Origin of the sequence: Chitinophaga sp. Ak27 (genome assembly GCF_012726295.1) — a bacterium.
Lineage (GTDB): Bacteria > Bacteroidota > Bacteroidia > Chitinophagales > Chitinophagaceae > Chitinophaga.
In genome coordinates this window covers 403,700-461,370 of sequence record NZ_JABAOB010000001.1, presented here as the reverse complement: position 1 = coordinate 461,370, position 57,671 = coordinate 403,700, and the positions used below count along the sequence as shown (strand labels likewise).

At 43.9% G+C, this 57,671-nt stretch carries 51 protein-coding genes, 1 tRNA gene and 1 pseudogene (2 of these 53 running past the window's edge); 35 read left to right on the top strand and 18 right to left on the bottom strand.

Annotation, left to right across the window (positions count from 1 at the left end):
- The 3 genes in view from HGH90_RS01865 to HGH90_RS01855 are tightly spaced (at most 29 nt apart) and all read left to right on the top strand, a layout consistent with a single transcriptional unit that may run on beyond the window.
- A protein-coding gene (locus HGH90_RS01865) for a peroxiredoxin family protein (RefSeq protein ID WP_168763297.1) crosses the window boundary here: on the top strand, nt 1-750 show its 3' portion. It extends 210 nt beyond the left edge of the window; 750 of the gene's 960 nt are visible here — the last part of the coding sequence; the start codon falls outside the window, past its left edge; the stop codon is at nt 748-750.
- A 29-nt stretch (nt 751-779) separates the two neighbouring features.
- On the top strand, nt 780-1,586 hold the full coding sequence (locus HGH90_RS01860) for a hypothetical protein (RefSeq protein WP_168763296.1): 807 nt from the start codon (nt 780-782) through the stop codon (nt 1,584-1,586).
- Nucleotides 1,587-1,591: 5 nt separating this feature from the next.
- Complete coding sequence (locus HGH90_RS01855; RefSeq protein ID WP_169190246.1) at nt 1,592-4,360, top strand: outer membrane beta-barrel protein; 2,769 nt, start codon at nt 1,592-1,594, stop codon at nt 4,358-4,360.
- A gap of 3 nt (nt 4,361-4,363) precedes the next feature.
- Here the strand turns inward: HGH90_RS01855 and HGH90_RS01850 are convergent, their stop codons facing one another.
- The 3 genes from HGH90_RS01850 to HGH90_RS01840 form a co-directional block, all read right to left on the bottom strand.
- Nucleotides 4,364-5,485, bottom strand: coding sequence for a DUF692 family multinuclear iron-containing protein (locus HGH90_RS01850; RefSeq protein WP_317166128.1), 1,122 nt, complete (start codon nt 5,483-5,485; stop codon nt 4,364-4,366).
- Between the two features lie 16 nt (nt 5,486-5,501).
- Nucleotides 5,502-5,663 carry a hypothetical protein gene (locus HGH90_RS01845; protein WP_168763294.1) on the bottom strand — a complete coding sequence of 54 codons (162 nt, stop codon included), beginning with the start codon at nt 5,661-5,663 and terminating at the stop codon, nt 5,502-5,504.
- Nucleotides 5,664-5,821: 158 nt separating this feature from the next.
- On the bottom strand, nt 5,822-6,592 hold the full coding sequence (locus HGH90_RS01840) for an alpha/beta hydrolase (RefSeq protein ID WP_168763293.1): 771 nt from the start codon (nt 6,590-6,592) through the stop codon (nt 5,822-5,824).
- A 180-nt stretch (nt 6,593-6,772) separates the two neighbouring features.
- Between HGH90_RS01840 and HGH90_RS01835 the strand changes: the two genes are divergently transcribed.
- From HGH90_RS01835 to HGH90_RS01820, 4 genes are all read left to right on the top strand, one after another.
- Nucleotides 6,773-7,045, top strand: coding sequence for a DUF4242 domain-containing protein (locus HGH90_RS01835; protein WP_168763292.1), 273 nt, complete (start codon nt 6,773-6,775; stop codon nt 7,043-7,045).
- Between the two features lie 231 nt (nt 7,046-7,276).
- Nucleotides 7,277-7,513 carry an acyl carrier protein gene (locus HGH90_RS01830; protein WP_168763291.1) on the top strand — a complete coding sequence of 79 codons (237 nt, stop codon included), beginning with the start codon at nt 7,277-7,279 and terminating at the stop codon, nt 7,511-7,513.
- Between the two features lie 165 nt (nt 7,514-7,678).
- The gene (locus HGH90_RS01825) at nt 7,679-8,245 is read left to right on the top strand and encodes a dihydrofolate reductase family protein (protein WP_168763290.1); all 567 of its coding nucleotides are present in this window, start codon (nt 7,679-7,681) and stop codon (nt 8,243-8,245) included.
- Nucleotides 8,232-8,642 (top strand): DUF1801 domain-containing protein, encoded by a 411-nt coding sequence (locus tag HGH90_RS01820; protein WP_168763289.1) that lies wholly within the window; start codon nt 8,232-8,234, stop codon nt 8,640-8,642. Before HGH90_RS01825 ends, HGH90_RS01820 begins: the two co-directional genes overlap by 14 nt.
- Nucleotides 8,643-8,649: 7 nt before the next feature.
- Here HGH90_RS01820 and HGH90_RS01815 read toward each other — a convergent pair whose 3' ends face one another.
- Nucleotides 8,650-9,510: an alpha/beta fold hydrolase gene (locus HGH90_RS01815; protein ID WP_169190245.1), complete on the bottom strand. Its 861-nt coding sequence runs from the start codon at nt 9,508-9,510 to the stop codon at nt 8,650-8,652.
- A 169-nt stretch (nt 9,511-9,679) separates the two neighbouring features.
- Nucleotides 9,680-10,345 carry a Type 1 glutamine amidotransferase-like domain-containing protein gene (locus tag HGH90_RS01810; RefSeq protein WP_168765728.1) on the bottom strand — a complete coding sequence of 222 codons (666 nt, stop codon included), beginning with the start codon at nt 10,343-10,345 and terminating at the stop codon, nt 9,680-9,682.
- A 290-nt stretch (nt 10,346-10,635) separates the two neighbouring features.
- Between HGH90_RS01810 and HGH90_RS01805 the strand changes: the two genes are divergently transcribed.
- Nucleotides 10,636-11,673 (top strand): right-handed parallel beta-helix repeat-containing protein, encoded by a 1,038-nt coding sequence (locus tag HGH90_RS01805; protein WP_168765727.1) that lies wholly within the window; start codon nt 10,636-10,638, stop codon nt 11,671-11,673.
- A 58-nt stretch (nt 11,674-11,731) separates the two neighbouring features.
- On the opposite strand, the gene HGH90_RS01800 is transcribed toward HGH90_RS01805, so the two are convergent.
- Nucleotides 11,732-12,376, bottom strand: coding sequence for a hypothetical protein (locus HGH90_RS01800; protein WP_247679960.1), 645 nt, complete (start codon nt 12,374-12,376; stop codon nt 11,732-11,734).
- Nucleotides 12,377-12,575: 199 nt separating this feature from the next.
- On the opposite strand from HGH90_RS01800, the gene HGH90_RS01795 reads away from it, so the two are divergent.
- The gene (locus HGH90_RS01795; protein ID WP_247679959.1) at nt 12,576-13,376 is read left to right on the top strand and encodes a winged helix-turn-helix domain-containing protein; all 801 of its coding nucleotides are present in this window, start codon (nt 12,576-12,578) and stop codon (nt 13,374-13,376) included.
- Between the two features lie 917 nt (nt 13,377-14,293).
- On the opposite strand, the gene HGH90_RS01790 is transcribed toward HGH90_RS01795, so the two are convergent.
- The gene (locus tag HGH90_RS01790) at nt 14,294-14,521 is read right to left on the bottom strand and encodes a hypothetical protein (RefSeq protein ID WP_168765725.1); all 228 of its coding nucleotides are present in this window, start codon (nt 14,519-14,521) and stop codon (nt 14,294-14,296) included.
- A 308-nt stretch (nt 14,522-14,829) separates the two neighbouring features.
- On the opposite strand from HGH90_RS01790, the gene HGH90_RS01785 reads away from it, so the two are divergent.
- From HGH90_RS01785 to HGH90_RS01775, 3 genes are read left to right on the top strand one after another with little or no spacing between them, the layout of a single operon-like run.
- Entirely contained in the window at nt 14,830-17,889 is a 3,060-nt protein-coding gene (locus HGH90_RS01785; RefSeq protein ID WP_169190244.1) for a SusC/RagA family TonB-linked outer membrane protein, read from the top strand.
- Nucleotides 17,890-17,909: 20 nt separating this feature from the next.
- Nucleotides 17,910-19,433 (top strand): RagB/SusD family nutrient uptake outer membrane protein, encoded by a 1,524-nt coding sequence (locus tag HGH90_RS01780; RefSeq protein WP_168765723.1) that lies wholly within the window; start codon nt 17,910-17,912, stop codon nt 19,431-19,433.
- Between the two features lie 32 nt (nt 19,434-19,465).
- Nucleotides 19,466-22,162, top strand: coding sequence for a glycosyl hydrolase-related protein (locus HGH90_RS01775; protein WP_169190243.1), 2,697 nt, complete (start codon nt 19,466-19,468; stop codon nt 22,160-22,162).
- A gap of 46 nt (nt 22,163-22,208) precedes the next feature.
- On the opposite strand, the gene HGH90_RS01770 is transcribed toward HGH90_RS01775, so the two are convergent.
- Nucleotides 22,209-23,102, bottom strand: coding sequence for an AraC family transcriptional regulator (locus HGH90_RS01770; RefSeq protein WP_168765721.1), 894 nt, complete (start codon nt 23,100-23,102; stop codon nt 22,209-22,211).
- Between the two features lie 289 nt (nt 23,103-23,391).
- On the opposite strand from HGH90_RS01770, the gene HGH90_RS01765 reads away from it, so the two are divergent.
- From HGH90_RS01765 to HGH90_RS01730, 8 genes are read left to right on the top strand one after another with little or no spacing between them, the layout of a single operon-like run.
- Entirely contained in the window at nt 23,392-24,768 is a 1,377-nt protein-coding gene (locus HGH90_RS01765; protein WP_168765720.1) for a glycoside hydrolase family 76 protein, read from the top strand.
- 34 nt (nt 24,769-24,802) lie between these two features.
- Nucleotides 24,803-26,185 (top strand): sugar porter family MFS transporter, encoded by a 1,383-nt coding sequence (locus tag HGH90_RS01760; RefSeq protein WP_169190242.1) that lies wholly within the window; start codon nt 24,803-24,805, stop codon nt 26,183-26,185.
- 7 nt (nt 26,186-26,192) lie between these two features.
- Nucleotides 26,193-27,371: a M24 family metallopeptidase gene (locus HGH90_RS01755; protein WP_169190241.1), complete on the top strand. Its 1,179-nt coding sequence runs from the start codon at nt 26,193-26,195 to the stop codon at nt 27,369-27,371.
- 11 nt (nt 27,372-27,382) lie between these two features.
- Nucleotides 27,383-28,171 carry an SDR family NAD(P)-dependent oxidoreductase gene (locus HGH90_RS01750; protein WP_168765717.1) on the top strand — a complete coding sequence of 263 codons (789 nt, stop codon included), beginning with the start codon at nt 27,383-27,385 and terminating at the stop codon, nt 28,169-28,171.
- Between the two features lie 11 nt (nt 28,172-28,182).
- The gene (locus HGH90_RS01745) at nt 28,183-28,611 is read left to right on the top strand and encodes a hypothetical protein (protein WP_168765716.1); all 429 of its coding nucleotides are present in this window, start codon (nt 28,183-28,185) and stop codon (nt 28,609-28,611) included.
- Between the two features lie 10 nt (nt 28,612-28,621).
- A complete protein-coding gene (locus HGH90_RS01740; protein WP_168765715.1) occupies nt 28,622-29,287 on the top strand; it encodes an RraA family protein in 666 nt (221 codons plus the stop codon).
- Nucleotides 29,288-29,307: 20 nt separating this feature from the next.
- Nucleotides 29,308-30,363: a mannonate dehydratase gene (locus tag HGH90_RS01735; RefSeq protein WP_169190240.1), complete on the top strand. Its 1,056-nt coding sequence runs from the start codon at nt 29,308-29,310 to the stop codon at nt 30,361-30,363.
- 59 nt (nt 30,364-30,422) lie between these two features.
- The gene (locus HGH90_RS01730) at nt 30,423-33,104 is read left to right on the top strand and encodes a DUF5054 domain-containing protein (protein WP_169190239.1); all 2,682 of its coding nucleotides are present in this window, start codon (nt 30,423-30,425) and stop codon (nt 33,102-33,104) included.
- A gap of 256 nt (nt 33,105-33,360) precedes the next feature.
- Here HGH90_RS01730 and HGH90_RS01725 read toward each other — a convergent pair whose 3' ends face one another.
- Together HGH90_RS01725 and HGH90_RS01720 are read right to left on the bottom strand one after the other, a co-directional pair.
- Complete coding sequence (locus tag HGH90_RS01725; protein ID WP_169190238.1) at nt 33,361-33,753, bottom strand: hypothetical protein; 393 nt, start codon at nt 33,751-33,753, stop codon at nt 33,361-33,363.
- Between the two features lie 84 nt (nt 33,754-33,837).
- Nucleotides 33,838-34,536 carry a phage integrase SAM-like domain-containing protein gene (locus HGH90_RS01720; protein WP_169190237.1) on the bottom strand — a complete coding sequence of 233 codons (699 nt, stop codon included), beginning with the start codon at nt 34,534-34,536 and terminating at the stop codon, nt 33,838-33,840.
- Nucleotides 34,537-34,997: 461 nt separating this feature from the next.
- On the opposite strand from HGH90_RS01720, the gene HGH90_RS01715 reads away from it, so the two are divergent.
- The 6 genes from HGH90_RS01715 (at nt 34,998) to HGH90_RS01690 (ending at nt 39,658) form a co-directional block, all read left to right on the top strand.
- The gene (locus HGH90_RS01715; protein WP_169190236.1) at nt 34,998-35,939 is read left to right on the top strand and encodes a toprim domain-containing protein; all 942 of its coding nucleotides are present in this window, start codon (nt 34,998-35,000) and stop codon (nt 35,937-35,939) included.
- A gap of 122 nt (nt 35,940-36,061) precedes the next feature.
- The gene (locus HGH90_RS01710; protein WP_169190235.1) at nt 36,062-36,442 is read left to right on the top strand and encodes a plasmid mobilization protein; all 381 of its coding nucleotides are present in this window, start codon (nt 36,062-36,064) and stop codon (nt 36,440-36,442) included.
- Nucleotides 36,439-37,479 (top strand): relaxase/mobilization nuclease domain-containing protein, encoded by a 1,041-nt coding sequence (locus tag HGH90_RS01705; RefSeq protein WP_169190234.1) that lies wholly within the window; start codon nt 36,439-36,441, stop codon nt 37,477-37,479. Before HGH90_RS01710 ends, HGH90_RS01705 begins: the two co-directional genes overlap by 4 nt.
- 25 nt (nt 37,480-37,504) lie before the next feature.
- Nucleotides 37,505-38,059, top strand: a complete 555-nt coding sequence (locus HGH90_RS01700) for a hypothetical protein (RefSeq protein WP_169190233.1) — start codon at nt 37,505-37,507, stop codon at nt 38,057-38,059.
- Nucleotides 38,060-38,225: 166 nt separating this feature from the next.
- Nucleotides 38,226-38,546 carry a hypothetical protein gene (locus HGH90_RS01695; protein WP_169190232.1) on the top strand — a complete coding sequence of 107 codons (321 nt, stop codon included), beginning with the start codon at nt 38,226-38,228 and terminating at the stop codon, nt 38,544-38,546.
- Nucleotides 38,547-38,635: 89 nt separating this feature from the next.
- The gene (locus HGH90_RS01690) at nt 38,636-39,658 is read left to right on the top strand and encodes a restriction endonuclease FokI C-terminal domain-containing protein (protein ID WP_169190231.1); all 1,023 of its coding nucleotides are present in this window, start codon (nt 38,636-38,638) and stop codon (nt 39,656-39,658) included.
- Between the two features lie 42 nt (nt 39,659-39,700).
- Here HGH90_RS01690 and HGH90_RS01685 read toward each other — a convergent pair whose 3' ends face one another.
- The 3 genes from HGH90_RS01685 to HGH90_RS01675 form a co-directional block, all read right to left on the bottom strand.
- Entirely contained in the window at nt 39,701-40,210 is a 510-nt protein-coding gene (locus HGH90_RS01685) for a DUF4411 family protein (RefSeq protein WP_169190230.1), read from the bottom strand.
- The gene (locus HGH90_RS01680; protein WP_169190229.1) at nt 40,207-41,379 is read right to left on the bottom strand and encodes an XRE family transcriptional regulator; all 1,173 of its coding nucleotides are present in this window, start codon (nt 41,377-41,379) and stop codon (nt 40,207-40,209) included. Before HGH90_RS01680 ends, HGH90_RS01685 begins: the two co-directional genes overlap by 4 nt.
- A 121-nt stretch (nt 41,380-41,500) precedes the next feature.
- Entirely contained in the window at nt 41,501-41,935 is a 435-nt protein-coding gene (locus tag HGH90_RS01675) for a helix-turn-helix transcriptional regulator (protein ID WP_169190228.1), read from the bottom strand.
- A gap of 169 nt (nt 41,936-42,104) precedes the next feature.
- Between HGH90_RS01675 and HGH90_RS31585 the strand changes: the two genes are divergently transcribed.
- Together HGH90_RS31585 and HGH90_RS01665 are read left to right on the top strand one after the other, a co-directional pair.
- Complete coding sequence (locus HGH90_RS31585) at nt 42,105-42,611, top strand: hypothetical protein (protein WP_211172567.1); 507 nt, start codon at nt 42,105-42,107, stop codon at nt 42,609-42,611.
- Entirely contained in the window at nt 42,601-43,272 is a 672-nt protein-coding gene (locus tag HGH90_RS01665) for a hypothetical protein (RefSeq protein WP_169190227.1), read from the top strand. The genes HGH90_RS31585 and HGH90_RS01665 overlap by 11 nt, the downstream gene beginning before the upstream one ends.
- 143 nt (nt 43,273-43,415) lie before the next feature.
- Here HGH90_RS01665 and HGH90_RS01660 read toward each other — a convergent pair whose 3' ends face one another.
- A complete protein-coding gene (locus tag HGH90_RS01660) occupies nt 43,416-44,132 on the bottom strand; it encodes a hypothetical protein (protein ID WP_169190226.1) in 717 nt (238 codons plus the stop codon).
- A gap of 250 nt (nt 44,133-44,382) precedes the next feature.
- On the opposite strand from HGH90_RS01660, the gene HGH90_RS01655 reads away from it, so the two are divergent.
- The 3 genes and pseudogenes from HGH90_RS01655 to HGH90_RS32210 all read left to right on the top strand — a co-directional run.
- Nucleotides 44,383-44,541 carry a hypothetical protein gene (locus tag HGH90_RS01655; protein ID WP_169190225.1) on the top strand — a complete coding sequence of 53 codons (159 nt, stop codon included), beginning with the start codon at nt 44,383-44,385 and terminating at the stop codon, nt 44,539-44,541.
- Between the two features lie 24 nt (nt 44,542-44,565).
- Nucleotides 44,566-45,240 (top strand): hypothetical protein, encoded by a 675-nt coding sequence (locus HGH90_RS01650; RefSeq protein ID WP_169190224.1) that lies wholly within the window; start codon nt 44,566-44,568, stop codon nt 45,238-45,240.
- 34 nt (nt 45,241-45,274) lie between these two features.
- Nucleotides 45,275-46,057 (top strand): annotated as a pseudogene (locus HGH90_RS32210) (recombinase family protein); the annotation flags it as partial.
- A gap of 730 nt (nt 46,058-46,787) precedes the next feature.
- On the opposite strand, the gene HGH90_RS01640 reads toward HGH90_RS32210, so the two are convergent.
- Nucleotides 46,788-46,861 (bottom strand) — tRNA-Pro (locus HGH90_RS01640).
- Nucleotides 46,862-47,111: 250 nt separating this feature from the next.
- Complete coding sequence (locus HGH90_RS01635; RefSeq protein WP_168765710.1) at nt 47,112-47,279, bottom strand: phosphatidate cytidylyltransferase; 168 nt, start codon at nt 47,277-47,279, stop codon at nt 47,112-47,114.
- Nucleotides 47,280-47,384: 105 nt separating this feature from the next.
- Between HGH90_RS01635 and HGH90_RS01630 the strand changes: the two genes are divergently transcribed.
- The 4 genes from HGH90_RS01630 to HGH90_RS01615 all read left to right on the top strand — a co-directional run bounded on the left by HGH90_RS01630 (nt 47,385) and on the right by HGH90_RS01615 (nt 54,524).
- Nucleotides 47,385-47,996 (top strand): RNA polymerase sigma factor, encoded by a 612-nt coding sequence (locus tag HGH90_RS01630; RefSeq protein ID WP_168765709.1) that lies wholly within the window; start codon nt 47,385-47,387, stop codon nt 47,994-47,996.
- Between the two features lie 67 nt (nt 47,997-48,063).
- A complete protein-coding gene (locus HGH90_RS01625; RefSeq protein WP_169190223.1) occupies nt 48,064-49,092 on the top strand; it encodes a FecR family protein in 1,029 nt (342 codons plus the stop codon).
- Between the two features lie 56 nt (nt 49,093-49,148).
- Nucleotides 49,149-52,688, top strand: coding sequence for a SusC/RagA family TonB-linked outer membrane protein (locus HGH90_RS01620; RefSeq protein ID WP_169190222.1), 3,540 nt, complete (start codon nt 49,149-49,151; stop codon nt 52,686-52,688).
- 27 nt (nt 52,689-52,715) lie between these two features.
- A complete protein-coding gene (locus HGH90_RS01615; RefSeq protein WP_169190221.1) occupies nt 52,716-54,524 on the top strand; it encodes a RagB/SusD family nutrient uptake outer membrane protein in 1,809 nt (602 codons plus the stop codon).
- On the opposite strand, the gene HGH90_RS01610 is transcribed toward HGH90_RS01615, so the two are convergent.
- A complete protein-coding gene (locus tag HGH90_RS01610) occupies nt 54,521-55,243 on the bottom strand; it encodes a phytanoyl-CoA dioxygenase family protein (RefSeq protein WP_169190220.1) in 723 nt (240 codons plus the stop codon). The genes HGH90_RS01615 and HGH90_RS01610 overlap by 4 nt on opposite strands.
- Nucleotides 55,244-55,326: 83 nt before the next feature.
- On the bottom strand, nt 55,327-57,671 hold the 3' portion of the coding sequence (locus tag HGH90_RS01605) for a PKD domain-containing protein (RefSeq protein ID WP_317166125.1). It continues 2,404 nt past the right edge of the window; only the last 2,345 of its 4,749 coding nucleotides appear in the window; its start codon lies beyond the right edge, outside the window — the gene reads right to left on this strand; it ends in the stop codon at nt 55,327-55,329.

The following is a 57,671-nucleotide window of genomic DNA, read 5'->3' as shown; positions in this document are numbered from 1 at the left end:
GCCATGATGAAAGAGCTCGCCGCTATTGACAGGGAAAAGGATAGTGTCAGGTTTTACAATTTCGTTACTACAAAGCCGGCAGCACTTTACCGGGAAAAGCGGATCCTGATGCAACAGTTTGTAGCCGGACATCCGGATTCTTATGTAAGCCTGTATGAGCTGAATGACAACAATGGTATGTATAGCGCAGACAGTTATGCGGAGGCCTACGCCAAACTGAGCAACCGGCTCAAAAACACCCAGGCCGCGCAGAAAATCCGCGATCGCATCACGGAGCTGAAGAAGATATCGCTGCATGGCATGCAGGCGGCCGACTTTACCCGGAAAAACCAATACGGCAAAACCGTCAGGCTGAGCGACTACAAAGGAAAATTAATCATCCTGGATTTCTGGGGCAGCTGGTGTGGCGCCTGCCGCCAAAGCCATCCGCATTTGAAAGAGCTCTATGAGGCTTATAAAGACAAAGGCCTCGAAATTATAGCCGTGGCCAATGAAAATGTACATGGCGATAAAACGCCATTAATCAAAGCTAAAGCCGCCTGGCTGGCAGCTATTAAAAAAGACGGCGTGAACTGGGTACATGTGCTTAATGATGAAGGCTCAGGAGGAATAGATATCGTAAAGGCTTTCCGGGTAACCGCTTATCCAACAAAATTCCTGCTGGATAAAGAAGGTAAAATATTACTGCGCATTGAGGATGGCTTGAATGTAGAAATTGACCAGATGATTAAATCCATGCTGGATAAATAAGCATCGTATTACTAACCTGATTCCGTACAATGAAAAAAGTATCAGTTACTTTACAATATCCGTGCGTCTATGCCTTGATACTTTTCTTTAGCAGTCTTCCTGGTATTGTCCGGGCGCAATCTTCCGGGCCCGGCAATGTGGTTGTTGATGGCCAGTTGAAGGAGTGGGGAGATACATTGCGCCACTACGACAAGGCTGCCCAGCTCTATTACGATGTGTACAACGATCATGATTTCCTTTATATCGCGCTACGGCGCCCTAAGTTTGCCTGGAAGATGGTGCTGGCAGGACGCATGTCATTTGAGATCAGCAAAGACAAAGAGGATAAGGACGGCATTAAAATTTTTTACCCCGGGCATTACAGCTTCAATAAAGACGACATGTGGAATTTCCTGGAGATAAAGAAAGCAGGGGAAACTTCTTTTGATACGTTGACGATCTATAATGACTACGGTATCCAGGCATCAGGCGGATTTTGGGAGAAGCAGGAACAGGGAGACCGGAAGTCGTCGGCAAGTGATATGTTGCTTTCCATGGCGCCAACTAACTTCAATGATATGCAGGCAGTGATGAACAAGTCGGATAAAGACAGGTCCGGCGTGGCTATTAATACTATAGTGGGCGCCGATTGTGAGCTGGCCATTCCCATGAAATTATTGCCGGTGACAAGTGGAACTGTTTATATACGGATCGTTATTCCCGGGGAAAAGAACATTGTAGATGCTTTGAACGGAGTAGGATACTACGCCGGCTTTAATATGGACAAAGGATCCGCCGACGCAGTAGAAGATCTCCTAGTAGCATCAAAGTTATCCATCACCTATCGTCTAAAATAAATCGTTTGCATAAGATTTTATCACTCATTATATTTTTATTGTTGATACCGGGAGCTATACTTTTGGCGCAAATTCCACAAAAGCTGGTTGCAAGGCAGTTGTCGGTCAGACGGGTCAATGGCGTTGTAAGGGATAGCCTGGGTAGAAGTATTCCTGCGGCTGCGGTACGGCTAACTTCATCGAAAGATACCCTGCATGTTGTTACGTCTGAATACGGGGTATTCAATTTTCCGGCAGTACGGAGTGAAAGCTTTACGATCGAGGTACAGGTAATGAGTTATCGTTCTTATCGTAGAAAATATTTCCTGAACGATACCAGGCCAATCCTGGTATTGCCACCGGTAGTGATGGGATCCAGCCTGGTACAGTTGAAGGAGGTATCGGTAACTACAGCGAAAGGACCACAGGAAAGAGGTGATACAACTGAGTTCTGGGCAAAGGACTATATTGTTCGCGACTATGCCCGGCTGGAAGACATGCTGAAGAGAATGGAGGGATTTAATGCCGACGCCAACGGTCAACTGACTTACCGGGGAAAACCCATCAGCAGGGCGCTCTTCAACGGCGCGAAGTACTTCGATGGCGATATAGCAGCCGCCATTAAGGAATTACCGGCAGATATTGTAGAACGCATCCAGGTAATCCAGGATAATGAAAGCGGTACCGGGCGCAGGTTATCAGCATCAGAAGCGTCTTCACAAACATTGAATGTTGTCACCAAAGCAGATAAATCTGCCGGCCGGATGTACCAGGTGAATGCAGAGGGAGGTACACAGGATCGTTACAGGAGCGGAGCATCGGCGAGGTCTATCGACGGCTGGAAACAGTGGAGCCTGTCAGCATCCGCTAACCAGGCCCCTCTGGGGATAATGAGCACGGAGCCCATTGGAACTATTAGCGGGATGACTATTTCGTTTTCTCCCCTGGGCAACGGAGGTTCGGGTGGAATGAGGAAGGACGCATCCGCGCAGGTTCACTACGGTAATACGTTTGGTAAATTGAATTTTGGCGTGGATTACAACATTCATCGTGTACATAGCGTGAGCGAGGCGGAAGAATTTTCAGAGGAATTTTATAAAGAGGGTAGCCTGAGGCGAAATACTAAAAGAACCACTGATAATAAGATTACGTCTCATATAGTGACATTGAGTGCTAGTGCCAATAAGGGCGATTTTAGCATGATGGTGACTGCTACCGCCAGTATGTCTCATAACGAGAATAAAAATAATAGTGAGACACGTCAGTCTGGAATACTCGAAAACTTACAGCGCATGTCGTTAGGCACCGCTACCGATATGCCTTCTTATAACCTGTATACGCTGCTGGCATTTTTTACCAGTCGTAAAGTGCACCTGAATATAACCGTCAGTAGCAGTAGCAGCACAACGAAGGGCTCGGGTAATGATAACACGGATACGTACGGCGCCGATATTACAAAGCCTGATAGTTCCCTCTACCTGTTACAGCAGCAGAATAATAATACGCTATTCAACGCCGTAGATATAGCTTTGACGCATTCCTGGCGGAATAAATTAACCTTCCTGTTGAAAGTAACACCCTCCATCAGGAAGAGCACAGATATCAACTATCGCGACCAGGTGATACCCGGACAGGAAGTAAAACGTTTGAATGATCTCAGTAATGATAATATGCTGACTGGTTACCGGCTACCTGCCAGTTTTACGGTCACGTATGATTATCATCAAAAAATTTCAGTGGAAGTAGGGGGGAGATATGAGATTAACTGGCAGCATATGCGTTTGCCATTAAAGGAATTGGATCTTTCCACCCGCACAGGTACATTCTTACCTGCTATCACGGTTAAATATATGCCTTCTACTGCCGGGAATTTATTAGCCAGTTATAACCGGGACGTCAATTTGCCAACGCTGTTGCAGCTTAATACAAAGCCCTACTATGTTACGCCATTTGATGTGGTAATTGGTAATAAAAACCTGGCCAATGGGCTTATAGATAATTGGCGTTTGCGGGGAACTTATATGTTTGCCGGGACAGGAATATTTGCCACGGGTGAAGTAGCCTATAGCCAGAGCTATAATAGCGTAGGCGCCAATAGAATGGTACGGATAGATACGGTGACCAAAACGATACGTACGGAAACTTATTACCTGAATATGAAAGGTGGTAATAATAAGAACTTGGGTTATTCTTTGTCTAAAAATTTACCGGCGATGAATACCACACTTAAACTTGATGGTTACTGGTCCTGGGGAAAACAGTTGTATTTTGCTGACGGCAGCCTGGAAACAACCCTACAGCGGAATTGGAACCAGTCCATTATAGCTTCGTTCTCTCCCTGGAAATGGCTGGACATCGCCACTGCCCTGGCGTACCGTTCCGATAATAACGAAAATTCATTGCAGCCGGGCCGTCCCTTGTATAACAATGAATTTAACGCAGTTGTAAAAGGAGCTGTCTTCTTCCCGGCAGATATTAAATTTAATGTGAGCGCCAGGCAAAATATACTCAGGGCCAGCAGCTACCTGGTTAATCAACATCCGCTGGTGATCAATGCCAATATTGAAAAGCGGTTCCTCAAGAAAAAAGATGCCATCATCAGTTTTGTGGTAATGGATGCTTTACAACAGAATAACAATAACATGATTGCACAAACAGTTACTGGCTATTCCAATGCGGTATCAAGTACAAAGAGCCGGTACTTTCTGTTGCAGCTGGCCTGGTATCCACAACAGTTTACACGGAGTAAATCAGCTAAGAACGCGCGTAGAGGAGATGGTAGTTTTGTGCAATAGTTACTATTTCTTTTTCCACTTCTGTGCAATCCTTGCTGCTGTTTCGATCATTGCCGGGTCCCAGCTTTCAATCTGCCAGTCGGAATGTGCCAATGAGGACCCCTGCAACGCTTCCATGAGCGTATCAAAGGAACCTGCTGTTTCCAGGATAGCCGACAGTTCCAGCTGCTGCTGGTACAGAAAGTTATCTTCAATGGCTAGTGTCGGGAGGGACAAAGGGGCCGGTATAAACGTGTTGACAGGAGCAGCCGTCCTGTTTTTGTTCCTGATGAGTTGGTCCATTCGATGGAAATCGTTGCGGAATGCTGCCTGCCTGCCAGCGGTAGTCAATCCGGTTCCTAATTGTTCCATCACCACATATTTCAGGGAAGGGCAAAAGTCAATTGCTTTTTCCAGGTAGATAAATACTGCTTCAGGTACGGCATCATCGTGGGTGTCGCGGCGAACTATTCTACCCGGCATTGTCTCGGAATCTTCCCAGCTGCCACCAGAGATATGTATCTCGCGGACAAGGTGCATCGGATACAGTCCTTTTAGTGCTTCAAAAGACAAACCGAAGTTATATGCCTGGCAATAGAGATTATGCAGGTCGAGAATAATAAAACCGTTGACAGGTTCCAGCAGCTTTTCGAGAAAGTCACCATGTCTTTTTACCTCTTCCAGTGAATAGGAAAATGCCAGGTTTTCCAATCCTATAGGGCATTCACAGGCATCCTGCATGCGCCTCAGCCGGTCGCGTCCAATATTGAGTGTAACCGGTGTATAGGGAATATTTAACGGAGCGCCATGGTGAAAATCCTTACCCGTCATGAACCCGAAATGCTCGGTCACATGATCGAAGTGATAATATCGGCTGGTCTTACGGAGATGATTTAGCCATTGTTGTTGCTCCGGCAGCCATTTGCCGGAGAATAGTGAGAAAAAAATGCCATGGCCAATAAGCCGGTTTTCCCGGCTGTATGCGGTCAACAGCTCCTCGAACCAGGAAGGTACCTGCTCTGCTGTATATAATGTATCGAAAGCCCACTCGATAGCTTCCACCCTGGCGGCTTCCATTAAGGGAACGCAAGCGGCCAGGATGTTGTTGTCCAGATTACAGGCGACAGTTGAAAATATTTGCGACACGATTCAGGGTATTATATCAACCCATACCGCATCCTGGGCAGGGATCCGGTACCACTTTCTTTTCTTCTTTTTTCTCCTCTTTTTTTACAGTCGGAGCTTTGTCTTTTTTGCAGGACGTGGCTGTTTGCATGGTGATACCCACAAGGATAGCTCCCAGTAATGATTTTGGCAGTTTCATAAATAAAGGTTTACGTGCTGTTAAATAATGCTTGCAGTAACTTGGTTTATCTATGAAACGGGGTAGCTGTCGAAAAGTTACATAGATTTATTACTAGATAAGCTGATGGTAGAGTAAGCTGAAAAGGAGCGGCACCTGGCGGTTAGAGGGCTTTTAGCTTACTTGCCAAAATAATTCATAATGATCTTACTAATCGCATTGGCCCGGTTATACACCATGAGATGTCCTCCTCCTTTAATGCGATAATCAGGATGTACCAGCCTGCTGGCGATGACCCTGTCGGCTGTGCCATGTATTTGAATGGTACGCTCAGGAGCCTCTTTATTATCCCAATAAGCAATGCTTTTCAGCGCCCAGCGAAAGAAGGTAACATCAGTATCCTCTAATAATCTGGTCAAGGCTTTCTTGTCACTTTTTGAATGGGCGCCAAAATACCGATAGGTAAGGAAATTGGTGCGCTTTATCAGTCCCCTGGGAATGATTCGGTACAAGCCCAATTTCATGAAAAAGAATTGCCTTTTGTTCAATTCTTTCTTCGTTCTCACCGAAGAGATCAATACCATTTTTTCTACCCTTATCTGCTTGGAAACCTCTACTGCTACAATACCTCCAAAGGAAACCCCGATGATATAAGGGTTTTTCGCCGTGATCTGGCTCTTTATCCTGCCGGCATATTCCGTGATGGATTCTTTTGGAAAGGCAGGAATCCATGTAATGTAAACTTTATGATACCCTGGTAATTTCAGGTTCTTGAATAAAGTGGAGTCGGCGCCCAGGCCACTAAAAAAATATATCGTCTTCCGTTCATTTCTAGCCGAATCCTCCCGGGTAATGGAATACCCCGGGAAGCTACTGAGCATTAAAACAACAAAAAGAATCACTTTCACGCGCTGCGTCATAAATATCCTCGCTTCTGATCTGTAGGTCAAAATTAACGAACATTTTAGTCTATGCCAAGGTCATCCGTTTTTTGTGTATTCGACAGTTTGCTTAAAATAATTGCTTATATTCGATGTATATATTTTCTACTCTCCTTTGTCTTCCTGCTAGCACAAATACCTATTAGAACCCCGGCAAAAAATAACATCTAACTGTTTAAATCTACCATTATGCCTAAGTATGTGATTGAACGCGAAATTCCTGGCGCAGGCCAATTGTCACAAGAACAGTTGAAAGCCATTTCACAGGCTTCCTGTGGTGTGCTGAGTAATATGGGCCCGCAAATTCAATGGGTACATAGTTATGTAACAGGGAATAAGATTTATTGTGTGTATATCGCGCCCAATGAAGAGATGGTCCGGGAGCACGCCAGGCAGGGCGGATTCCCGGCCAACGCTGTCAATGAAGTGGCTAATGTAATTGACCCCACTACTGCGGAGTAATATAGCGATGATGCCACCACATCTCAGATGAACAACGCCCGTAAGTGTATTTACAGGCGTTGAGTACTTTTGTGTGTTGCCGGCCCCTCGGGGTTCGAACTGGCGGCCTCTTGCACGAGGGATAATAAATGTTTAAGGTATCTGAACCATTTGTAATAAAAATGGTTGTTTATGGGTCGTGCTGTAAGAATTAACCCAGACCTGAATTTTTACCCTCAAAAATAATAACATATGAAAAACCCTATTGAATCCACCGTTATCAATGCTATCAGTAATTCCATCGATGTTCCTGAAAGCTCTATCACAGCTGAACGGACCCTCAATGATCTGGGATTTAATTCCATCCTGGCCGTGCAGCTTTTTTCTAAGCTGCAAACGCAGCTAGGGGTAGAAACCGCGCCTGAAGAACTATTTCAAATGAGTACCGTGGGCGAAATCGTCGATTATTTTGAAAATAAAGCTAAATAAGCCCTGCCTGGCGTCGTGGGAAAGGTGCTAAGGTCTTTAATAATAAAGGCTTCAGCACCTTTTAAGATTTTAGGCGACCTTGTCATAATATACCCGTATAATGTCTGATTTACCCCCTATGGTTGCAAAAATTGAGCGCTATCTTTATGGAATAACATCATAAAAATGAGGAAAGTAATTGCTGCCATCAATATGACGCTGGATGGGTATTGCGACCACACTAAAGGAATAGTGGATGATGAAATACACCAACATTATACGGAACTGTTGCGCCACTCAGGCGCCGTCCTGTACGGAAGGATCACCTACCAGCTAATGGAAAGCTTTTGGCCTAATGTGGTGAAAAACCCTACTGGCAACAAAACAATAGATGAATTTGCGGTAGCAATGGAAAATATTCCCAAAATTACATTTTCCCATACACTGGAAAATGTGGAATGGGCAAGTGCCACTCTTGCAAAGAGAAGTATTGGAGAAGAGGTAATAGCGCTGAAGCAACAGCCAGGGGAAGACATTTTAGTAGGCAGCCGGAGCTTAATCATCACCCTGATGAACATGCAGCTAATTGATGAATTCCAGCTCTGTGTGCATCCCATTATAGCAGGTAAAGGTTTGTCCTTGTTTGCAAACATAAATGATAGCATCAGGCTTCATCTTGCAAAAACAAAAACCTTTGGTTCTGGTGTAGTAGCGTTTTATTATGAGCTCAACAAGAGAAATGATGAAAATTAGGAATTTGGTTGAATTGTTTTCTATTCTGCCCGAAGATGAAAGAATAATTGTAGATGTGCTACGGCAGATAATTGTGGCTGCGCTTCCAGAATATTGCAAAGAAAAAATATCATACAATGTTCCATTTTTTTTTGGTAACAAGGGTATATGTATTATCTGGCCTTCCGCTATTCCACGGGGAGGTATCAAAAAAGGAGTCCTTTTAGGTTTCTGGTATGGCAACAAATTAAATGACCCTGATGGCTTTCTGTCGCATGGAACTAACAAGCAAATTTTCTATAAAATTTACCAAACTCCGGAGGAGATTGATGAAAAGCCTATAGAGAAACTATTAAAAGAAGCCATTAGGTTGGACCGCACTTTCAAAAAGGTCTCCGGAAAATTAGTTAAGGGTTAGTGAACTTTCAGCTTAGAAAATCATTGATAAATCCCAACACCTCATCAAAATTTGTTTCCAGCAGCATATGAGATCCCTCAATGATATGGATCTGTGCATCAGGTAGGTCCTGTCTGTAACAATATGCTTCGGATACACTGAAAAACGGGTCATATTTTCCCCACATTACCAGGGCCGGGGGCTGATGGGTACGGAAATATTCCTGGAAGGCAGGAAACATGTCGATATTGCTTTTATACGTGCAGTTAAGCTCATACTGCATTTCAATATTGCCGGGCCGGGACATGCGTTCCCAGTCCAGCCGCCAGGTTTCCGGGCTTACGCGAGAGAGGAGGGTGTCTGGTACGCCGGCTGTGTACTGCATCTTTGTACCTTCTTCGCTCAAAAAAGCATATACCTTTTGTTTCTTTTCTTCTGTGGGATGTTCCCAGTAGTCTATTGTCTCGTCCCAACTTGAGCCGATACTTTCCGCATAGGCATTGCCGTTCTGAACAATGATCCCGTCTATCTTCTCAGGATGGTGCACGGCTAATCGCAGTCCAACAGCGCTGCCATAATCATGGAGATAAACGGTGAATGTTTTTAAACCGATTGCTTCCGTGAACCGGTTAATACAGGCGGATATATTTTGAAACGAGTATTCAAATTTACTCCGGCCGGGAAATGCGCTGAACCCGAAGCCAGGGTAATCAGGTGCAATGAGGTGAAATTTACCGGAGAGAACCACCATCAGATTTTTAAACATGACGGACGAGGTGGGAAACCCATGCAGAAGTAGTATGGATGGACTTTTTGGGTTGCCGGCTTCACGGTAAAAAATGTCGAAGCCGTCGATGTTGATGTACTTGTTAAAAATTTGCCTGCTCATAATGATTCGCACGTCAAATTTTGTACCGCGCTATGATATCAAAGGACATAAATCACTATAAATGCTAAACACTCAATTGAAAGACCAGGAAGCATCTTGGTCTGGTATATAGGAAGGGTAGTATCTGGAGAAATATCACCTGGAGTGGAGTATAGCATAGTGGAGAATATCAAGGAGTAAATAACTTCCAGTGTCCTTCAGAGATGACTTCAATGGCGCCATCAGTTACCTTAATGGCGGTTTGATCGTCAATCATATAGGAAGGCATGGGTAATGCAGCCGCTAACTTTTCCAGGTTGGCCAGCGAATTCTCCGGAAACCATTCATGATCCAGGTGCGGATGCAGGGCAAAATCAAGTAATCCCAGCGACTTGCTGCTTTCGGCTGGCAGTATATGGTGACCATATGTCGTTCCAAAGCGGGTCATCACCATACTTCCCGCGCTCAATCCTACATAGACCATCTTGTGCAGCAGAGATGGCAAGAGGTCTGCCAACCCGGAGTGCTGCATCCAGTAGGCAAGATACTGGCAGTCACCACCCCCTACCAGCAAGGCGTCGGTTCCCTCGAGCATGGGAACCCAAAGCGCCTGTTTAATGCTGAGCAACGAAGTAAGCTCCAGCACACCCAACGACTTCCAGCCCAATTCGCAGAATGGATCACCGAGTGATCCGTTAATTACCCTGCGTGCTATGTCAGTCCCGCCAGGCAAGGCGTAAATGGCGGTGGGTATAAAAAGGGCGCTGGCTTCGGCAACTGGTTTCCCAAGGAGATCAACCAGCGCGTTGTGAATGCTGGTGTTGCTGATGCCGGCGGAAGTGAGAAGAACTTTCATGGTTGCTTGCTTTGACCAGGAGATTGCGCTGCCTGTCTTCATGATATACTTTCAGCAGGCCAGCAAGCAAAAATCGAATAATAAGATGTATTGGACAAGGGGCATTTCAGACAGATTAAAAGGGGATTTGTGCAATTGGCAGTGAATAAATAATGTATTTACATTATTTAATTGATCAGCGGTAACAAAAAAAATAATAGAAATAGTTAGATTGGTTTAACGCAAATTTTTCCCGGAATAAGTGGATATCTCCAACTTATCTACGCTGTTTAACCTGTAATCATTGACGCATGAGATGTAAAATAATTATCGGATTATTGCTGTTGCTGCTAATCGGTACAAAAAGATCTGCAGCGCAAACTCTGTTTGTAGATCCGGCGAAAGGCAGGGATAATGCAACTGGAACTATAAATGATCCCCTGTTAAGCCTTGACAAAGCAGTTAGCCGTGTTGGTGATTTTACCGGCAAAGAGCCGGTTACCATAAAACTTGCTCCCGGTTTATATATACTTACAGACCAGGTAGTACTAAAACCTTTTAAGACGAATAACGATACTGCTCGATTTACCATAGAAGCGGTTATCCTGCCGGATGATCCCGGCTGGCTGCCGTCAAAAATGCCGGTAATTCAATCCATCTCTCCAAATAATAAGAACTGGGGTAAGTTTGATCATTGTGCCGGTTTCCAGGTGGAAAGAAACAACACCTGTTTTAAGGGACTGAAGTTTGTGGGAAATGCAAATCCCGCTGTAGTCTATTATTATGCAATTGAACGACACTTTCCTGAACTGAAAGATATGGAGGTATCCCAGTGTATTTTTACAGGTAATAGGAATTCAGCACCCATACAAGGCGCCTTGTTTGCACAAGGGAGTGGAATTAAAGTGGATCATAGCATTTTTTATGAATGCAAAAATGCGCTTTTGTTATTTGTTTCCGTAAATGGGTTCTCCCTGACTAATTCAATTATATACGGTGCTTATGAAGGCGCTATTTGGTTTGGAAAATATTCGGACTTTGTTTTTAAAGACAATATTATTGCCAATAATAGTTGCTTTTGGATTGGCATGAAGGATTTTACGCCCCACTATACTTTCACTAATTCCCTCATCACCGATAATAAGATATTCCTGGGATTAAATAACAATGGTGTTATTGAAAACGATGATAAGACAATGCCGGTGACAAAAGACGTCCAGAGATCAGGGAAAGTATTGCTGCATGTGGTGGACACTGATACCATTCCCAGAAATTACCTGCACCCGTCAGCCGCTTCAGCCGGGCATAATATTCCTGCAGGCCTTTTCAGATCATCCGTTAGCCGCTGACGCAAAGCAAAAAGCCTTACAACTCAACGCGTAAGGCTTCTTCTTTAATGCTGTGATGTCAGCAACCGCCTTTGCGGAAGGCACGTTTATAAATTATCTTACTATCTCGTTCTACATAGTCGCCCGATACTATTGGATATGAATACTTGGGAGCGTACGATACACTATGGCTTCTTATAATTATCTTGTCGTTAACTTTCAGGCTGTGCAACTGCTGAAATTCATTGTTAAAGTTCAAAAAATTCTTGTCAGGCCTTTCCGGCCCAAAACTAAGAATATAATCGTCACCATTAATCCTGGCCATCACTCCGAAACCTAATCGTGAGCCTGACGGAAGGGAAAGAGAAGTTACAACTGCCTCCATGCTGGTAAAAGTACTTGTATACTTACTTATTTTCGCAGCCCCGGCAAGCACTTTTTTACCTTCGGGAGACGCTTCCCATTTTTTGAACTTTATACCGGCAGGGGTAGCCTCCCATTTTTCTCTTTCGGCTTTCATTTCAGCAGCAGAGAGTGGCTTTGGGGTTGTTTTTTTAGAAGTTTCATTTTTGATTTCGCGATTAGCAAATACTAACCCGGTTACCACAACCATTGGTAAGATCAGCGCATAAATAACTTTTTTCATATTTTTGGTAGGTTTAATTAACATAGATCTATCCCCCGATAAATCAGATCCGTTGAAGGCATTTTTTTTATTTTTCATATCTTATAAAATTGATTTCAACGAAATTAACTTCCCGCTTTTCAGCCTGGAAATCTGGATTGTAAATAATAATGTAACCTTTGTAAAATAAATTGTAAATGGTATGTTGGATAGCCGAAATCCCCTCTCCGGGAAACGCAAGTACCTGTTTGGATTGATATTACTCTCGTTTATCTCCATAATCTGCGTGGCCTTCAGCATGAAAGGAAGCGACGATTTTGACATCGCCAGAAGGGGAGTTTTACTCCGCAGAATCGGACATGAACTGCTTTTACAGTCGGGCGACAGTACGTCAAGGATACTTCCGGTAAAAACGATAGGGGAGAATGAATACCAGATCAGCTTTGAGAATGCTTTTACTTTTCAACCCGACTCACTTGTAAGTATTACGCAACGTTTGTTAGCAAAAGACCCGCTGGCAGGTGATTATGTTGTTAACATGCTTAACTGTGGCAACGCCACTGTAGCCTATGGATTTGCTATTTCCGCAAGTAAAAAAGATGATATTATAACATGTAGAGGAAGAAAGCAACCCACGGCATGTTATATAATGGACATTAAGTTTAAGCCGGCGCACATAAATATTGTAAAGAAGGCTTCCCTTCTGGGCAGCCTATCGGTTTTAGCATTTGTTGGATTTATTTTCTTGAGATCTGTTAAGCCGCGAGGTGCTTTACCTGCCGGGGATGATCAGCATACGGGCTTGATTACTTTGGGCTCTGTCTCGTTTGATGCGAAAAATCGTAAGCTCATAATAAATGGACAAACGACAGACTTGACCGGCACTGAAACCCGTGTACTGCATATTTTCGCATTATCTCCAAATGAGACTATTGAGAGAAGCAGGATTCAAAAAGAGATATGGGAAGATGAAGGTGTTATTGTAGGTCGTAGCCTGGATATGTTCATATCAAAGCTCAGAAAAAAACTAGAACTTGATCCAAATATTAAGATTGTCGTTGTACGTGGCAAAGGATATAAACTTGAAATTGGCGTTTAATGCTTAAGTTTCCCTAAGATTTGAACTTGATCCCTGATCCTCCAAATCACGCCGGGTAAGGCTTTTACAGAAAAAAAACAGGACAAAATGGTGTCGGGACGACTAGACGACGCCCATATATCGCAATATATTGAATTTCAATGAATTATGTCAGTACTTTGAAATCTACTCACTTTCTTACTCCGGCTACGAAAAGAACATCACCTAGTGAAAGTATAAAATAGTTAATATCCTACCAAATGATATGAGCTGATATAAATTCGCATCGTTACAGATTATTTCATTTTCTTATATCCTTGCGAGACACAACTTCCATATATAAAGTATGGGATGACAATGAAAAAGCTGCCCCCTCGGTGTCAACTTCAAAGTAAATGATTCATAAATAGACTTTACTTTTTCGAATAAATATATATTGTTTAATTTTTATGTATATGACTAGTATGGTATTAATTCTTTTAATTGTTTTTCTATTCGTCAAAATCATGATATCAAGCCTAAGTGCTTGTTTGTTGATCCATGGCAATTGTTAATATGAATTGAAAGATATATGCCGCCTAAAGTTAATCTCCTTGGCATTATAAGTAATGTCCATATCCAGCGAAATACATGGCTGAGTATTAATATACACTTAATTATGAATATTTATATCGCTTGATAATCCAATCCTATTTTATGAAGAAAGTTAACAAAAAGGCCACGAAGCTTACCCTCGGGAAAATTAAAATTTCCGTCCTTTCTCAAAATGAAATGATTAAAATAAATGGTGGTAGACCAACTAGAACATTGCAGAGTGGAAGTTGCGTTGCCTGCGGATCTGCCATCGATAACACTTGCGCCGCCTTTGGCTGTGGATGATGTAAGATTGAATAATGATTAGTTTTTCATAATGATAATCGTTTTTTCCTGATTCCGCATTATTTCAATTGTCTTCTGCACATATTATTGAATTTTCCTGTTTCCATTTGCGATTCGCGCACATGAAATTCCGCTTGGTTGATAGCTGCATAAGTCAAAGAAATTTCCAACAGTGTTTGTTGATCACCCTGCAAAATTAGTGTTGATATAGCGGAAAAAGAGGTTTGCCAACTGGTGTCACCTGTACCTATCGCATTGCCACCGCTACCTAAATTTTGTTTAAGCATTAGGAAAACGAATATTTTGAACAGAAGAGGCTTTGCTATTTTCCAATATGGATTTCGAAATTTTCTTTAGCAGGCGAGAGGCGCATTGCGATTCTGTTACAAAAAAGGATGGTTGACAGATAGTGGTTTACAAAATTAACATACAATTTTCAGAAAACGACAGATAACAGCATAAAGACGTTAATATACTTTAAGTATCCATTAAACCGATTGTAGAAGAACCCACAGCCTATATCTATTTTTGGATCAGGTTATATTCTTATCCTTTCCGCGTTAAAAGTTATTGCACAACCAAATTAATTCCCTTTATGAATCGGCTCTTACATGTAATTCAATTTAAACAACTGTTTTCCTGTTGTTGTCTAACTATTCTCCTTTCATTTACGGCTGTATACGGCCAAACGCAATCAAAAGAAATATCCGGAACTGTACTGGATGAAAACAAGGCGCCCCTTGTAGGAGTAACTATTCTTGCAAAAGGGACCCGGAATGCCGTTATCACCAATGAAAAAGGGTTTTTCAAAATTCATGTCCAGCCACAGGCGGTGCTGCTTGTGAGCTATATCGGTTATCAATCCATGGAAATACCCGTTGGAGATCAAACCGTTCTTACCGTACAAATGAAGCTTAGCAGCAAATCGCTGGGAGACGTTGTAGTGATCGGTTATGGAACGCAACGGAAAGTGGATGTAACCGGGTCGGTGGCTTCCGTTAATACCGCCGTGATCAGGGAGCGCCCATCTCCCAATGCACTGGGCGCACTGGCAGGCCAGGTGCCGGGGTTGAATATTACCACTAATTCCGGCAGGCCCGGCGACTACCGCATTAATATCCGGGGGTTCAACTCTATCAATGCCTCCAATAATCCTTTGTTTGTAGTGGACGGTGTTATTGGCGTTGACTATACAACAATCAACCCTAATGATATCGCATCCATCGATGTTTTGAAAGATGCGTCTTCTACTTCTATCTACGGAGCGAGAGGGTCCGGCGGCGTTATCATCATTACCACAAAACATGGGTTCAATTCCAAGCCAACGGTAAACTATAGCTTTGTGGGTGGCTATAATGTATTACCCCGGGAAATCCCTGTGCTCAACTCCACTGAATACCAGGACATGGAAAAGGCGGCATATGCCTTTGTGCCGGGCAGGGCTTACCCGGATTTCGCAAAATTGGAACCGGCTTTATATAATCCGGACGGGACACCCAGGTATAACACGGACTGGCAGAAGGAAGTTTATAAGCCTACCTTCTCTCAGAACCACAATTTGTCTGTAACAGGAGGGAATGAAGATCTCCGGTACAGTATGAATTATGGCTACCAGGATGATGAAGCACTGTTGCTTTTAACCTATAACAAAAAGTATTCGATGCGGATCAATGTTGATAGCAAAGTCAATAATTGGTTGAGCACCGGATTGAACCTGTCAGGCACCTATTTCCAGGAAAGGATACAGGACGACGGAGTCGGTGGCCTTACTGCCACCCGTGAAGTACTGGAGGCAATGCCGATGATCCCCGTAAAAATGCCCGACGGTACGTGGGGAGGTAACTGGATGCATCTTGCTTCAGAGGGCGCCGACAACCCGGTGAATATCTTACGGACAAAATACAATATCAACAATAGGACAGTGGTGCTCGGCAATACGTATTTCAATATCCACCTGACCCACGACCTTGACTTCCGGACCAGCTTTTCTGGTCAGATCAATACCAATAAGAATAATAATGCTGCCAGCGGGTCGGCTGTTCAGCGGGGGCTTTACCAAAAAATCAACGCCGGCGTGAATGCGGACAAGGCAGTATACTGGCAGAGTTCCAGCTATTTTACGTATAAAAAAGCGTTTGATCGCGATAATAACCTGAATGTGGTATTAGGGGCCGAATGGGCGAAGAACAGTTATGAAATCGTAAGTGCATCGGCTTCCAATTTTGACGGTGATTTTTACCTGTGGAACAACCTGGGCGCCGCTACTGTCCCCAATCCACCTACATCGAGCGCCTATAACTGGCAGATCAATTCTTACTTCGGCCGGGCCATCTATTCGTTGAAAGACAAGTACCTCTTTACGGCTACCGGCAGGTACGATGGTTCTTCAAAGTTTGGGGCCAACCACAAATACGCCTTCTTCCCGTCGGCGGCTTTTGCATGGCGCGTTTCAGAAGAGCCATTCCTGAAGGAGAGCCGGGTGATCAATGATCTTAAATTAAGGGTTAGTTACGGCAGTACCGGCAATTCCGAGATAGGGCAGTACCAGTCCATCAGCTCATTGACATCCAATACCGCCATATTCAACGGCGCGAGAGCCACCGGTGAAGTGCAGGGCACCATGCCTAACCCGGATCTCCAGTGGGAGAAGACTAACCAGTTTGATTTTGGTGTGGATATGGGTTTATTCGATAACCGAATCAATATTGTGGCAGACATATACGACAAGGTGACCAAGAATCTCCTGCTGTCGGCTCCCGTTCCGTTAACTTCCGGTTTTGATAATATCCTGAAGAACATCGGCTCGGTGCGCAACAGGGGGATCGAGGTGGGATTAATGACCAATAACCTGACGGGCTCTTTCAAATGGAATACGACTATTAACTTTACTGTGAACCGCAATAAGATCCTGGCGCTGGGCACGCATAATGAAGATATATTCCCTGGCCCGGGCTTCCTCGACCAAACGAATATCCTGCGGGTAGGGCAACAGGTGGGCACTTTCTTCGGCCTGGTAAGAGAAGGAGTATGGAGCACAGAGGAGGCGGCGAAAGCAGCAACCTATAACGCCAAGCCGGGTGATCTGAAAGAAAAAGATCTCAATGGTGATGGCAAGATCGATGGTAAAGACCGGACAATTCTTGGGTATGCCTATCCTACCTATACCATGGAGCTGATTAATAAATTCTCTTACAAAAATTTTGATTTACTATTCGACCTGCAGGTGAGCCAGGGTAATAAAGTGCTGAACCTTGCCTATGCTACTTCGGAAGACCGGCAAACACTGGCTAATAGCTATACAACTGTGCTCAATGCCTGGACGCCGACGAACGAGCAAACGAAAATCGCCAAAGTGCGACTCAACTCTGACGGACCCTCTTTGCGACAGGATGATCACTACCTGGATGATGGATCGTTCATCAGGGGTAAGAATATAGCACTCGGGTATAACTTTTCCAGCAGGCTGGTAGAAAGTATTCACTTGCACAGCCTACGCCTGTATGCAGGTGTCCAGAATGCTTTCCTTATCACGAAATATAAGAACGGTTACGATCCGGAAGTGTCCACCTATCCGCAGGCTTTTGCCTATGGTATCGAGTTTTACGCCTTACCCAAGGCCCGGACTTTCAATTTTGGTGTAAATGTTGGTTTTTAACTATTAATCCATTTTCTTTTATGAGAAGAATAAAGATATTTCACGGCATATTGCTCATCTCTCTTTCGATGACCTCCTCCTGTAAGAAGTTCCTGCAGGAAGATCCTAAAAGCTTTTATACGCCGGATAACTATTATACCAGCCTCGTACAGGCGCAGAATGCGGTTAATGGTATCTATGCCTTCACAAGAAATTTTTATGGCAGCGTAGGGCTATTCAGCGAAGATGCCATGTTCATGCTGGAAATGCCAACGGGCCAGGCGAGGACCGAGACGAACCAGTCTAACAACAATGCCAATCTGCTGAACCTGACCATGACTCCGACCGACCTGTATTTCTCGACGTGGTGGCGAAGCTCCTATAAAGGTATCGACGCGGCCAACCTGGCGATAAAGAATATTCCGCTCATGTCTTCTGCTATTGTACCAGATGCGCAAAAGGCGCAATTACTGGGGCAGGCACAATTTTTAAGGGCCTGGTTCTATTTCAACCTCACAAGGATTTTTGGGGATGTACCACTCGTTACAGAGCCCACTGTTACAGCAGACAACCTCCAGGTGAGCAGAGCGGCCACCAAGGATATTTATGAAAAAGAAATTATTCCAGATCTGCTTGCAGCTGAAAAAAGTGGTCTTCCTTTTGTTGACAATACCGGAAGAGTATCTATCGGTGCGGTAAAATCACTGCTAGCAAAGGTGTATGAAACGATGGCGGGCTATCCTTTGCAACAAGCAGATAAATATGCATTGGCCAAACAGAAAGCGCTGGAAGTGATTACATCCAATAAATATACACTGTACCAGAACTATGATCAATTCCGCGATCCGGCCAACGACAATAGGATGGAGAATATCTTCATGGTGCAGTTTGCCTCATCTATAGCCTCCAATCCTATGTTCTCCTTTACATTACCCACTTTCAGCTACATTTCGAACGGACAAACGGAGATAGGCGCACTATTGCCAGATACTACCTTTTATAAGTCGTATGCGCCGGGAGATAAAAGGGCAGAGGAGAAACAGTTCTTCTATTCGCGTTATCCTAACTTTGCAACAGGAGCGAATGTTGTGTTCACGAATGGGCAGCATATCTTTAAATATTTTGACGACATTGTTCAGCAAACCGGGCTCCCGTCTGGCAAATGTTTTCCTGTTATCCGGCTTTCCGATATTTATTTGCTGTATGCGGAAGCTCAGAATGAGGCTGACGGAACGCCCGGTACGGATGCCTATACCTACCTGAATGCCATCCGGACCCGTGCTGGTCTGGCGCCGCTGTCGGGGCTTACACACGACCAGTTCAGGACAGCCGTTTGGAGAGAGCGTAATCATGAGTTATGTTTTGAGAACCAAACCTGGTTCGATATGGTGCGCACCCGGATGGTGTATGATACAAAGAACGATCAATTTGTACCAATGGTAGGATATAGTTTTCCTGGTAGTGGCGGAACACGGACCTTACAGACCAAACACCTGTTGTTCCCTATTCCCCAGTCGGAGATGGATGTCAACCCGAAGTTGGCGCCGAATAATCCCGGGTATTAAGTCTATAGGTAGTTTTTTATAAATTCATTTTCATGTCATTTTTCAAAAGAAACTTTTTATTCCTGGTGCTGGTCTTTTCGTGCCACAGCGGTTTTCTGTATGCGCAGACTAATTACCGGCCGCATGGCTCGAAAAATACCAGCACTGCTTATTTTAAAAACGGCACTGTCAATTTTATCAATTCAAGTCACCAGGACATCGCCTGGATGGATTCCATCGGCGCCTGCGAGGTATGGAGGGACGAAAATATGATCACACCGGCGCTGGCATTGATGAAAAGCAATCCTGATTATTGTTTCAGCGTGGAAGATGCTTTGAGCCTGCGTGAATACCTGGCCCGTCACCCGGACCGGTATGACGACATCCTGAAATATACCAAAGAAGGCAGGCTGGAATGGGGAGCAACCTATAATATGCCCTATGAATCGATGTACGACGGAGAAGCGCTTATTCGGCAAACTTACCTGGGGAAAAAATGGTTGAAAAAGATCCTGCCCGGCTGCGATTTTCTCACCGACTGGAACGAAGATGTACCTGGTAAGGCATTGCAGATGTCCCAGATATTATCAAAGGCGGGCATAAAATATCTTTACATTTCCCGGCATGAGGCGGGTATTTATCGCTGGTATAGCCCTGATGGCAGTAATGTGCTGATGTTCACTCCCGGGCATTATGATGCATCGAGTTACAATTTCCGGGCAACCAAAAGTGATACGGCGAGAGAACGAATGGTGCTGGATTATATCAAGGCCTGGAGTGTTTACTACGGTGCTAACAAATTCCGGCCGGCGCTGCCAATCCTGATCGATGCAGACTGGAATAAGCCCAATGATTATCGCGCGCTCTTCCAGGGCTGGAACCAAAAAGCCGGAACCCAGGGCTTGCCTTCCCTTAAATATGCGATTGCAGCGGATGTATTCAAAAAACTGGATGCACCCCGCGCCACCTACGAAACGTTGAGAGGCGAACGCCCCAACGTTTGGCTGTATATACATGGTCCAACGCATGAGCGGGCGCTAACAGCATCACGCAAAGCCAACCGGACACTCGTTGCCGCTGAGATCTTTTCAGCGGTGGATGCCACCCTTCAAAAAGACTTTTCCCATTATCCCCAATCGGAGTTAACCACCGCCTGGGAAAAAGCCATCTATGCCGATCATGGCTGGGGCGGTAAGCATGGGGATATGACGGATCTCACATTCAGGACAAAGTTTGAAGAAGCTTGCAGTATTTCCGATAAAGTGCTGCAACATAGCCTGAAGGATATCATCCAGCAGATCGGTTTCGATAAAAAAGGCAGGTCGCTGGTTGTATTCAATCCCTTGTCCAAAGAACGGACGGATAAGGTGGAAGTCAGCATTAAAGTTTATGGGCAGGATACATTGTCCTATAAAATCGTCGATGCCGCTTCTGGTAAAGAGGTGCCCAGTCAGCGCATAGAAAGCCGCCCGGCCGGTGGTTCCGATGAGACGATCACCCTTTGTTTTGTGGCAGAGAAGGTGCCTTCCCTGGGTTATAAGACCTATACCCTGCAGCCTTATGTAGCAGGCTTCAATAGAGGAGTGCCTGTAGCGCCTACACAGCCGTCGCCTATAACAGCACAGGCAGCAGCACCGGTGTACGAAAACAAGTTCTATAAAATCGAGTTGGGACCGGGAGGAGTGAAAAGCATCTTTGATAAGGAACTGCATACTGAACTGCTGAAGACAGATAAGCTGTTGGGAGGCGAAATCTTTCAGTTGCAATCAGTAGGCAATGGCGCTGGCGAATTCACGGATGTACAACCGGTGACAATGCAGGGATTCGAAAAGGTAAGCCAATATGCACCTACATGGAATTGTACTGAGTTCGGACCTGTCCGCAAAACCTGGGAGCTGGTGCAGCAAACCCAATTTGCTACGATAAGGGAAACTGTTACTTTATATGAATCGCTGAAACAGGTAGATTTCAAGGCCGATATGCTTGGGTTTTCAGGGGAACGTTACCGGGAATACAGGATGGCCTTTCCGCTGAATCAAACGGATTCCAGGGTTGCTTATGAAGTGCCCATGGGAGTGGTAGAAGTGGGTAAAGATGAGATAAAGAGTGCGGCGGGCTTTTCGTACGGTGTACAAGACTATTCCACCGCATGCAGCAAGGTGCATCCCAGGGAAGTGCAGGATTGGTTTAACGCCAGCAAAGACAATGTTTCGGTGACCGTCAGTAGCTCCGTAGCCGTATTCGACTGGGTGGATGCTACCGACGCCAATAGCAGGCAAACTGTTTTGCAGCCTATTTTATTGGCCAGCCGGAAAAGCTGTCATGGGGAAGGCAACTATTATCTCCAGCCAGGCAACCATCATTTCGAGTTTAGCCTGACTTCTTCGCCAGGAGATTGGAAAACCACCGCCAACACCGGAAAGCAGCAAAACCAGCCTTTACGGGCCCTGGTGGTAGATATACCACAGGCACGCAACGGTCTCCCATCGAGTTATAGTTTCGCCAGCACGAATGCCGATAATGTACTTATTACAACGATCAAAAAATCAGAAGATGAAAACAACATCGTTATGCGGTTGGTAGATATGCAAGGAAAGAAGACGGATGCAAAGATCGATTGGTTCGGGGCCATTAATGGTGTTACCAGGACGAATATTATCGAAGAAGAAGATCAGCCTATGAAAAAGACAGCGGCTGGTATTATGTTAACGGTGCCGCCTTATTCCATAGAAACGATACGGATACGATAAACATTCAGCAGAAGGTCATACCCATCGATTAATCAGTACAGGCTCTTTATGTAAGAGCCTGTGCTGTTTGCTCAATAGACATCAATTCTTTCCTGTATTCAGAAGGGGTTTTTGCGGTTATTTTTTTAAAGAAATCATTGAAATGGGTGAAGTTCCGGTATCCTGAGTTATAGCAGATGTCTGCTATGGTTAAATCCAGGTCACCCAATAATTTGCAGGCATGCCCTATGCGTAATTCATTTAGAAACCCGGTAAAAGATTTCCCGGTTCGTTTCTTGAAAAAACCGCAGAAGGCAGGCGGCGTCATGTTGGCTATTTTTGCAATGGTGGATAAGTCAATTGGATCTCTGAAATTCTCCAAAGTGTACCGGTAAACATTATTCATTCTTTCCGTATCCTTTTCATTTAACGAAAACCTGAAGGCGAGGGAAGATAACTGTTCGTACCTTTTTGTATTTATCAGGACATTCATTATTTCCAGGAACAGGATTATTTTCGTGAGGCCGGTAGCATTCACGATCTCATTTAGTAAGGCGGTAACTTTTTGCCTTGTTTTTAAAGGAAAATGGACACCCGCTTTTGATTTTTCGATGAGGCTGTCCACCTTCTGTATAAAAGGTTCTTCAAGGCCCAAAATCTTTAAATAGTTTGCAGGAAAATAAACAACAATTGCCTTCCCGGTCTGGCTGCCACCTGAGTCGCATTCGGAAGGGTCTCCATACCAGATATGAGGAAGATTAGGGCCTAGTAAAACGAGGTCTCCGGCTGAATAATTCCTGATGCAATCGCCAACAATACATTTCCCGGTACCTTCAACGATATAATTTAATTCGCATACTTCATGAAAATGAAAAAGAGAGTTGAAATTACTCTTGTTGACTTTTTTTACAAAAATAGCCTGCATATTCAGGGCTCCTACTTCAAAAAAATTTGCCTTCATCGCCATTCATTTTGTATAGCTAAAGTTAGTATTTGTAGAAGAATTTTACTAATTTTATTACTAAGCAGATAGTTTTTGATTAAAAAAGTTGTAATAACGCTTAATAGAGTTTTACCAAATGCGGGCGCTTTTTCATTTCCCCGATATATGCGTCCCGGTCTTTTTATCTACATTAATCATATTTGTATATTTAGATAAGAATCGATTAAAATAGTTTAAGTAACGATTTATAGACTTGTAGGAATAGTACCTGATTGAAATTAGTTTTGACCTCACACTGAAATCGCCCATGAAAAGACGGAATTTTGTAAAAACGGCGGGAGGTTATGTCCTGTTATTTCCCTTGATGAAATCTTTTGCCAATATTGATTTCGATAAGGACGCTGATCTTAAAACGAAATGTATCGCCGCTTTTAACAGGTTTGAGGAAGTTTGGGAGTTTAATGATTTCTGGAGAAGAGGTAACACTTTTGATGCATGCCTGAATTTTGCTGATGCGCTGTATCAGCGATGGATGGATGATAAGGACGTAAAATCCATACAGCAAAAGGTAAATGCGATGCTGGAAAGAGATTTTACCTATTTCAAAAGCATTGACCCCAGCGGCATGTGGACAGATGATTTTGGCTGGTGGGGCCTGATGGGGCTTAATGCAAGACGGCATTTATTGCGCACAGGTAATAAAGAATTAGCAGATAAATACCTGCAACTCTCCACCGATTTCTGTTGGAAGCAGGCAAAAGATCATGCCTATGACGCTTTATCGTCGGCTAACCCGGTTCCACATGGTTTTACAAATGGAGACGCAAGGGGCAATCACAAAGGTGCGAAGAATACCGTCACCAATGTTTTGTTCTTCCTGTTGTCTACCCGCATTTATCGTTTAACGCTGGCAGAGAACATCAGTGACAATGAAAAATACCTTGACATGGCGTACAACCAATGGACGTGGTTTGACAGCTGGTTTCAACTGAATAAGTATGAATACCTAAAGAAAACCGCATCCGGAGGCGCATTGGTGCAAGAACGGCCAACAGCTTTTTTTGAAGGATCGGGTTATACGGAAATTACGCATCCAACCTGGCACAAAGGGTGGGTGTGGACAGGTGACCAGGGGATGTTACTGGCTGCACTTTCCGATATGCTGGCAATTAAAGAGAATCTCGCCACATGGATATCAGCGCATAAAAAGGAGGTGAACTTCGATATCAATGTCTTTACAGGGAAGGTACGTCACTATATTTCATTAATAAGCAAAGGAGTAAAAACTACACTGGTGAGTGATAAGGATCATATCATTCGTGAAGCACCCCTCCTGGCAAATATGGGTCCCGAGTTTGGCAGCGATTATCTAGCCGGCCGCGGGATCATGATGCGTTACCTGGGAATACTTGATAGAAGCGTTACCGGAGTTGATTTCAGCAATAATATTAAAGCAACTGCAAACGCCATATGGCAAACTCGTGATACCTCCAATAACCAGTTTCAGCCTGAATATACCAGTGTTGAAAATGATAAATTGTACATTCAGCAATTCCGGAAGCAGTGGGGCCTCGCAGATGACATCTTAAAATGGGATATAGCAAAATCGAACCTACAGCAAAGGATCGGTGTTTGTCAATCGATAGGACTTGATGCACTAGGTGCAACGATCAGGCTTATGTAGATCAACCAATATTTATAACGAATAAAGTGGCTATATGAAATTGCATGGAAATGCGTACGTGATATTAATTTGCTTTACGGCCGGTTTTGGCGGCTTTTTATTTGGCTTCGATACGGCGGTAATATCAGGAGCTATAAATTTTCTAAGGGCCCAATTTCATTTATCTCCTGCCATGGAGGGCTGGCTCATGAGCTCCGCGCTGCTGGGTTGCGTAATCGGGGCCGCCATTGCCGGCTATTTATCCGATAAATATGGCCGTAGAAAAATATTACTGTTATCTGCTATTTTATTTATAATATCCGCTATTGGGTGTGCCATCGCACAAACGCCATCTGTTCTTGTTGCCGCGCGGATTATCGGGGGAGTAGGTGTTGGTTTTGCGGCCATGGTAGCTCCCATGTTTATTTCCGAATTGTCGCCTGCCGCGCTAAGAGGAAGGTTGGTTTCATTTTATCAACTGGCCATCACGTTGGGTATTTTATGTTCTTATCTTTCCAACGCGTTTCTTTTACAATATGCTGATCATCACATTACCGGTAGCTCAACAGGCCTCCTGCATTATTACCTGGTCTCCGAAGTTTGGCGTGGTATGCTTGGCTCCAATATGATTCCGGCGTTATTCTTTTTCATCTTCCTGCTTTTTGTGCCGGAAAGCCCCAGATGGTTGGTGAAGGAAGGCCATGTAACGGAAGCGGAAAGAGTGCTTGAACGTATTAATGGCAAGGAAATGGCAACAGCGGAGTTAAATGTCATTGAAATGAGTATCGCTGAAGAGTCGGGAAGCTTCGGGCAGTTGCTGGCCCCGGGAATCCGCCTGGCCCTCATTATTGGAATATCCCTGCCCTTTTTAAGCCAGCTCTCCGGCATTACGACGGTCATGTATTACGCTCCCGCAATTTTTGAACAAGCTGGTGGACAAGCCGGATCAGCCATGGGAAGCGCTACAGTTATAGGTTTCTTTAATATGATATTTACGTTTGTGGCGATTTGGAAAATTGATAAATGGGGAAGAAAGCCGGTATTGATCTGGGGGTTTGCCGGCCTTGGCCTTGCGTTGTTCCTGATCGGTATCGCGTTCATTAAGGGAAATACTACCGGCCACTTTTTACTGGGTTCATTTATCTACTATATAGCTGTATTTGCTTCCACACTGGGACCCGGGGTGTGGGTGGTGATCTCCGAAATTTACCCCACAAAAATAAGAGGGAGGGCTATGTCGGTAGCCACACTTTCGTTATTCCTGGGCTCTACATTTGTAACACAGACGTATCCAATTTTGCGTGAAACGATTGGAATAGGGTACGTTTTTTTATTATATGCATTCGTGATGTTGCCAGCAGCTTATTTTGTCAGGAAGCTTGTTCCGGAAACAAAAGGCAAATCATTGGAAGCAATTGAACATTTCTGGAAAAAGTAAAAACGCTATGAATTTACAGCGGGAGCAAATGCTTAAAAATATTATCCGTCAGCACGATCTGGGCGCACTGGTTTTCTGGCGACCGGACGAGCTGGTGATCACCTGCGGCTATTTTCCTTTATGGGGGCTCTCGTTTTTGGTGTATACGGAAGATGACGCGCCGGTACTATTCGTACCTGAGCTGGAGCCGGAAGATATTTTACCAAAGGACATGAAGGTAGAAAAATATCCCTGGGGGCTAATGGACTGCGCAGATCCCTGGGAGATTTTAATCAACATGATAAAAGCAATGCTGGTCAAAAAAAATGTTCAACGTCTTCCAGTTTCATTTATAAAAAATATTGGAGGAACGGCGCCTTGTATGATGTCGGGGGAGCAGCCTCCTTTGCCTGCTGACCTGATCGACAGACTTTCTGCTTTGACAGCAGGTGGGTTTAATGATGCAACGCAGGCGCTTCTTGATCTTTACGCATACAAAACTGAAGCAGACGTTCAATGTCTCCGTCGTACACATAAGATTGCTGCGATTGCGGTCGAAACATTTTATGAGAATTTAAGGCCGGGTATTTCTGAAGCAGCGCTGGCCGGTTTGATTGAATACGCTGTGCAGAGCATGACCGGTAGTGAGGGGATACATTTTTCAAAGGCCTGGCCCATGATTTTATCTGGAAGAAATGCGATAGCAGGCGGAAAGTATAACCGATCGACCGGGAAAAAGTTACAACAGGGGGAAATGGTCATGCTGGAAATGGCGATTTGCGTAAACGGGTATTGGGCAGATATTACACGTACTGGTCAAACAAGCGAAATATCCGAACAACAAAACAAGATTTTCAATACCGTACTTGAAGCGCAACAGAAAGCGATAGCGATGATGAAACCCGGTGTGTTGATGGCCGATATTGATGCTGCTGCACGGCAGCATATCGAAGATGCAGGATTAGGCGCCTGTTTTAATCATGCACTGGGCCATCATGTGGGTTTCAGGTATCACGATATTGGTCCATCGCTTTCGCCCGGATCAGCAGGCGTGCTGAGAGAAGGGATGCTGTTAACGGTTGAACCCGGAATTTATGGTGAAGCAATCGGCTGTGGAGCCAGGATTGAAGATAATATACTAATCACAAAGGATGGATTTGAAATCCTATCCAACTATCCCAGGATGTTGGCCATTAAAGAAGTCTAAATTGACATGTTATGGAAAATTCCATCGATTTGAAAAACAAAAATGTGTTAGTTACCGGGGGAAGCCAGGGGATTGGGGCTGCTATATGCCGGGCGATGGCCTCCTGTGGAGCTAATATAATTATTAATTATCTCGACAATAAACAGCGTGCCGAAATATTAGCAGCCGATCTTCAACAGGCATATGGCATTAAGGCACTTGCATTTCAAGCTGATGTCGCTGACCAAAAGGCCGTTATACAGCTGTTTGAATTCATGGATAACAGCCTCGGTAAAATAGACATATTGGTGAATAATGCAGGCTGTGAAACCATCGGGCATGCCATTAACCTGAGCTTAGAGGAGTGGGATTTAATCTTTAATGTAAACCTGAAAGGCGCATTTATTTGCGCCCAGGAGGCAGGGAAAAGAATGGTGAAACAAAACAGCGGCGTCATCATCAACATTTCCTCTATTCATGATAAGGTACCAAGGAAGGGGTTGGTGCATTACTGTGCTTCCAAAGCAGGGATGAATATGATGACCAAATGCCTGGCATTGGAACTTGCCGAAAACAATATCCGGGTAGTAACTGTTGCCCCCGGCGCCATTGAGACGGAAATGAATAAATCGGAAATAGAAAAATTTGGCAGGGAGAAATTCAATAAATGGATTCCGTCGGGAAGGCTTGGCGTTGTTGATGATGTGGCCTGGACCTGTGCGTTCCTTGCCAGCGATATGGCAGCGTACCTTACAGCAACAGAAATATATATCGATGGCGCCTATAAAGAAAGCACTATTCCTTACGATCCACGCCCTTAACTATAAAACAAATGAATCCATCATTAATAGAGGTTTACACGCATTCCGGGGAAGGCTATAACCCGTTCTTTATAAAAGATACCTGGCAGGTAGCGCAATTGAACTATATGCCTGAGCAGGATATTTCCGGTATCGAAAAAATGGATAAACACGGGCAAACGGATGAAGTGTTTATACTGTTGAGAGGTACGGCAGTACTTATTGCCGCAAAGGAACAAACAACTGGTTTCATATTTCAATGTATTGATATGAAGCCTGGTGTTACCTACAACATCCCTGTAAATATGTGGCATAACATAGCCATGAAGAGAGACGCTGAAGTGATTATCGTAGAAAGGAGCAATACTCATCTTGGCGATTTTGTATATAAGCCATTATCTCCGCAGGAAAAATCTGAATTAAGCAAGCAAATACAGGATACTTTAAATCAAAGCATGTAAAAAAAAACATATGAAATCGTGGGCGAACGACGCAGAGCTTTTTGATCTCTTTAAAAAAGAGCTATATACCCCGGTTGTAGGGGATATATTGGATGGATTTGGGTGCTATCACCAGTTCCTTCCTCATCCTATCCAACCTATGCATACATCTGATGTGATAGTAGGAAGAGCAATGCCGGTATTGATGATAGATGTATATGGCCCGCAAAAAAAGCCGTTTGGCCTGTTAACGGAGGCGCTTGATCAATTGCAGCAGGGTGAAGTGTACATAGCTAGTGGTGGGGAAATGCGCTGTGCATATTGGGGAGAGCTGCTTACAGCAACAGCGCGGGTAAGAGGAGCTGTCGGCGCGGTAATCAATGGATTTCACCGGGATACCCACCAGGTAGTTGCGCAAAATTGGCCGGTATTCAGCCGCGGGAGGTATGGCCAGGATTCTTCGGTGCGTACGCAGGTGGCCGACTTCCGTTGCGACATACAGGTGGGTGATGTGTGGATAGAACCTGGAGACCTGGTATTCGGCGATTTGGATGGCGTTTTAGTGATCCCCAAAAAATATGAGGAGGAAGTAATTATTAAAGCGCTTGACAAAGCCAGGGGAGAGAAAGTTGTCCGTAAGGAAATCGAAAATGGAATGAGCAGCACAGATGCGTTCAAGAAATATGGCATCTTGTAAATACGTAAAATTTAATATAGATGAAATTAGGTTTGGGGCTTTATCGTCACATGCTCAACAGGCAGCATTATGATTTTGCAAGGCAATGTGGTTGCACGCATCTTGTAGTGCACCTGGTAGATTATTTCAACCAGGTGAACCAGGAAAATAAAAATGATCAGCCCATCGGGGACGGCTTCGGCTGGGGCTTTGCCGGAGACCCCGGAAAAATATGGACGGTGGAAGAACTGGTGCAATTGAAGAAGGAAATTAATGAAGCTGGTTTAGAACTGGAGGCTATTGAAAACTTTGACCCTGCGCATTGGCACGATATATTACTGGATGGTCCCCAAAAAGAAACGCAGATTGAAAAACTGAAACAGATCATCCGCAATGTTGGCGAAGCAGGAATCCCGGTATTTGGATATAATTTCAGTCTTGCCGGCGTAAGCAGCCGTATTACCGGCAATTTTGCCCGCGGTGGGGCACGCTCCGTTGGTATGGATGGTGTAGACCAGAGACCTATTCCGAATGGTATGGTTTGGAATATGGTGTACGACAACAATGCCCCGGCTGGATTTATTCCTGAAATTACGCACGAGCAGCTATGGGAAAGGCTTGCCTGGTTTTTAAATGAATTGGTTCCTGTGGCAGAACAAGCCGGGGTGAAGCTCGCAGCGCATCCCGACGATCCGCCAATGCCGTTTGTCAGAAAGACCCCCCGGTTGGTATATCAACCTCAACTGTATCAGAAATTACTGGATATTAAACCCAGCAGGAACAATATGCTGGAGTTTTGTCTTGGCTCTATAGCAGAAATGACCGAAGGAGATGTTTATGAGGCTACGGAGCAATACGCGTCAAATATTGCCTATGTACATTTCAGGAATGTGAAAGGCAAAGTACCCCATTATAAAGAAGTGTTTGTAGATGAAGGGGACATTGATTTAATACGGATTTTGAGAATATTGAAAGAGAGGAAGTTTGACGGGGTATTTATTCCCGACCATACTCCTCAAATGAGCTGCGACGCCCCATGGTATGCAGGTATGGCTTATACATTGGGTTATATGAAAGCAGCGTTGAGTTTGATTTAGCAAGAGTGGAGAAGTGATCGCTGACTAAAATTATTGTTTGATTCAAATTCAATTTGAAAGTGAAAAAAGATGTAAAAGCCTTATTGATCGTTTTCCTATTTTTTGTGCCTGCAGCATTTGGCCAGGGTCTAAAGGACCCCAAACGGGCTAATTCAAAGGTGACTGATATCTGGGTTGTATTTAAAACTCATTTTGATCTTGGGTTTACGGATTTACCGGAGAATGTATTTAGGCGCTACCGGGAAGAGATGATGGATAATGCGCTGAAAACAATTGAGGGTAGCGAATCACTACCCAAAGAAATGCATTTTGCATGGACGGTATCGGGATGGCCGCTACAGGCACAGATATTAGGGCCTTTGCAAACCCCTGAACGAAAGACAAGAATTGAAAAAGCCATTAAATCAGGTGCGATAGCCGTACATGGCCTGCCATTTACCGTACAAACGGAGTCGCTGGACTATGAAGACCTGGTACGGGGGCTAACCTATTCCTCCGATGTTGCAAGAAAATATGGACTACCCCTGCCTATTAGTGCGAAAATGACAGATGTGCCAAGTCATTCCTGGATACTTCCCACGTTGTTAAAACATGCAGGTATCCAATTTTTGCAATTGGGATGTAATCCCGCCAGCCAGTATCCCAGATTCCCTGAACTGTTTTGGTGGGAGGGGCCCGATGGGTCGAAAGTCTTATGTAATTATACCGCGTTGTATGGTTCTGACATCCGGCCTACTCCGAACTGGCCAAGTAAGAATTATCTCGCTATGCAGATGACCGGAGATAATCATGGTCCACCTTCACCAGAGGAGATCCGCGAATTGCTGGACCATGCAAAGAAGGAATTCCCGGGTGTGACCATTCATTTTGGAACGCTGGATGATTTTGCGAAAGCTGTATTGGCTGAGAATCCTAGTCTGCCAACTGTCAAGGGAGATTGTCCTGATACATGGATTCACGGGGTGCAGACGAATCCAGAGGAAACAAAGATCGCGAGAAATATCCGCCCGATGGAACCGACACTTGATGGGCTACATACCCAAATGAAGGTATGGGGCCTACCTGTTGGGTCTATCGCTGCAAAGCTAGCAAAAGCGTATGAACAAAGCCTCTTATATGCTGAGCATACTTGGGGGATGAACGCAGAGTTTGGTCCCCGGTATAGTTACGGTGATGAATGGAAGAAATGGATGGAAGAAGCGGCGGCAGAGCCCCTTCCTGAAAATGGTAATTATGCAGCCCTGAAAAACAGTAATGCACGTAACACGGCGGTCGGAAGTAAAAGGAAATGGCTATATTCTTATGATGTCAAACGTCAATACATACACAATACAAATGATATTGTAACCAGGGAGATGGATAAGGAGTTGAGTCTTCTGGCAACATCAGTAAACAGAAGAGGGAAACGACTTGTAGTATATAACCCTTTGCCCTGGAAGCGGTCTGGCATGATAGAAAACCCTTTTCAAAAGGGTAGTTACGTTTATGTGAAGGATGTACCACCATCCGGGTACAAAACTTACACCCCTGATGAATTAAAAAGTGGAGATGCTACCAATGATGGGCATCCTGATTTCAGTACCCCATATTTTAAAGTCGTTTTTGATTTAACAAAGGGTGGTATTGCATCTTTAATTGAAAAGTCTACCGGCAGGGAGTTGGTCGATCAATCTTCAAAATATGTTTTGGGGCAGTTTCTCCACGAGCGATTTAGTGCTAATGAGGTCAATCAATGGTTCAGTGCATATAGTCGTATAAAGGACGGATGGGGGCTAAATGATTTTGGAAAGCCGGGAATGCCCGGTGCGGATAAGATTCCCTATCGGTCATTTACCCCAAAGAATTGGAAAATTACAGTCCTTCATTCGGCTGTTGCCGATATAGCAACGTTAACTTCTGATGCAACAGAAGGTTATGCCAAGTCCTATACGCTGACTTTTACCTTCCCCCGCCATGAGGCTTATGTTGATGTTGAATGGGCTGTGAATGACAAAACCGCAGATAAACAACCTGAGGGAGGATGGCTTTGCTTCCCGTTTGGTATTAAACAACCCTCCTTTACTGTTGGTCGTTTAGGGGGCGCTATAGATCCGGCAAAGGATATTGTTACAGGCACCAACAGGCATCTTATGGCAGTAAGTACAGGAGTGGCTGTTGTGCAGCCGGATCAGTCAGGTATGGCCCTATCTCCTATAGATGCACCATTAGTTAGTATGGGCGAGCCGGGATTGTGGAAATACTCCCTGGATTATGTCCCTAAAGTACCCTCCGTATTTATTAATCTCTATAATAACATGTGGAACACGAATTTCCGGCTATGGCAAGATGGTTCATGGAGTGAGAGGGTGAGGGTATGGCCGGTAAACCCAGGCTCAAGTGTTACTGATAATCTGTCACAAAACGCCTGGGAGGCCCGCTTACCTTTATTAACTGCAGTGGCAGATGGTGAAGCAGGAAATATGCCTGCCAGTAAAAGCGGGTTAGCGCTGTCAAGAAAAGGAGTGCTGGTTACTGCATATGGTGATAATCCTGATGGCGAAGGAACAATTTTACGTTTATGGGAAGATGCTGGCGCCGCGGGGGAATGCACGGTAAATTTGGGGAAAGACAGTGGTGTAAAAGCTGTAATACCAATAGATTTGCATGGGACGTCAGCTGGCAAACGAATTAACGTTAATAATGGCATGTTTTCTTTCAAATTAAATAAATATGCTCCAGCATCATTTCTGCTTGCTTATTAGCGTATATGTACATTCTTTGTAGAATATTGGTGTCGCTATGGGATTTGTAATCCGGATATGTATGAATCTGAGTCTGTAATTCGTGAGTGTTCGTAATATGCAAGGAGCTGTCTCAAAAGTAATTTGAGGCAGCTCCTTTTCTTTTGAGAAAAAGGAGGCTCTTTATTAAGATGTTGTGTTATTAAAAAATTGCTCTCCCCGTCGAGTTGTTTGTTAAATTTGGGAATGGCAAGAGGGAAAAGTTTTAAAGTATCTTTTAAGCCGACCTATCAAAATCAGGCAATGTTGTTTCCACCTGATTTAAATGAGATGGTATCGGCTGATCATCTTGTTCGAGTGGTAGACCGGATAGTAGACAGTTAGGTGGTGCCGAATGTATGTCGGGAAGTTCCACTGAAAATCCGCATATAAGCCCAATAACCTTCAGGTTATCATTTAAAACCTTGTTGCTCACATAGTGGAATACTGTTTCCCTATACGATGCACCTGCCTCAAGGCCGTATTCTTGAATTATTTCCTTTGCCTTCTCTAAAAGTGATACCCATGCTGGGATTTCACTTTTTACCCTGGTATAGGTCATCCAGATGTTTCCGTTTATATCTGTAGATAATTGCTCTGGTTTGAGGGTCTGTACATCTATTGGAGCCATACCAGTATAACAACAGAAAACAAAAATTGCCCGTACGAGCTTATGTATTGGATTAACAAGGATTACATCTTCAACGATGCGTAGTTACTCCCAGGTTAGATATTCCGTTTCCTTCCTTTTGAAATTGACTGAAAAATCGCTAAGGGCGTCCTTTTCACACCAGCCGTTCTTTCCTGCCCATTTAACCATCTTTTTAACCCTCTCCATGTGCTTCATGGCTCCATTCTTATTACAAGGATCATTCGGCTTAATTGGATTTTGAAGTATGTAGGTATATAAGCCATCAATAAAATTAAAATTAAGATGGCGAAGGGGGATATCACCCGCAGCGTATTTCCATTGACAGTACCTTTCTACATAGCCATTTGTAGCACCATAGTTCTTGATGCTTCCTTTCTTAATTTCTGTTTTAAACTTGTCATAAGCGATTTTGCAGAGTTGGAGCATGGTGACTTTCTGGATGTCTGGCCCAATGCCGAGGTAGCAATTTTTGATATTCTCGGCGGTGAGAACACCTTCTTTCAATTCAAGATCCTGGAAGATGGCTGTTAATTTCGATTTTACTTTTTCCAGGTAAGTGGCGAATTCCTTTAATTCCTTTGAGGTAAGGTAGGGGCCACCTTTTTCTGCATCCCAATTTTCCAGTTGAAAACTGCCCTTGATTGTAAGTTCTCTCTCCGGAGAATTATTACAGGCAATTCTTGCATAGACTGAGTAGTCTTTTCTTTTGTTCTTGTTTTGGCGTAGCGCAAAGCGTACGCCGAAAGTGTTTTCACTTCTCATTTCTTCTTCATTTTAAATGGACAAATCATGTTCTCTGGTTCGTGGCTCACAAGCCAAAAAATGAGTAGAGACAAAGCCGTTGATATCATTTGAAATAAGATGATATCCTTTGTAATAATTTGAAATACAAATTAATATATATGACGAGTAATCTACGTAGAGTAGGTAAAGTTACTCTGAAACCTACTCACGGTATTACTCTGCTGACAACTTGAAATTCGATGATATAAGATGATATGGGGCAAAATTAAAAAAGCCCGCAGATACAATATCTGCGGGCTTTTCGGCATATCGCGTAACAAATCGTTACATTGATTTTAGCCTTTCAGTCGCCCTGCCTGTACAAATTTCGAACTTATTTTTAATGGATTTAAGACGGCTTGCGAGCATAGCTATTTAATAGCCAATTGCTTGCAAGCCTTTTCTATTGTGCAATTAATGTGAAACTGAAAAACGTGTGTATGAAAAATTTAATGTGTGCAGAGGCAAAACAAATTGATCTTGTAGATTATTTGGCCTCATTGGGTCACCAACCCCAAAAAGTAAGAAACCAAGACTATTGGTATCTCTCCCCGTTGCGGGAGGAAAAAACACCATCCTTCAAAGTAAACCGGCAGTTAAACGTCTGGTATGATCATGGAACCGGGAAGGGCGGCAATCTGGTGGACTTCGGAACGCTTTATTTTAATTGTAGCGTTGCTGACCTGTTGCAACGCTTATCGCAAAACCAACCCGCCCCGTCTTTTTCTTTTCACCCGCCTACCACTTTAGGCAACCAGCACCCGGCCCCCGCTTCTTTTGCTGGTGAAAAGAAAGATACCCCCGACAGCAAAATTGTTATTCTGGATGCCCGCCCGCTTAAAGAACAATCCCTGCTGGACTACTTACAAAAAAGATGTATCCCGGTGGAAATTGCCAGCCGCTTTTGCAAAGAGGTGGATTTTCTTTTGTATGGGAAGAAGCATACCGTTATCGGCTTCCAAAACAATGCCGGAGGATATGAACTACGGAACGAAAATTTTAAAGGTAGCAGCGCCCCAAAGGAAATAACGCTTGTAGACAACCACACAGAACAGATTGCCGTTTTTGAAGGCTTCTTTAGCTTCTTATCTTTTTGCACCATCAACAGAAACCAACAAGCCCCATTGACAAATTGTCTTGTTTTAAATTCTCTTTCCTTCTTTGAAAAAAGCCGTCCCCTGATGGAGCAATACAAGCAGGTACATTTGATTTTAGACAGAGATACAGCCGGCATGAATCACACCCGAAAAGCCTTGCAATGGGATGGTAACAAGTACACAGACCGGAGCGACTTTTACCACAGCCGAAAGGATTTAAACGACTGGCTTATTCATCATCACCACAGCCAAAAAGAAAGCCAGCGGATAGGGAGACGACTTTAACTCGCTCAGGTAGCCAGCTATGTTTTGGTAAAACCAAAACGTCTGGCTCACCTCATGCTATCGCATTCGGTGAGGAATTTTTTTCATGCTATCGCATTCAAAAAATAAAAGAGGAGGTTGATATGGAGCAGCAGAATGCACAAACCAAGAACAAGGGAGGCCGCCCCAAGAAAGCGGTAAAGAAGGATCAATTATTAGCTGTTAAATGTACCCGTTCTGAAAGATTTATCATAGAATCAAGAGCGCAAAGTGCTAACCTTAATGTGTCGGAATACCTGCGGGAAATTGCCATGACCGGAAAAATTGACAGGCAAGAAAAGGCATTGCCGGGGGAGGTTTTAAACCTCACGGCCACACTAAACCACATGGCGGCAAACCTTAACCAGATAGCCAGAAAGCGCAATGGTATGGAAGAATTAAGCCCACTTGAACGTGCCAATTTAAAGATACAATCATTGCAGGTTAAGGAATTGGCAATACAAATCAAAAGCTATTTACAATGATTGGATATATAGGAACAGGAAGTTCCTTCTTCGATTGTATTCGCTATTGCCTGGAAGATAAAAAAGAACTTTCCGAAGAACAGAAACAGCAACTTGCCCAAAAAGACAACCTGCAACACAAGGACCGGGCGGAAGTATTGTTTTATAACAAGTGCTTTGGCAATAAATATGAACTAGCAAAAGACTTTAAAGATGTCGCCAAATTGAGCAAGCGGGTGGAAAAACCGGTACTTCATTTGTCGCTCCGTCTGGCCCCCGGTGAAAGTCTTTCCAAAGACAAGCTAATGGAAATAGGCCGGGAATGCGCAAAGGAATTTGGCGTAGCGGATAACCAATATATCTGCGTGTTACATAAAGATACCAATGAACAGCATATCCATATTGCGGCTAACCGGGTTGGTTTTAACGGTAAGGTAGCCAGTGACAGCAATAGTTATAAAAGAATGGCAGCACTTTGCCGCAGACTGGAAAAGCAGTACAAGCTACAGGAAGTATTAAGCCCTCGTGCTTTCTTATCACCTAAAGACAGGCTATTGCCCCGGCAGGATCAGCGAAAGGAAAAACTGAAAACAGATATTCGGCAGACCTTAGAGAAGGCGCGTAACTATTCTGAATTTGAGCAGAAGATGCAGGCTTTAGGGTACAAGTTGGTTAAAGGCCGTGGGATTTCCTTTATTGATGATAAAAAGGTAAAAACAAAAGGTAGCGAGGTGGGTTTTTCGCTGGCAAAAATAGAAAGAATTTTAACCCTAAAACAAGAACTGGTAAGTAAACAGGCTGAACAAAAGATATACGAAGCAGCTATCCAGCACGGTACTACAAAGCAACAAACGTTATCCCCTACTCAAAGAATGCTCCGCGAAACGCAGCAGGCAGCATATATTGAACGTTCCCCCATTGTTCCTGTAATAAAGGAATTGAGTAACCTTTTAGAGCTGCTTCTACAGCCTGTAGACACATTTAACTATTTGCCATATGAGTTGACAGAAGAGGGTATCAAGCGAAGAAAGAGAAAACAGAAATCCCGCAGAATTTAATCACTAATCAGAAAATTACAAACTTATGGATACCACCCAAAAAACAGGAGATATTGAAAGAGAAAGTTTAGAACTCGTACTGGAAGAGTTTACGGAGGAGCAAAAGTTACACACCAAAACCGTTGACGACCTGGTTAAAGCAGTCAATGTTCTATCCGGGAAATTGACCGAATTTGAAGGAAAACTTGATCGACCAAAGGAAGTAACCATTTCAACAGATACCGGGGCAATGCAGGAAATTGTAAAAAAAGGTATTATAGATATGAAATTGATGGTTGCCGGACAGCCTAAAAATGTGATACGAAAATTTCAGCTGTTACTTTTCCCGGAACAGGATGCAAAACTGTTTTATAGAGTTGTTTTTGGCCGCTGGTTCCTTTGGCTGGCAGCAATGCTGCTCCTTACGAATTTGTACAAATTTAGTATCCATTGGAGCGAAAACCAAAAGGAAATACAACAACAACAATTAGAAAATAACAGGATAAAGAAGGCGTGGAACCTTATGTATTCCCAGCAAGGGAAAGGAGTAAAACGTATTATGGACAGTGCCTATGAAAAGGCGGAAGAATGTAAAAAATAACATATTATAGAGATTTGATAGTCCAAATGTTCCTGCGCCATAGCTACCGGCAATAACATACAAATGGAAAATTGCTTATATTTAGTACCTATTAATCCTCAAAGTGTAATTCTTGTGAGACAGAAAGCAACCAAATGTAAAAAAAACTTAAATGATCATCTAAATTATGAGACATTCTTACGCTAGAGAGAAATTCGGTGTTGCAGTAAATACATTGGCAACAGGAACAAGTGACATACGAGATAGAATATGGTATGCATATTTAAGTTTTCATACTTTAACTGAAAAAGACTTCTCTGAGGAATTAAAAGAAGATTGGCTTACTATCTATAATAGCCTAACCACAGAGGAGCCAACTTATGATGACAAAGGCGAAGTAACAATTGGGAAAGTTCAAAATACCCTAAGAAAGCTTGATACAAAATCATGTATGGACTTGGCTCAAAAGATTTGCGATCTAAACACCAAATTACGCAACGATATATAAGGACCCAAGGGGGGATTACAGTTTATGCCATGTTTACCGTCCTCTTTTAGGTGACGATAATATGTAAAATAGGGTTCAAGTCATAAAATATGAATATTGCTAAAGATACTACTGTAACCAAGGAGCTTATTAAATCCGAGTATTCAAAATTAAAGGAACACCTGGGACGTCAGCCCTCAAGCAAAGATTTTTATAAACAGACAAATATAAAAGAGCACCATGTAATTACTCATTTCCTATTCTATTCAAATCTAGTTGAAGAAATGGGAGATATCCGTAAATCTTTTGGACAAGAAGATTACGGAGATGAAGAATACTGGGAAAATTATGGCAATCTGATAAGAAAAATTAGGAAAACCCCAACAGCAGCAGAATGGCGATTTTATAAATGTAAACCACTAATAAGCTCTTATATAAAAAGGTTTGAGAAGAAATGGAGTGAAATACCTTCGTTGTTTTTAAATTATGCCAAGGACAAACCTGAATGGTTGGATATTATACCCTTAATCCCTTCTGCATTAAAAGAGAATGTCCAAGTTCCCATAATCAATAATTCACTTGAATTTAAATATTCGCAATTTATCCCACCGATACTCAGTGATTTTTTAACCCTTTCCACTTCTGAAGAAAAAAGTACTGAATTTGAAAGGAAAGTCAATCTAATATTTCAGATGCTTGGCTTCGAAGTCCATAATTATGGACAGGGTACAGGTAGAAATCCTGATGGGATTGCAAAAGCAACACAATTTGGGTACGCAATTCTTATAGATGCAAAAGCAAGGAAGGAGACCTACCAGATCGGAACTGAGGATAGAAAATTCATTGAATATATTAAAACGCATATCAACACTTTAAATAGGGCAGGACATAGTATTGTTTATTTTTTAATTGTATCGAGCAATTTTAAATCGGCGTCCGATATTTCGTTGAAGAATATCCTTAGAGAAACTGGCATAAATACGACATTAATAACTGCGGTGTCACTTCTTAAGATCCTTGCAAGGAAAATAGAGCAGCCTAATAATTTACCCTTAGACAGAATAAAGGATATATTTATTACTCAAGGGATGATAACAGATAAACAAATTGAAAAATTTCTTTTGGCTAAATGAAATGGAAAATTGGAGAAGTGATTTTGGGGCAAGATACAATCCCTATTTTCTTAATGAGCACATAAATTGAAGGTCTAGTTCCTGTATAAATTCAAAGTCGTTAATCCAACGAATACCCATATTTTCACAAACATTGGGGATTTTTATTTTGACAGAGTTTAATGCCGTAACCTTTTCTTCTTTTGTAACTACTGTCGCATTTTCATTTAGCGCATGTGCAATTACCCAAGGATCAGCTAATGAACGTGCTTTAGTATTATCAACCAAATTCTTATGAACTGGGTTATTTGAATATATTTTCTGTAGACAAACGGTGACAGGTCCTGATATTTTATGAATTGGTATCCCACTGTTCTTTAACCATTTTGATAAATCATCTTCGGTTCTTACAATTTCTTCATATACCATTTCGGGAATAAATATCACTCCTTGTTTGCCTAACTCTATTAGAACATTCCAATAGTCAGAGCAGAATTTTGGATTATAATACTTTTGCCAAGCCTGAATTAGCACGTTGGCATCAATACAGTATTTATTTGCCGTTGCATTCATCTATATAGTTGCGCCTCTAGTTTTTGAAATTTATTTACCTGTACGTTCAATAAACTGCTTGCAACGGTCGGTTCAATGTACCCGCCACGAAATGCGTCCAAAACCGTTTGAGTAAAAAGTCGGCTGTTTCTATTTAACTGTAGAAGAAAATAGTTAGGTCCCCCTTTCTTATCCTTCTGTTTCGCCTTCTTTTCTAATTCCCGTTTTAGGTACTCTTGATATTCAATATCCGCTTCTTTTTTCAGTTTCTGATATGCGGAAATTGATATTAAATCCAGATTCTTCACTCTTACCAAAAGAGCATATGAACTTACACCTAATGTTTTAGCTATTCTAAATACTTCCTTTGAGTTTTGGAAAATATTTAAATTGAGATTCAATATAATATTCTCTGGCATCAAGGCATTTGCTGCTACTTCATTGCAAAAAAGCTCAATAGGATGAAACTTATCTCCGTTTTTAATCTCCGGCTCAATCCCATTTGATATTCCTGTTTCTGCAATCCAAATATGAGCAATTTCATGGACAAGCGTGAACAGTTGAGGGGCGTTCCAATCCTCTGAATTAACAAAAACAAAGGGAGCGTATCGATCAGAAATAGCAAATCCCTGAATTTCGTCAGAATCAAGTTTTAATTTGGAATGTATAAAACTTGTTCTTGAAACAAAGATTCCATTTTTTTCTGCCCCATCAATCCACTCTTTTATTGGCGCGTCCGTTTTATAATTCGGTGGATTAATATTTAATGTTTTAAGTATATCCTGCGCCACAATTTTGGGATTATCCTTAATTGAAAACCTTCCCACAAAAGGCAATGAATGTTCTCCATTTTCAGAATAGACATCGCTTATCCATGCTTGCTTCTGTTGTATTTCTCGTATTATAAATATGGAAGAAGTTGTTAGCTCTTTAGAATCTTTTTTCCTAAAATCTTGCAGTGGCTGAAAATCCCTAGGAATTTCAGGTAAAAAAAATAGGGCAAAAGGCCGCTTGTATGCTTTAGCCAAAAACTGAGCTTGATTAATAGTAGGTTGGCTTGTTCCATCTTCCCACTCCTTTAATTTATCCACCGTTACAGAAGCTTTGGCAGCGGCAATTTCTTCGGACATTCTTGCCGATTCTCTTGCCCACTTGAGGACGTTTGGTGTTATATATGCTTTGTCTGCCATTAGGTGTTAAAGGTGAAAAAATTGAAAAGAGTTCCGACAGTTGGTACAGCGCCCAACCCCATACTCATAATTAACCAGAAGGGAAATATATACAATTGAAGGTCGTTCGGAGTTCAAGAATTTACTTCCCCCCTTTCTTTTCGCTCAACAGTTTCTCCAGAATTTCAACTTTCTCTCGTTCACTTTGCAATAGAGCTTCGTATAATTTTTCGTTCTTATCTACCGTTTCGACCCATTTTTCAAAAGGGTTAAAGGTGCATTTATAATATTGAGCGTATGCAACAGATTCATCCTGAAAAGTATTGGAAATAATATTAACTGCTGCCTCTTCGCTAAAATTTTTTATAGCTTCTGCTGGCACTTTTAATGCCTTTGCAACCAGCTCCAATATATCTGGTTCAACAGTTTCCTTTCCTTCCAGTAAGGAAATTTTCTTTTGGTTCCAATCGTCGCCTAGTTCAAATGCCAATGCCTCCTGCTTAATGCCTAGCATTTCGCGGAACCGCTTAATATTGTGTCCTTCATGGGTTTTGTTACGCATATCAGTGGATGTCATAGTACAAATATAACTAATTTCTACTTGCTAAAATATCCTCAAAAATAGGATTAAATACTTACTAAAGTATCTCTTTTATCCCAGTAATCCATCCCAATAGCGTATAGATTATCTTTTTATCATATCTGAACTTGTATCCATGATTTAAAACCTCTTAAATATTAAATCTATGGATCAAACAGATAAAATACATCTCAACCCTCCTTTTAATGAAGATGAATGGCTTAAACTGGTCTTCCTGCTTAGTGATACTCAAAATTGGCTCAATGACCTAGTAGGTACAGCCATGCTACAGGTGCCTATGAAGGACAGGAGAAAGCTATTCCGGCGATCATATTACATCAATGTGAACGCACTGGCACATATTATGGAAAGGCATCACTACAAAATTCCACGGCATCCCTCCGTCAGCAAGTTTACGATTCCTGTCATTGACATATTATCACTGCTACGGGATGCCTTTACTGCCCCTATAAGTCCGGTTTCTGGTTCCCTCAATTTCCAGAGGGTTATCAACACCGGCAATATTATAGGTTTTGATTATAACCAGCTCCCTACCAGTTTTTTAACCGTGCTAACAGATAGTGGTGGCCGTATCATTACAGCTTTTCCCGGTTTTCTGAAATCTCAATCCCCTTTGTTTAACCCTCATAATCTACAAACGTATGATATTTGATGCACCCCGCCCGTGGGATAATCTCCCGCTTCGCCTTTCTAATGAGGAAATCAGCCAGCCTTACGAGGTTATCCATGATTTTTTTTCTGCCTTTGAAAAACACCGCACAATCACCATACTTCAACGCTGGTTGTATTCGGTTTGCTCTAACAAAAAATGTAAAGAAAGCCCCTCTACACTGTTGTTTTTCTATGAGAAAATTGAATATCTTATTGAAGCAGCCTATTTAATCTCTCAGCTAAACAATTCTGAAAGAAAAGCTGTATTACAGAATGACAGCAAAAATGAAGATTTTAATATCATGAGTGCTGAATACTTTTGTGCTTGGGGTTCCTCAAAATTCACACAAAATCCAGCAAAACTAATTTGGCAGGACTTCCCGCGGAGCCTAAACACAAAAGAGTTTTTCAATCCTTACTCCGTGTTCAAAAAGACTTTCAGATTTTACTCTCTTGGTGAATGGCGGCAGGAGTTATCCAATCTTTTCAATATGGCTTTATCAAAAGAAAGTTTGCTAGATGATGGACTGGATACCGATATTTTAAGTGTAGAAAAATACCTGTTAAAACTTATTGATGCTTCGCACCTTATTGATATTAGAGAATTTAGATTAGACTATGTAACGAGCATAAATGGAAAAGCAAGCGAAGATAACGGGTAACAATCATAGAAAACAATGCCGTAACTGTTTTTGGACAAAGGGAGCGACTGAAATTTCAGTCGCTCCCTTTGTCCAAATATGCACTGGTTAAGGTACGACAAGCATTTTTACAGCAGATTTTATTTAGCATTTAAGGGCATACACTATTTGGCTTCCTTCCTCAGATGATCGAGCCATTTATTCACCTGTTCCATTACTTCTTTTAAATCTATATTGGGATAATATTTCTGTACATAGTCTGCAAACTGGGCTTTTGTTTTTTCATCTTCCCATTCCAGTACAGTAAGGCTTAACATTGGCCACTTCTTTGTTTGCTGCATAAAGCCGTATAGCGGCAGGTATGGCGGGGCATAATAAAACGAATTTTCTACCAATTCATCATATAGGGGCTTGTTAAAAGCCCTTTTCATATCCCGTACTACATCATAGACAATACGAAATCTGCTACCTTGCTGTACCATGACAGCAAATGCCGGCATTCCCTTATCTTGAAAAAAGACGTACATATAATCAATAAAACCTTCTTCCGTTACGTCACATAAATCTTTGCTATAGTAAGCGTATTCCTGTTTAAACAGGTCTAAAGAAAAATCCGGTAGGTTTTTGTCAACAATGAAATCAATTAATGTATTTTCTTTTTTAACAATATCTTCAATAGAAGGCCCACCTGTCAGCCCCGCTACAGATAAAAAATACCGAGGTTTAGAAAACAGTTCAAAATAGTAGCTTTTAAAAAAGATTGTCTTTCTGTCAAATGTTACCTGTACATACAGTGGATAGGTAAGTTTTCCATGAAAGGACACTTGTTTAAGCCGGTCATTGAAATATGTTTTATAGCTAACCTTATAGGTTTTAGTCATTTTTAATCGCTTTTATGTTCGTTTGTATACAAAATGTATAACAATCAGTTTGCAGGCATTGTTTTACAGTTAAAATTGTATCAAAACATAGTAAATCGCATTAATACAAGTAAAGTTCAGTAAAATTTGCCATATTTTATAAAAAAGTTTAGGTAAAACATAAATTAACAAAACAAATTTCTTATATTAGCATAGAAGAGTATTCCCTTGCACAGGGATTTTGTGAACTTGATTAAAGCAGGAGGTGCAAATGGAAAAAATAAAGCCGGAAAAAGCGGTGGAAATGCTAAAACAAAAGGGGGTAGAAGTAACGGTAGAGCAGGCAGAAGTTATACTTGGATTTCTGCGCAAACTGGCTACAATTGTTGTGGTACAATACATAAAAGAAAGGCATAGAAAAGGCATATAACTAAATTTTAAAAAAATATTGATTATGGCAGAAAATGAAATTGATTTAAAAAAACTTGGATTTGAAAAATCGCTTGATCAGAGAAAATTTGAAATAGAAAACTTCTGGAAAAGAGGTTGGTTCTTTGGAGCGTTACTAGTTTTACTAGCGACAGGATATTTTAAATTGATTGTTGATAAAGAAGAATATTGCATCTACATCGCTTTTGTTGGATTTTTGGTTTCTTTTTTTCAGTCACTTATGAACAGGGGCAGTAAATATTGGCAAGAAAGGTGGGAAAGTAAAACAAAGAACAGTGAGTCAATTCTGAAAATTGATTTAACAAAAACTCAAAAATATGCTAAGGATGAGAAATATTACTTAGATGCAGGTATTCTTGGTAAAAATGAAAATCCGTTCACTAAAGCCCGGAGATTCTCTGTATCAAAGTTGACTATCTTAGTTTGGGACATTGTTACAATATCCTCGTTTTTCCTTTGGCTCAATAGTTGTCATTTTGATACTACCTCAAATATTAGGTGGAATGCGATTTTTTTTCATGCGGTAATCCTTATTTACATCATAGTATTTTTTTACAATGGAAAGGTTTATGAACCACTCACCAAGAAAAAAGGCCACCATCCAAATATTTCTCAAAATCAATATTACTTGGATAATGAAAGATATTGTAATAGTGAAGTAGACCAAGATAATGGATGATGAAAGTATAGAAGAATAACAAATTGAATAAAACATGAAGATTGCTGATTTATACATCCGGGTAAGCACAGATGAACAGGCCGATAAAGGCTATTCACAGCGTAGCCAGGAAGAATTTTTACGCAGATACTGCGAGATAAACGGTATATCCGTCCGCAAAGTGATTTTTGAAGATCATTCTGCCAAAACCTTCAACCGACCTGAATGGAAAAAATACCTGTTAGAACTAAAGAAGCATAAAGGGAAAGCTGATCTTGTGCTATTCCTTAAATGGGACAGGTTTAGCCGTAATGCCGGGGATGCCTACCAAATGATTAACACCCTTCGCAAATTAGGCGTAGAACCGCAAGCCATTGAACAGCCGCTGGATTTATCCATACCGGAAAATAAAATGATGCTGGCCTTTTATTTAGCAGCTCCCGAAGTAGAGAATGACAGAAGGGCTTTAAACGTTATTCACGGTATGCGCAGAGCGAGGAAAGAGGGGCGTTATATGGGTTTGGCTCCGATCGGATATGTAAATAAAACAGATGAAGCGGGAAGAAAGTATATAGAACCCAAGGAACCGCAAGCGGGAATTATCCGGTGGGCATTTGAACAAATAGCAGAAAGCGTATTTAATACAGAACAGGTATTTAAGTTGGCTAAAGAAAAAGGGTTTAAAGGGACTAAAAGCCTTTTCTGGTTTGCCATTCGTAACCCTGTCTATTGCGGAAAAATATTTATAGCCAAGTATAAAGAGGAAGAAGCCCGTTTTGTAAAAGGTCAACATGAACCTATTATTTCAGAGGCATTATATTATCAGGTGCAGGATGTACTGGATGGCCGAAAAAGGCATTATCGCCTCAAAGTAATGTCAAACGCTACGTTGCCCTTACGAGGCTTCCTTATCTGCCCTAAATGCAACAAATTGCTAACGGGAAGCGCATCTAAGGGCCATACAAAATACTATTCCTACTACCATTGCTTTGATGGCTGTAACAGCCGCTTTAGAGCTGATAATATAAATGACTTGTTTGTGCATGAACTTAAAAAGTACATTCCGCGCCCTGAAATGATAGACCTGTACAAAATAACATTATCAGAAGCATGGTACGAACAAACGAACCACCTGCAAGACGACCGTAAACAACTGTTGGCCGAAATACGTAAGCAGGAAGAAAAGCTGTCTTATATCAGAGATTTACTTACCTCCAAGCAAATAGAGCCTGCGGACTTTCGAGACATGAAAACGGAATGTAGTAGCAAGTTAGAAAAACTGGAAGCAAAACTAAGCACCAATAACCACGACCAAGTTAATATTAGCGATCTGTTAGAAAAGGGGCTGAACAACCTTTTAAAACTGGATTATGTGTATGAAAACGGAGATATAGAGAAGAAGCGGGAAATAATTAGTTCGATGTATCCTGAAAAATTAAGTTTTGACGGATTTATACTTCGAACTACCCGCATCAATGAAGCGGTGCGCCTCATATACTCACTGGACAAAGATTTTGGCCTAAATAAAAACAGGACAAACGAGAATGAATCTCATTTGTCCTGTCAAGTCGGGACGACTAGATTCGAACTAGCGACCTCTTGCACCCCATGCAAGCGCGCTACCGGGCTGCGCTACGTCCCGTTTTAACCGGTATTTTCTTTGTTTGACGGGATGCAAAAGTAGGCAATTATTTCATTTTTCAAAATTATAAGTATACTTTTTTTAAAAAATGTTTAACCAGTTAATTATTAAGCGGGAAAGGCAGGAACGTTTGTTACCCAGTCTTTCCACTGGTTAATTAACGATATCCGTGGAGGTGGTCACGCTGGAAGACGGCATGGTCAACACTTAGCTGCTATTGCCGTGTGGTGGAAAGGGATGCGGGGCAGGATTAATCCCGCTTCCCACCACGGCTTACCAGGTATATAATAAGACCTGCTACCACCGCCACCGCAAGTATACCAGTCCACACACCGGCCTTGAATATACCACCTATTACTTTACAGCTGCTGAGAAAGAGGATTGCGCACAAGAAAAACCAATAAGGAAAGCATTTCATAGTATTCAGTTTTAGTGATATAGTAGGCAGACATATCCTGTACCAAAATATATTTGTACTTGTCGAAATAATTCGCAAGCTTTAACAGATCAACCAAAACCAGGTATGAATACAGGGAAAGCCCACAAATCAGGTTTGCGCGTGGTGGCTTCCCATTCCTCACTTTGGGGACGCTTTCTACAAGGTGACCGCCACGCATTCGCCGAAATATATGAGGCCCACATCGATGACCTCTTTCATTATGGAATGCACTTTTGCCAGGAAAAGGAAAGGGTGAAAGACTGCCTGCAGGACCTGTTCCAGGACCTATGGAGCAGCCGCGCACACCTGTCGCCTAACGTACTGCATATACGCTATTACCTGCTCAGCAGCCTACGCAGGCGACTGCTCCGCGCATTGCGAAAGGACCGCCGCTACCAGCACCGTGAATCCTGGGAAGCATTCGAATTTGAATATACCCTGCCTCAGGAAAATCAGTTGATCATCAACGAAACCATAGCAGAACAAAAACGCCTCCTCCATAAAGCCCTGTCAAGCCTTACCCGCCGCCAGCGGGAGGCCATCTATCTCCGCTTCTTTCAGAACCTGCGCTACGACGAAGTAGCCGAGATCATGTCTATGCAGGTTGACTCCGTTTATAACACCATCTCCAAAGCCATCGGCCTGCTTAAAAAACAGCTCCCACTGCCGCTCCTGTTACTGTTATTAGGAAAATAAAAAAAAAGTTGCTGAAAAGTGATGAGATTTCATCGGCTACCTGCTCTTTAATGGAAAGAAGGTTCCTTTGACAGTCCGCAACTATTTATCATATACAGCCTCCGAGCTGGCGATGGATGAAGACTTCCAGGACTGGGTATTGCATCCGGGGCAACAAAATTTGTTCTGGGAAACATGGTTGCAGCAACACCCGGAAAAGGAAAGTATCGTCAACGATGCCCGTCAGCTGGTACAGGGTATCCGCTTCCGTGCCTTTAGTCTTACCGCTGCTGATAAAGAGCAGCTGTGGGAGGCCGTCTGGAATGGACTGGAAGAAACAGCGCCCACAGCGCCGGTTACTATCTCCCGGTGGAAACATGCGTGGAAGTATGCAGCCGTTCTGCTTCTTGGAATTGCACTGGGCGCTGCCTGGTGGGGCATACAGGCTGCCCGGCGCGGGCAAACGATCCTCAGCACTTACACCCGCCTGGGAGAAACGAAAGCCGTGCAATTACCCGATGGATCAATCGTTACCCTCAATGCCGATTCCCGCCTGCTATACGCCGTTTCCGGCAATGCCCGCGAAGTATGGCTCGACGGAGAAGCCTTTTTCCAGGTAAAACATACCGCCAATGCACAACAATTTGTAGTGCATACCTACGATAACCTCAACGTGGAAGTATTAGGCACCCAGTTTAATGTCAACAGCAAGGGGAAGAACATCGTCGTGGTACTGCAACAGGGAAGCATTTTGCTCAACATCACCGCACCCCGCCAGGAAAAGGCCGCTGCGCTGTACCTGCGGCCGGGCGAAATGCTTACTTATAACAGAACAGATGGCGATTATTCCAAGAGAAGTGTAGCTGCCGACACTTACACCTCCTGGCATACCGGCCGCCTCACCATGGACGACTATACACTCCACGATGCTGCCGCCTTTATGCAACAGGTATTCGGTAAAAAATTAATTGTATCCGATACAACGCTATACAATGATAAAGTATCAGGCTCCATGCCGATCATATATAACCCTGATACCATGATGACTCAGCTGGGAAAAGTATTCCGTATGCAATTCAACCAAAGAGGCGATGAAGTTTGGATCCATAAAAAGTAGGATCGCCGCTTATCAGTATAAGTAGTCTTATTCTTAATCGTTAAAACCTGTTCAAAATGAAAAAAGGTTTACGTGTTTTGCTAATGCAAGCATTGGCCCTGTATTTCCTGTCCCAAACCGTGTCGGCCGAAACGCCGGCCCCTGAAATCCCGCAGCTCCCGCCGGAAAACGCCATCAACACCGCCCCCGGAGCCGATTTGAAAATAGTATTGCACCAGATCGAGGAAAAATTCAGCGTATCTATTGCTTACAAAAGTGACCTGGTGAAAAATAAAAAAGTGCAACTGGCAGTAACCAGCTGCCAGTCGCCCGAAGAAGCCCTGGATAAAGCCCTGCTGCCCTTTAATCTCCGCTATGAGAAAGTAAGGGATCATTTTTATATGATCAGTGAAAAAACACCGGCAGCCACACCTCCTGCCACCGGTACGGTACAGCAACAACGCCCGGTAAAAGGTATTGTGAGAGATGAAAAAGGAAACGCCTTCCCCGGCGCTATTATCAGGGTAACGGGCACGGCTATAGGAACGGTATCCAATGCCGATGGTTCGTATTCCATCATGGCTCCGGGAAATAGCAACGACCAGCTGGAAATCACCTTTATCGGGTATGAATCACAGCGTATACCCGTTGGCGGTAGAGCAGCTATCAATATCGTCATGAAAGAAGGCGCCAGCGCACTCAATGAAATCGTAGTAACCGGCTATACCACCCAGAAGAAAAAAGATCTCACCGGATCCGTGGCGGTAGTAAATATCGATAACCTCATTAAGCAGCCCTCGGCCCAGGTAACGGAGCAGCTGCAGGGACAAGCTTCCGGCGTGACGGTGATAGGCTCAGGGCAACCCGGCGAAGCGCCACAGATCCGTATCCGCGGGGTAAACACCTTTGGCGCCAATTCACCATTATACGTGGTCGACGGCGTACCCACCACTGATATCTCCGATCTCAATCCCAATGATGTGGCCAGCCTGCAGGTATTGAAAGATGCCGGGGCGGCCTCTATCTACGGCGCCCGTGCTTCCAATGGCGTCATTATCATCACCACCCGTCGCGGCAGCGGAAAGGTAAAGGTAGCCTACGATGGCTACTATGGCCGCCAATCTCCCAAACACGGGAATGTATGGAATACCCTCAATCCACAGGAACAAGCCAATCTCCGCTGGCTGGCCTACAAAAATTCAGGCGCCGACCCCGGCACCGATCAGTACGGCCACGGCACTACACCGGTAATCCCGGATTATATATTACCCTCCGGCAAAATGGAAGGAGATCCGGCTGTAGATCCATCCAAATATTATCTGAACCCCGATTACACTGACCTTACCGACTACGGTAATTTTTACCAGATTGCAAAAGCCAACAAAGCAGGTACGGACTGGTACCACGAAGTATTCCGCCCGGCGCCCATTACCAGCCATAACATTGCCGTGAGCGGAGGGGGCGATAAAGGCAACTATCTCTTCTCCCTCAACTATTTTAATCAACAAGGTACTTTAATCAATACCTACCTGAAGAGATATACCGTACGATCCAACACCCAGTATAATGTCAGCGACCATATCAGGGTTGGAGAAAACCTGGCCTTCGCCATGTCTGAAAACCCTTCGGTGGAGGTCAACTCCGCCGATGCCGCTATCGGTCACGCCATGCGCGAACAAAGCATTATACCGGTATACGATATCAAAGGCAACTATGCCGGTTCTGCCGGCGACGCCCTGGGCGATGCCTTCAACCCGGTAGCTATGCAGGCCCGCACCCGCAACAACAAAGGGTTTAACAGCCGCCTGTTTGGAAATGTATATGGAGAAGTAGACTTTCTGAAATACCTGACATTCCGCACCAGCTTCGGCGGAGAAGTGTCTTCCGGCTGGTCGCATTCCTTTACCTACCCGCAGTATGAAAACAAGGAGAACAGTACCAGCAACTCCTATACAGAAGGATCTACCAATGCACATTCCTGGACCTGGACCAACACATTGACTTATCACCAAACGTTTCATAATACGCACGACCTGAAAATCATTGCCGGCACAGAAGCTTTCGATAGCCGCAATCGCAGTGTAGGCGGTACTACTAAGGATTATTTCACTTTTGCGCCTTATTTCCCCGATCTGACTACCGGCACCGGCGTGCAAACGAATTACAGCACCCGGCAGGAAGAAGGCCTTTTTTCCCTGCTGGCCAGGGTAGATTATGCCTATAGAGATAAATACCTCCTGAGTGCCACCGTTCGCCGCGATGGCTCCTCCAAATTCCTGAATAACCCATGGGGTACTTTCCCCGCTATATCAGCAGGATGGCGCATCTCACAGGAAGAATTCATGAAACCAGTCACCTGGATCACTGATTTGAAGCTTCGTGGTGGATGGGGGATCATGGGTAACCAGCTCAATCTCGGCGTCAACAACGGCTATTTTCTCTATGGCGGCAAACGTAGCTCTTCCTACTATGACCTGGTCGGCGTCAATAATGGGCTCACTGCCGGTTTTGCCGGTAACCAGATCGGTAACCCGGATGCTAAATGGGAGAGTGATATCAACGCCAATGTGGGAATAGATGCAAGCTTGTTCAACGGACAATTTGATTTCTCAATAGACTATTATCGCAAAGACATCAAAGACCTGTTGTATAATCCCGAATTACCAGGACTGGCGGGTACTTCGGCACAGCCCTTTGTCAACATCGCCCGCATGAAAAATGAAGGCATCGACCTATCGGCAGGCTGGCATAAAACTATCAATAAAAAATTGCAGTTTCATGTAACCGGTACCTTCACCACCTATAAGAATAAAATCAGCAAAATCGCCGATGGCGTTGATTATTTCGATAGTGATGGCCGCCGTTTCGATGGCAGCAATATTATCCGCAATGCTGTTGGTCAACCGGTATCTTCTTTCTTCGGGTACAAAATAGTGGGCTTCTGGAATGACCAGGCAGCGTTAACGGCGGCAGATGAGCAAGCCCGGAAAGCAACCAGCGATCCCCAGGCTACCTACCAGGAAGGAGAGGGGCTGGGCCGCTTCCGCTATGCCGATGTAAATGGCGATGGTATCATCACTCCCGATGACCGTACTTTCCTCGGTAATCCCAATCCCGATTTCTCCTATGGTATCAACATCGGCGTAGTGTACAAAGGATTCGACTTCAGCATGTTCTTTTTTGGAACACATGGCAACCAGATATGGAACAACGTACGCTGGTGGCGTGATTTCTATCCCTCTTTTGAAAGTGCAAAAAGCAAAACAGCCCTGTACGATTCCTGGCGTCCTGACCATCATAATGCTACGGCGCCCATCCAGGAAAGAGACGGATCTACCAGCACACAAAACGTTCCCAACTCCTATATGGTGGAAAACGGCGCTTACCTGCGCTGTAAGAATATGCAGCTGGGATACACACTGCCGGCAGGTATGCTCACCCGCCTGCACGTAGAGAAACTGCGGGTATATCTACAGGCCGCCAACCTGTTTACCATCACAAAATATTCCGGACTAGACCCCGAAATCGGCGGTAGCAACATTACCGACTTCGGCGTAGATGAAGGCGCTTATCCCAACCAACGCCAGTTTCTCGTTGGCCTGAACCTGGGATTCTAAACTTTGCTGATTTAAAAAAGTATGATCATGAAATCATTTTATCATATAGTATTGGGCGCAGCTATGGTTACTCTCCTGGCGCCGGGATGCAGCAAGAGCTTCCTGCAACGCACGCCGCAATCCTCCCTGGAAGAAGCTGCCCTTACCAATAAAAAAGGCGTAAATACCCTGTTGATAGGCGCCTACGGAGCCCTCGACGGACAGGATTTTAAAGATGGTGATATGGTCAACCTCTCCGGAGGTAGCGGCTATGCAGTATCGCCCGACAACTGGATCTATGGCAGCGTATGCGGCGGGGATGCCCATAAAGGCAGCGACCCCGGCGATGCATCGGCCATCCTGCAGATTGCTACTTTCGTAGGCAATGCTACCAATGGTTTCTTCAACGACAAATGGCGGGTAGATTATGAAGGCGTACGCCGTTGCAATTTCGTGCTGCATGTGCTCAATAATGTGACCGATATGACTGCCGATGAAAAGAAGGAACTGGCAGCAGAAGCCCGTTTTTTACGCGGACATTTTTATTCCGATCTGAAAAAAATGTTTGATCATGTGCCCTGGGTAGATGAAAACTCCGCCAGCTATTCCCAGCTCCATGTGGATGATTATAAGGTACCCAATGATAAAGATATCTGGCCTATGATTGAAGCTGACTTCAAATTTGCCGCCGATAATCTCAACGAAATACAGGATGTGATAGGTCGCGCCAACAACTGGGCCGCTAAAGCCTACCTGGCCAAAACCTATCTCTATGAGAAAAAATATGCGGAAGCCATGCCTATTTTTGAAGATGTAATTGCCAACGGCGTCACAGCTAAAGGGACGAAGTTTGCGCTGGTGACAAAGTTCCACGACAACTTCGATGCTTTCACAGAAAATAACAGCGAAGCCGTTTTTTCGATCCAATACAGCGCTAACGATGGCTCCGGAGGCACAGGTAATGCTAACCAGGGAGAAATGCTGAATTACCCTTATAATGGCCCATTTAGCTGCTGTGGTTTTTACCAGCCATCACAAGACCTGGTCAACTCCTTCCGCACAGACCCGAATGGTTTGCCCTACCTGGATGATTTTAATCAGCATCCGGTGAAAAATGATATGGCCATTGGAAGCAATGAGCCATTTACACCAGATGCCGGAAACCTGGACCCACGGCTCGACTGGACCGTAGGGCGCCGGGGTATTCCCTTCCTGGACTGGGGCAATCATCCGGGTAATGACTGGGTACGTAACCAGCAATCTGCCGGTCCTTATGCCGCCATCAAGAATGTATATATGCAGGCCACCCAGGATAAATACTACGACGGCAACGGCTGGGCGCCGGGAAATGCTATCAACTATGTGCTCATCCGCTTTTCGGATGTATTGCTGATGGCGGCCGAATGCCAGGCTATGGCCGGTAGCCTCGACATCGCACAGGATCATGTAAATGCAGTGAGAGGAAGAGCTGCCAACCCGGTAGGCTGGGTGAAAACCTATATCGATCCGGATCATCCGATGGCCGGATATACCAACACCCCGGCAGCCAATTATAAAATCGGCGCCTGGCCAGCCGGTAAATTCAGCGCCGGCGGACAAGCCTGGGCCATGAAGGCAATACGATTTGAACGTAAGCTGGAACTGGCCATGGAAGGACATCGCTATTTCGACCTGGTGCGCTGGGGCATCGCGCAAACAGAGCTTACCCGCTATTTTACGTATGAAAAAACGATCACGACAGACATTGCTACCGGTAGCTTTGCGCCCAAAAATGTAAGATACCCAATTCCGCAAAGGCAGATAGACCTTAGCGTAAAAGGTGGTAGCGCCACATTAAAACAAAATGATGGTTATTAGGCCGGCCGTTCTGCCCATTGTAGCCCACCGGCCAGGGTACGGTTGCTGAATTCAAGATGGATCACCCGCCGGTTATGCCCATTGCTGCTGCGCCCGGAGGCATGCATCAACAAAGGCCGCATAATCATTACACCCCCTTTTTTAACGGTGCAGCATACCTCCGGCGTTGTACCAAAATCTAAACTATCTGCCCGGTATATCCCCTTGCGGTGAGTGCCGGGCAGTACTTTTAATGCCCCGTTATGCTCATCGGTATCATCGAGGTGAATACGTATGGTGTAATTGCTTTCCAAAATATCCCCAGGAGGCTGAACGGCATACTGGTCGTGCTTTACGGACCAACGCTCATACCCCGGCGCCGGTGATTTTTCTGCTACGGAAATGGTTAAATCCTGGTGCCAGGCTACTAACCAATTCGACTCGCCGGATTTATCGAAATAAATAGATTTTACCAGGAAATAATCTTCGCCAAATAATTGTCGCACGAGCTGTTGTAAGGCAGGAGAAAATACCTGCGTCGCGATGGCCGGCACTTCCCGTAGAAAATTACGGATGGCAAACAGGTCGGCTGTTCTTCTGAAATTAGGGCCCGCCTGCTCGACGCCGACGATAATAGCCAGCATGGCATCAACTGCAGCAGCAGAAAATACATCGGGTATAATTGTAAACCCGGCTGTGTCCAGCCCGGCGGCATAAGTAGAAAAGTGGTGATCTTGCATGTACATTACCAGTTAAATGGATACTCGTTGACCCCATGAAAGCCACGGTTGATCAGCAGCATGGCTTACCTTCCCCCGTTAAACTATTTGATCAGGGTAATATTGCCTTTGAATTCAAATGTTTCCCCGTTTTCACAAACGGTTTGCATAAAGAAAACATAGGTACCTATCGGCGCCCTGTTGCTGCCCCGGCGCCCATCCCAGCCAGCAGTAGGTACATTCACCGGAAAGTGATGGTTCTCAAATACCAGCGTACCCCAGCGATCGTAAATACGCAGCCAGGCTACTTCTTTCACGCCTTTCCCTTTGGGATATATAAATTCATTCCGGCCATCCTGGTTAGGCGTAAAGGCATTCGGCATGTAGATGGCGCTCTGATTACACAACAGGTGAATCGTTGCGTCGTCGCTGGCTTTGCAGCCATAGCGGTTGGTTACCTCCAGCTGGTAACGGGTGGTAAGGTTGGGCAGCACCTGCACTTGCGCACAGGTAGGGCAATCCACCCCATCTGCCGGCGACCATCGCCAGCTCACCACATCATTGCTGGTAACACTCCGGAGATATACCGGGATGCCTGCCATTATTTCCCGGTCGGGCCCCACACTCACAGTAGGACTGGGATGCACCGCTACTGTCAGGGAAGTATGGTCGGAGAAACAGCCCTCTTTATCATAACCGGTTACTTCGTAAGGATAGTTGCCTGTGGCTGTTATAGTAGCCATTGGCGCGGCGTTGGTCGATTGACTGATACCGGCGCCCTGCCACTTATAATAGTCTGCCCCCGTAGCCCACAACGGAAGCTTATCCCCCAGGCATAGTACGGTATCGGGAGTAGCCAGTATTTTAAAAGGTTGTACTACCCGTAAATCCACTTTGTCCGTGTTCACACAACCGTTGTTGTCCGTCACCTTTACCTCGTAGGTGGTGGTCGTCATAGGGGTGGCCTTTGGTTCAGCGATATTGGCATGGTCTAGTCCCAGCGCAGGTGTCCATTCATAAGTGCTGCCGCCGCCTGCATGCAGTTGGGTAGTATTGCCCAAGCATACAAATGGTGAAGGCGTACTTGCTTTGATATCAGGTAAGGCCAATACCTGCAATGAATGCACAATGTGGTCAGCACAGCCTTCGGCACTGGTAACGGTGAGCGCTATGGAAGCTGCGCCAGGCTGATCGTACAACTGGGCAACAGGTTGCTGTAAGCTGCTCGTATGGCCGTTTCCCAGCTCCCAGGCCCAGGTTACATCCGTAGCCTTGGTAACGCTGCCACTGAAACTGATCTGCACATCTTTACATACCTGGTCCGGGCCAGATATGGCGGCTAACGGTTTGGGATACACGTTTACAGGTACATCCACGGTTTGAGCGCAGCCATATTTGGTACTGGCGATCATGCCGAATTTATAGGTGCCGGGTTTATCCAGGTAAAACTCCGGCGTGGTGGTAGTAATATTTTTAGGCGTCAGCGATGCATCGTAAGTCCAGGTGAAAGTGGGCGGGATCTTCAGATCTTCCACGGAGTAACTGTTGAACACAGGTGCGAAGGTAAGCGTACCCTGGTCGCATATTTTATCCGGCGTCGGATGCAACTTAATATCCAGCTGGTCAATCACAATAGGATGATCCAGCAAGGCACTGCCTTTACAGCCGGCATCATCTTTCAATATCAACCGGGGCTTGTATATACCGGGTGCAGTGAAATGGTGTTTTATTTCCAGCTCGGTGGTCTGTTCTACATTACCGTCAGCAAAGTCCCAGCTGAAGGTAGTAGCGTTTTCCGGCTTAATCGTAAATAGAATTTCCTTTTCCAGGCATCCTCCTTCGGCACTGGTTTGAATAGTGGCGTAAGGGCCTTTTACTACCATTACTTCGCTGTATTCGTCTTCGGTGTCTGCATCTCCCTTCACTTTCAGCGTTACTTTATAATGGCCCGCTTCCACATAGGTGTGATTGGGAGATACCTGATCAGAAATGGCGCCATCTCCAAAATCCCATTCACAGGAGCTGAAGTTGGTAGAGGTGTTGGTAAAACGAAACAGCATAGGCGCACAGCTGCTGCCATTTACAAACGAAGAGGTATAAGTGAATCCCGCAGCCACAGCAGATACTTTGATACTCTTTGTCTTTTCATCTGTACACCCGTTGTCATCGGTCAACTGCAGCTTTACAGGGTAAATACCTTTATTCGGATACTGGTGGGAAAAATAATAGGCTTCATTACTGGTGGTGCCGTCGCCCAGGTCCCATTTATAACTCACAATAGTACCGCCAGTTTCAGTAGAGGAGTTATATAAATTCACATAATCGCCCGGCTTGATAAGGTAGTAGTCGGCAGAGAAATCAGCATTGGGTCCATTTACCTGTAAATATTGCTGGTTATAGGTGTTCACGCAACCATCCTTATCTGTGACAGTAACGGAAGGCACAAAAT

Bases quoted from the DNA above. Each gene is read 5' to 3' on its own strand.
- HGH90_RS01860 (WP_168763296.1), top strand. From the start codon at position 780: ATGAAAAAAGTATCAGTTACTTTACAATATCCGTGCGTCTATGCCTTG.
- HGH90_RS01845 (WP_168763294.1), bottom strand. From the start codon at position 5,663: ATGAAACTGCCAAAATCATTACTGGGAGCTATCCTTGTGGGTATCACC.
- HGH90_RS01835 (WP_168763292.1), top strand. From the start codon at position 6,773: ATGCCTAAGTATGTGATTGAACGCGAAATTCCTGGCGCAGGCCAATTG.
- HGH90_RS01830 (WP_168763291.1), top strand. From the start codon at position 7,277: ATGAAAAACCCTATTGAATCCACCGTTATCAATGCTATCAGTAATTCC.
- HGH90_RS01825 (WP_168763290.1), top strand. From the start codon at position 7,679: ATGAGGAAAGTAATTGCTGCCATCAATATGACGCTGGATGGGTATTGC.
- HGH90_RS01820 (WP_168763289.1), top strand. From the start codon at position 8,232: ATGATGAAAATTAGGAATTTGGTTGAATTGTTTTCTATTCTGCCCGAA.
- HGH90_RS01815 (WP_169190245.1), bottom strand. From the start codon at position 9,510: ATGAGCAGGCAAATTTTTAACAAGTACATCAACATCGACGGCTTCGAC.
- HGH90_RS01810 (WP_168765728.1), bottom strand. From the start codon at position 10,345: ATGAAAGTTCTTCTCACTTCCGCCGGCATCAGCAACACCAGCATTCAC.
- HGH90_RS01805 (WP_168765727.1), top strand. From the start codon at position 10,636: ATGAGATGTAAAATAATTATCGGATTATTGCTGTTGCTGCTAATCGGT.
- HGH90_RS01800 (WP_247679960.1), bottom strand. From the start codon at position 12,376: ATGAAAAATAAAAAAAATGCCTTCAACGGATCTGATTTATCGGGGGAT.
- HGH90_RS01795 (WP_247679959.1), top strand. From the start codon at position 12,576: ATGAAAGGAAGCGACGATTTTGACATCGCCAGAAGGGGAGTTTTACTC.
- HGH90_RS01790 (WP_168765725.1), bottom strand. From the start codon at position 14,521: ATGCTTAAACAAAATTTAGGTAGCGGTGGCAATGCGATAGGTACAGGT.
- HGH90_RS01785 (WP_169190244.1), top strand. From the start codon at position 14,830: ATGAATCGGCTCTTACATGTAATTCAATTTAAACAACTGTTTTCCTGT.
- HGH90_RS01780 (WP_168765723.1), top strand. From the start codon at position 17,910: ATGAGAAGAATAAAGATATTTCACGGCATATTGCTCATCTCTCTTTCG.
- HGH90_RS01775 (WP_169190243.1), top strand. From the start codon at position 19,466: ATGTCATTTTTCAAAAGAAACTTTTTATTCCTGGTGCTGGTCTTTTCG.
- HGH90_RS01770 (WP_168765721.1), bottom strand. From the start codon at position 23,102: ATGAAGGCAAATTTTTTTGAAGTAGGAGCCCTGAATATGCAGGCTATT.
- HGH90_RS01765 (WP_168765720.1), top strand. From the start codon at position 23,392: ATGAAAAGACGGAATTTTGTAAAAACGGCGGGAGGTTATGTCCTGTTA.
- HGH90_RS01760 (WP_169190242.1), top strand. From the start codon at position 24,803: ATGAAATTGCATGGAAATGCGTACGTGATATTAATTTGCTTTACGGCC.
- HGH90_RS01755 (WP_169190241.1), top strand. From the start codon at position 26,193: ATGAATTTACAGCGGGAGCAAATGCTTAAAAATATTATCCGTCAGCAC.
- HGH90_RS01750 (WP_168765717.1), top strand. From the start codon at position 27,383: ATGGAAAATTCCATCGATTTGAAAAACAAAAATGTGTTAGTTACCGGG.
- HGH90_RS01745 (WP_168765716.1), top strand. From the start codon at position 28,183: ATGAATCCATCATTAATAGAGGTTTACACGCATTCCGGGGAAGGCTAT.
- HGH90_RS01740 (WP_168765715.1), top strand. From the start codon at position 28,622: ATGAAATCGTGGGCGAACGACGCAGAGCTTTTTGATCTCTTTAAAAAA.
- HGH90_RS01735 (WP_169190240.1), top strand. From the start codon at position 29,308: ATGAAATTAGGTTTGGGGCTTTATCGTCACATGCTCAACAGGCAGCAT.
- HGH90_RS01725 (WP_169190238.1), bottom strand. From the start codon at position 33,753: ATGGCTCCAATAGATGTACAGACCCTCAAACCAGAGCAATTATCTACA.
- HGH90_RS01720 (WP_169190237.1), bottom strand. From the start codon at position 34,536: ATGAGAAGTGAAAACACTTTCGGCGTACGCTTTGCGCTACGCCAAAAC.
- HGH90_RS01715 (WP_169190236.1), top strand. From the start codon at position 34,998: ATGAAAAATTTAATGTGTGCAGAGGCAAAACAAATTGATCTTGTAGAT.
- HGH90_RS01710 (WP_169190235.1), top strand. From the start codon at position 36,062: ATGGAGCAGCAGAATGCACAAACCAAGAACAAGGGAGGCCGCCCCAAG.
- HGH90_RS01705 (WP_169190234.1), top strand. From the start codon at position 36,439: ATGATTGGATATATAGGAACAGGAAGTTCCTTCTTCGATTGTATTCGC.
- HGH90_RS01700 (WP_169190233.1), top strand. From the start codon at position 37,505: ATGGATACCACCCAAAAAACAGGAGATATTGAAAGAGAAAGTTTAGAA.
- HGH90_RS01695 (WP_169190232.1), top strand. From the start codon at position 38,226: ATGAGACATTCTTACGCTAGAGAGAAATTCGGTGTTGCAGTAAATACA.
- HGH90_RS01690 (WP_169190231.1), top strand. From the start codon at position 38,636: ATGAATATTGCTAAAGATACTACTGTAACCAAGGAGCTTATTAAATCC.
- HGH90_RS01685 (WP_169190230.1), bottom strand. From the start codon at position 40,210: ATGAATGCAACGGCAAATAAATACTGTATTGATGCCAACGTGCTAATT.
- HGH90_RS01680 (WP_169190229.1), bottom strand. From the start codon at position 41,379: ATGGCAGACAAAGCATATATAACACCAAACGTCCTCAAGTGGGCAAGA.
- HGH90_RS01675 (WP_169190228.1), bottom strand. From the start codon at position 41,935: ATGACATCCACTGATATGCGTAACAAAACCCATGAAGGACACAATATT.
- HGH90_RS31585 (WP_211172567.1), top strand. From the start codon at position 42,105: ATGGATCAAACAGATAAAATACATCTCAACCCTCCTTTTAATGAAGAT.
- HGH90_RS01665 (WP_169190227.1), top strand. From the start codon at position 42,601: ATGATATTTGATGCACCCCGCCCGTGGGATAATCTCCCGCTTCGCCTT.
- HGH90_RS01660 (WP_169190226.1), bottom strand. From the start codon at position 44,132: ATGACTAAAACCTATAAGGTTAGCTATAAAACATATTTCAATGACCGG.
- HGH90_RS01655 (WP_169190225.1), top strand. From the start codon at position 44,383: ATGGAAAAAATAAAGCCGGAAAAAGCGGTGGAAATGCTAAAACAAAAG.
- HGH90_RS01650 (WP_169190224.1), top strand. From the start codon at position 44,566: ATGGCAGAAAATGAAATTGATTTAAAAAAACTTGGATTTGAAAAATCG.
- HGH90_RS01635 (WP_168765710.1), bottom strand. From the start codon at position 47,279: ATGAAATGCTTTCCTTATTGGTTTTTCTTGTGCGCAATCCTCTTTCTC.
- HGH90_RS01630 (WP_168765709.1), top strand. From the start codon at position 47,385: ATGAATACAGGGAAAGCCCACAAATCAGGTTTGCGCGTGGTGGCTTCC.
- HGH90_RS01620 (WP_169190222.1), top strand. From the start codon at position 49,149: ATGAAAAAAGGTTTACGTGTTTTGCTAATGCAAGCATTGGCCCTGTAT.
- HGH90_RS01615 (WP_169190221.1), top strand. From the start codon at position 52,716: ATGAAATCATTTTATCATATAGTATTGGGCGCAGCTATGGTTACTCTC.
- HGH90_RS01610 (WP_169190220.1), bottom strand. From the start codon at position 55,243: ATGCAAGATCACCACTTTTCTACTTATGCCGCCGGGCTGGACACAGCC.